The 56,033-nt window shown below is 69.7% G+C and carries 57 protein-coding genes (1 of these 57 only partly in view); 24 read left to right on the top strand and 33 right to left on the bottom strand.

Features of this window, described 5'->3' with window-relative positions:
- The 5 genes from PU630_RS16790 to PU630_RS16770 form a co-directional block, all read left to right on the top strand.
- Positions 1-354, top strand: the 3' portion of a protein-coding gene (locus PU630_RS16790; RefSeq protein ID WP_275278202.1) for an SGNH/GDSL hydrolase family protein. It extends 315 nt beyond the left edge of the window; only the last 354 of its 669 coding nucleotides appear in the window; its start codon lies off the left edge, out of view; its stop codon occupies positions 352-354.
- A gap of 25 nt (positions 355-379) precedes the next feature.
- The gene (locus PU630_RS16785; RefSeq protein ID WP_275278201.1) at positions 380-1,231 is read left to right on the top strand and encodes a GNAT family N-acetyltransferase; all 852 of its coding nucleotides are present in this window, start codon (positions 380-382) and stop codon (positions 1,229-1,231) included.
- A 126-nt stretch (positions 1,232-1,357) separates the two neighbouring features.
- Positions 1,358-1,663 (top strand): hypothetical protein, encoded by a 306-nt coding sequence (locus PU630_RS16780; protein ID WP_275278200.1) that lies wholly within the window; start codon positions 1,358-1,360, stop codon positions 1,661-1,663.
- A gap of 66 nt (positions 1,664-1,729) precedes the next feature.
- Entirely contained in the window at positions 1,730-1,978 is a 249-nt protein-coding gene (locus tag PU630_RS16775; RefSeq protein WP_275278199.1) for a hypothetical protein, read from the top strand.
- Positions 1,979-2,107: 129 nt separating this feature from the next.
- On the top strand, positions 2,108-4,066 hold the full coding sequence (locus PU630_RS16770) for an ABC1 kinase family protein (RefSeq protein WP_275278198.1): 1,959 nt from the start codon (positions 2,108-2,110) through the stop codon (positions 4,064-4,066).
- Between the two features lie 124 nt (positions 4,067-4,190).
- On the opposite strand, the gene PU630_RS16765 is transcribed toward PU630_RS16770, so the two are convergent.
- The 4 genes from PU630_RS16765 to PU630_RS16750 form a co-directional block, all read right to left on the bottom strand.
- On the bottom strand, positions 4,191-5,360 hold the full coding sequence (locus PU630_RS16765) for an acyl-CoA dehydrogenase family protein (protein WP_275278197.1): 1,170 nt from the start codon (positions 5,358-5,360) through the stop codon (positions 4,191-4,193).
- A gap of 21 nt (positions 5,361-5,381) precedes the next feature.
- Positions 5,382-6,629, bottom strand: a complete 1,248-nt coding sequence (locus tag PU630_RS16760; protein ID WP_275278196.1) for a beta-ketoacyl-[acyl-carrier-protein] synthase family protein — start codon at positions 6,627-6,629, stop codon at positions 5,382-5,384.
- Between the two features lie 232 nt (positions 6,630-6,861).
- A complete protein-coding gene (locus PU630_RS16755) occupies positions 6,862-8,388 on the bottom strand; it encodes a class I adenylate-forming enzyme family protein (RefSeq protein WP_275278195.1) in 1,527 nt (508 codons plus the stop codon).
- Positions 8,389-9,443: 1,055 nt separating this feature from the next.
- A complete protein-coding gene (locus PU630_RS16750) occupies positions 9,444-10,058 on the bottom strand; it encodes a response regulator (RefSeq protein ID WP_275280130.1) in 615 nt (204 codons plus the stop codon).
- A gap of 309 nt (positions 10,059-10,367) precedes the next feature.
- Here PU630_RS16750 and PU630_RS16745 point away from each other — a divergent pair, with 309 nt between their 5' ends.
- Positions 10,368-11,573, top strand: coding sequence for a sensor histidine kinase (locus PU630_RS16745; protein ID WP_275278194.1), 1,206 nt, complete (start codon positions 10,368-10,370; stop codon positions 11,571-11,573).
- 50 nt (positions 11,574-11,623) lie between these two features.
- Here the strand turns inward: PU630_RS16745 and PU630_RS16740 are convergent, their stop codons facing one another.
- The 4 genes from PU630_RS16740 to PU630_RS16725 all read right to left on the bottom strand — a co-directional run bounded on the left by PU630_RS16740 (position 11,624) and on the right by PU630_RS16725 (position 15,236).
- Entirely contained in the window at positions 11,624-12,286 is a 663-nt protein-coding gene (locus PU630_RS16740) for an ABC transporter ATP-binding protein (RefSeq protein ID WP_275278193.1), read from the bottom strand.
- Between the two features lie 8 nt (positions 12,287-12,294).
- Positions 12,295-14,493: a hypothetical protein gene (locus tag PU630_RS16735; RefSeq protein ID WP_275278192.1), complete on the bottom strand. Its 2,199-nt coding sequence runs from the start codon at positions 14,491-14,493 to the stop codon at positions 12,295-12,297.
- A gap of 47 nt (positions 14,494-14,540) precedes the next feature.
- Positions 14,541-14,837: a hypothetical protein gene (locus PU630_RS16730; RefSeq protein WP_275278191.1), complete on the bottom strand. Its 297-nt coding sequence runs from the start codon at positions 14,835-14,837 to the stop codon at positions 14,541-14,543.
- Positions 14,838-15,074: 237 nt separating this feature from the next.
- Positions 15,075-15,236, bottom strand: coding sequence for a hypothetical protein (locus tag PU630_RS16725; protein ID WP_275278190.1), 162 nt, complete (start codon positions 15,234-15,236; stop codon positions 15,075-15,077).
- 80 nt (positions 15,237-15,316) lie between these two features.
- Between PU630_RS16725 and PU630_RS16720 the strand changes: the two genes are divergently transcribed.
- Together PU630_RS16720 and PU630_RS16715 are read left to right on the top strand one after the other, a co-directional pair.
- A complete protein-coding gene (locus PU630_RS16720) occupies positions 15,317-15,979 on the top strand; it encodes a TetR/AcrR family transcriptional regulator (RefSeq protein WP_275278189.1) in 663 nt (220 codons plus the stop codon).
- Entirely contained in the window at positions 15,976-16,728 is a 753-nt protein-coding gene (locus PU630_RS16715) for an SDR family NAD(P)-dependent oxidoreductase (protein WP_275278188.1), read from the top strand. Before PU630_RS16720 ends, PU630_RS16715 begins: the two co-directional genes overlap by 4 nt.
- 16 nt (positions 16,729-16,744) lie before the next feature.
- Here PU630_RS16715 and PU630_RS16710 read toward each other — a convergent pair whose 3' ends face one another.
- From PU630_RS16710 to PU630_RS16700, 3 genes are read right to left on the bottom strand one after another with little or no spacing between them, the layout of a single operon-like run.
- A complete protein-coding gene (locus tag PU630_RS16710) occupies positions 16,745-17,797 on the bottom strand; it encodes an NAD-dependent epimerase/dehydratase family protein (RefSeq protein ID WP_275278187.1) in 1,053 nt (350 codons plus the stop codon).
- Between the two features lie 3 nt (positions 17,798-17,800).
- Complete coding sequence (locus PU630_RS16705) at positions 17,801-18,214, bottom strand: cupin domain-containing protein (RefSeq protein WP_275278186.1); 414 nt, start codon at positions 18,212-18,214, stop codon at positions 17,801-17,803.
- An 18-nt stretch (positions 18,215-18,232) separates the two neighbouring features.
- Complete coding sequence (locus tag PU630_RS16700; protein WP_275278185.1) at positions 18,233-19,021, bottom strand: MerR family transcriptional regulator; 789 nt, start codon at positions 19,019-19,021, stop codon at positions 18,233-18,235.
- 48 nt (positions 19,022-19,069) lie between these two features.
- Here PU630_RS16700 and PU630_RS16695 point away from each other — a divergent pair, with 48 nt between their 5' ends.
- Together PU630_RS16695 and PU630_RS16690 are read left to right on the top strand one after the other, a co-directional pair.
- Entirely contained in the window at positions 19,070-19,555 is a 486-nt protein-coding gene (locus tag PU630_RS16695; RefSeq protein WP_275278184.1) for a DUF6194 family protein, read from the top strand.
- A 10-nt stretch (positions 19,556-19,565) separates the two neighbouring features.
- Positions 19,566-20,813: an alpha/beta fold hydrolase gene (locus PU630_RS16690; protein ID WP_275278183.1), complete on the top strand. Its 1,248-nt coding sequence runs from the start codon at positions 19,566-19,568 to the stop codon at positions 20,811-20,813.
- A gap of 14 nt (positions 20,814-20,827) precedes the next feature.
- Here the strand turns inward: PU630_RS16690 and PU630_RS16685 are convergent, their stop codons facing one another.
- From PU630_RS16685 to PU630_RS16675, 3 genes are all read right to left on the bottom strand, one after another.
- On the bottom strand, positions 20,828-21,997 hold the full coding sequence (locus tag PU630_RS16685; RefSeq protein ID WP_275278182.1) for a MalY/PatB family protein: 1,170 nt from the start codon (positions 21,995-21,997) through the stop codon (positions 20,828-20,830).
- Between the two features lie 363 nt (positions 21,998-22,360).
- On the bottom strand, positions 22,361-23,383 hold the full coding sequence (locus PU630_RS16680) for a zinc-dependent alcohol dehydrogenase family protein (protein ID WP_275278181.1): 1,023 nt from the start codon (positions 23,381-23,383) through the stop codon (positions 22,361-22,363).
- Between the two features lie 11 nt (positions 23,384-23,394).
- Positions 23,395-24,009, bottom strand: coding sequence for an NAD-dependent epimerase/dehydratase family protein (locus PU630_RS16675; protein ID WP_275278180.1), 615 nt, complete (start codon positions 24,007-24,009; stop codon positions 23,395-23,397).
- A gap of 238 nt (positions 24,010-24,247) precedes the next feature.
- Here PU630_RS16675 and PU630_RS16670 point away from each other — a divergent pair, with 238 nt between their 5' ends.
- The 3 genes from PU630_RS16670 to PU630_RS16660 all read left to right on the top strand — a co-directional run bounded on the left by PU630_RS16670 (position 24,248) and on the right by PU630_RS16660 (position 26,564).
- Entirely contained in the window at positions 24,248-25,411 is a 1,164-nt protein-coding gene (locus PU630_RS16670; RefSeq protein ID WP_275278179.1) for a trans-sulfuration enzyme family protein, read from the top strand.
- A 98-nt stretch (positions 25,412-25,509) separates the two neighbouring features.
- A complete protein-coding gene (locus tag PU630_RS16665) occupies positions 25,510-26,160 on the top strand; it encodes an acyl-CoA synthetase (RefSeq protein ID WP_275278178.1) in 651 nt (216 codons plus the stop codon).
- A complete protein-coding gene (locus PU630_RS16660) occupies positions 26,157-26,564 on the top strand; it encodes an amino acid transporter (protein WP_275278177.1) in 408 nt (135 codons plus the stop codon). The genes PU630_RS16665 and PU630_RS16660 overlap by 4 nt, the downstream gene beginning before the upstream one ends.
- A 65-nt stretch (positions 26,565-26,629) precedes the next feature.
- Here PU630_RS16660 and purB read toward each other — a convergent pair whose 3' ends face one another.
- Both purB and PU630_RS16650 read right to left on the bottom strand, forming a co-directional pair.
- A complete protein-coding gene (gene purB, locus PU630_RS16655) occupies positions 26,630-28,006 on the bottom strand; it encodes an adenylosuccinate lyase (protein WP_275278176.1) in 1,377 nt (458 codons plus the stop codon).
- A 29-nt stretch (positions 28,007-28,035) separates the two neighbouring features.
- Positions 28,036-28,542: a low molecular weight protein-tyrosine-phosphatase gene (locus PU630_RS16650; RefSeq protein WP_275278175.1), complete on the bottom strand. Its 507-nt coding sequence runs from the start codon at positions 28,540-28,542 to the stop codon at positions 28,036-28,038.
- Between the two features lie 12 nt (positions 28,543-28,554).
- Here PU630_RS16650 and PU630_RS16645 point away from each other — a divergent pair, with 12 nt between their 5' ends.
- Complete coding sequence (locus tag PU630_RS16645) at positions 28,555-28,944, top strand: hypothetical protein (RefSeq protein ID WP_275278174.1); 390 nt, start codon at positions 28,555-28,557, stop codon at positions 28,942-28,944.
- A complete protein-coding gene (locus tag PU630_RS16640; protein ID WP_275278173.1) occupies positions 28,941-30,398 on the top strand; it encodes a hypothetical protein in 1,458 nt (485 codons plus the stop codon). Before PU630_RS16645 ends, PU630_RS16640 begins: the two co-directional genes overlap by 4 nt.
- 112 nt (positions 30,399-30,510) lie before the next feature.
- On the opposite strand, the gene PU630_RS16635 is transcribed toward PU630_RS16640, so the two are convergent.
- The 4 genes from PU630_RS16635 to PU630_RS16620 all read right to left on the bottom strand — a co-directional run bounded on the left by PU630_RS16635 (position 30,511) and on the right by PU630_RS16620 (position 33,240).
- Positions 30,511-31,140 (bottom strand): DUF4166 domain-containing protein, encoded by a 630-nt coding sequence (locus tag PU630_RS16635; protein WP_275278172.1) that lies wholly within the window; start codon positions 31,138-31,140, stop codon positions 30,511-30,513.
- The gene (locus PU630_RS16630) at positions 31,137-31,829 is read right to left on the bottom strand and encodes a DUF4166 domain-containing protein (RefSeq protein ID WP_275278171.1); all 693 of its coding nucleotides are present in this window, start codon (positions 31,827-31,829) and stop codon (positions 31,137-31,139) included. Before PU630_RS16630 ends, PU630_RS16635 begins: the two co-directional genes overlap by 4 nt.
- The gene (locus tag PU630_RS16625; RefSeq protein ID WP_275278170.1) at positions 31,822-32,442 is read right to left on the bottom strand and encodes an SRPBCC family protein; all 621 of its coding nucleotides are present in this window, start codon (positions 32,440-32,442) and stop codon (positions 31,822-31,824) included. Before PU630_RS16625 ends, PU630_RS16630 begins: the two co-directional genes overlap by 8 nt.
- A 123-nt stretch (positions 32,443-32,565) precedes the next feature.
- Complete coding sequence (locus PU630_RS16620) at positions 32,566-33,240, bottom strand: helix-turn-helix transcriptional regulator (RefSeq protein WP_275278169.1); 675 nt, start codon at positions 33,238-33,240, stop codon at positions 32,566-32,568.
- A gap of 111 nt (positions 33,241-33,351) precedes the next feature.
- Between PU630_RS16620 and PU630_RS16615 the strand changes: the two genes are divergently transcribed.
- Genes PU630_RS16615 through PU630_RS16595 form a run of 5 tightly spaced genes read left to right on the top strand, consistent with a single transcriptional unit; the run spans position 33,352 to position 38,187 of the window.
- The gene (locus tag PU630_RS16615; RefSeq protein ID WP_275278168.1) at positions 33,352-34,323 is read left to right on the top strand and encodes a sugar kinase; all 972 of its coding nucleotides are present in this window, start codon (positions 33,352-33,354) and stop codon (positions 34,321-34,323) included.
- Positions 34,324-34,333: 10 nt separating this feature from the next.
- Positions 34,334-34,936 (top strand): bifunctional 4-hydroxy-2-oxoglutarate aldolase/2-dehydro-3-deoxy-phosphogluconate aldolase, encoded by a 603-nt coding sequence (locus tag PU630_RS16610; protein WP_275278167.1) that lies wholly within the window; start codon positions 34,334-34,336, stop codon positions 34,934-34,936.
- Positions 34,936-36,186: an alanine racemase gene (locus PU630_RS16605; protein WP_275278166.1), complete on the top strand. Its 1,251-nt coding sequence runs from the start codon at positions 34,936-34,938 to the stop codon at positions 36,184-36,186. The genes PU630_RS16610 and PU630_RS16605 overlap by 1 nt, the downstream gene beginning before the upstream one ends.
- Complete coding sequence (locus tag PU630_RS16600) at positions 36,186-37,772, top strand: N-acyl-D-amino-acid deacylase family protein (protein WP_275278165.1); 1,587 nt, start codon at positions 36,186-36,188, stop codon at positions 37,770-37,772. The genes PU630_RS16605 and PU630_RS16600 overlap by 1 nt, the downstream gene beginning before the upstream one ends.
- Positions 37,773-37,806: 34 nt before the next feature.
- Positions 37,807-38,187: a RidA family protein gene (locus PU630_RS16595; protein WP_275278164.1), complete on the top strand. Its 381-nt coding sequence runs from the start codon at positions 37,807-37,809 to the stop codon at positions 38,185-38,187.
- Positions 38,188-38,679: 492 nt separating this feature from the next.
- Here the strand turns inward: PU630_RS16595 and PU630_RS16590 are convergent, their stop codons facing one another.
- Positions 38,680-39,963, bottom strand: a complete 1,284-nt coding sequence (locus PU630_RS16590; RefSeq protein WP_275278163.1) for a xylulokinase — start codon at positions 39,961-39,963, stop codon at positions 38,680-38,682.
- A gap of 141 nt (positions 39,964-40,104) precedes the next feature.
- Positions 40,105-41,292 (bottom strand): xylose isomerase, encoded by a 1,188-nt coding sequence (gene xylA / locus PU630_RS16585; protein ID WP_275278162.1) that lies wholly within the window; start codon positions 41,290-41,292, stop codon positions 40,105-40,107.
- Between the two features lie 165 nt (positions 41,293-41,457).
- On the opposite strand from xylA, the gene PU630_RS16580 reads away from it, so the two are divergent.
- Positions 41,458-42,618, top strand: coding sequence for an ROK family transcriptional regulator (locus tag PU630_RS16580; RefSeq protein WP_275278161.1), 1,161 nt, complete (start codon positions 41,458-41,460; stop codon positions 42,616-42,618).
- Between the two features lie 150 nt (positions 42,619-42,768).
- Here the strand turns inward: PU630_RS16580 and PU630_RS16575 are convergent, their stop codons facing one another.
- From PU630_RS16575 to PU630_RS16540, 8 genes are all read right to left on the bottom strand, one after another.
- Entirely contained in the window at positions 42,769-44,043 is a 1,275-nt protein-coding gene (locus PU630_RS16575) for a sugar ABC transporter permease (protein ID WP_275278160.1), read from the bottom strand.
- Positions 44,040-44,858, bottom strand: a complete 819-nt coding sequence (locus PU630_RS16570; protein ID WP_275278159.1) for an ATP-binding cassette domain-containing protein — start codon at positions 44,856-44,858, stop codon at positions 44,040-44,042. The genes PU630_RS16575 and PU630_RS16570 overlap by 4 nt, the downstream gene beginning before the upstream one ends.
- Positions 44,859-44,927: 69 nt before the next feature.
- A complete protein-coding gene (locus PU630_RS16565; RefSeq protein WP_275278158.1) occupies positions 44,928-46,046 on the bottom strand; it encodes a sugar ABC transporter substrate-binding protein in 1,119 nt (372 codons plus the stop codon).
- A gap of 115 nt (positions 46,047-46,161) precedes the next feature.
- The gene (locus PU630_RS16560) at positions 46,162-47,337 is read right to left on the bottom strand and encodes an ROK family transcriptional regulator (RefSeq protein WP_275278157.1); all 1,176 of its coding nucleotides are present in this window, start codon (positions 47,335-47,337) and stop codon (positions 46,162-46,164) included.
- A gap of 181 nt (positions 47,338-47,518) precedes the next feature.
- The gene (locus PU630_RS16555; protein ID WP_275278156.1) at positions 47,519-48,892 is read right to left on the bottom strand and encodes an FAD-binding oxidoreductase; all 1,374 of its coding nucleotides are present in this window, start codon (positions 48,890-48,892) and stop codon (positions 47,519-47,521) included.
- A 112-nt stretch (positions 48,893-49,004) separates the two neighbouring features.
- Positions 49,005-49,496, bottom strand: coding sequence for a bifunctional nuclease family protein (locus tag PU630_RS16550; protein ID WP_275278155.1), 492 nt, complete (start codon positions 49,494-49,496; stop codon positions 49,005-49,007).
- A gap of 90 nt (positions 49,497-49,586) precedes the next feature.
- On the bottom strand, positions 49,587-50,861 hold the full coding sequence (locus tag PU630_RS16545) for a M18 family aminopeptidase (protein WP_275278154.1): 1,275 nt from the start codon (positions 50,859-50,861) through the stop codon (positions 49,587-49,589).
- Positions 50,862-51,105: 244 nt separating this feature from the next.
- Positions 51,106-52,398, bottom strand: a complete 1,293-nt coding sequence (locus tag PU630_RS16540) for an MFS transporter (RefSeq protein ID WP_275278153.1) — start codon at positions 52,396-52,398, stop codon at positions 51,106-51,108.
- A 100-nt stretch (positions 52,399-52,498) separates the two neighbouring features.
- On the opposite strand from PU630_RS16540, the gene PU630_RS16535 reads away from it, so the two are divergent.
- Genes PU630_RS16535 through PU630_RS16525 form a run of 3 tightly spaced genes read left to right on the top strand, consistent with a single transcriptional unit; the run spans position 52,499 to position 53,791 of the window.
- Positions 52,499-53,155, top strand: a complete 657-nt coding sequence (locus tag PU630_RS16535) for a GntR family transcriptional regulator (RefSeq protein ID WP_275278152.1) — start codon at positions 52,499-52,501, stop codon at positions 53,153-53,155.
- Positions 53,156-53,198: 43 nt separating this feature from the next.
- A complete protein-coding gene (locus PU630_RS16530; protein WP_275278151.1) occupies positions 53,199-53,426 on the top strand; it encodes a ribbon-helix-helix domain-containing protein in 228 nt (75 codons plus the stop codon).
- Positions 53,423-53,791, top strand: a complete 369-nt coding sequence (locus PU630_RS16525; RefSeq protein ID WP_275278150.1) for a type II toxin-antitoxin system PemK/MazF family toxin — start codon at positions 53,423-53,425, stop codon at positions 53,789-53,791. Before PU630_RS16530 ends, PU630_RS16525 begins: the two co-directional genes overlap by 4 nt.
- Positions 53,792-53,830: 39 nt before the next feature.
- Here PU630_RS16525 and PU630_RS16520 read toward each other — a convergent pair whose 3' ends face one another.
- The 3 genes from PU630_RS16520 to PU630_RS16510 form a co-directional block, all read right to left on the bottom strand.
- On the bottom strand, positions 53,831-54,127 hold the full coding sequence (locus PU630_RS16520) for a DUF503 domain-containing protein (protein ID WP_275278149.1): 297 nt from the start codon (positions 54,125-54,127) through the stop codon (positions 53,831-53,833).
- Between the two features lie 69 nt (positions 54,128-54,196).
- On the bottom strand, positions 54,197-55,360 hold the full coding sequence (locus PU630_RS16515; protein WP_275278148.1) for an acyl-CoA dehydrogenase family protein: 1,164 nt from the start codon (positions 55,358-55,360) through the stop codon (positions 54,197-54,199).
- Between the two features lie 57 nt (positions 55,361-55,417).
- Positions 55,418-55,975: a TetR/AcrR family transcriptional regulator gene (locus PU630_RS16510; protein ID WP_275278147.1), complete on the bottom strand. Its 558-nt coding sequence runs from the start codon at positions 55,973-55,975 to the stop codon at positions 55,418-55,420.
- Positions 55,976-56,033: the final 58 nt, after the last annotated feature.

Below are 56,033 nucleotides of genomic sequence, written 5' to 3'. Positions count from 1 at the left end.
GCGACGCGGTGGACCACGGAGCTCCGCCGTGCGATCGAGCGCGACCTGGATCTGCTGCTCGAGCGTTTCGGGCCTGCGCGACTCGCGGTCTTCGACCTGTACCGGCTCTTCCCGTTCAATGAGGCCGGGCTGCCTGCCGACGGCTCCGAGTTGCCGCCCGGATGGCTCTCAGTGCGGGCCCAGCTCGTTCCGGCGTGCGAGCAGCGCGGCATCCGGCTGCTCGACGCGACGGCGCCCGAGGTGCACCGCGGCGACCGCTTCGGCCCCGACGGCATCCATCCGAACGACCAGGGGCACGCGGCGCTCGCCGATGCGCTCGGACCTCGGCTGTTCGCACACTTCGCCGCCGCCTGAGCCGCGGCGCGGTAGCCTCGCGGGCATGGAGGTTCTCCGGTTTCGGCCGCTGAGTGCGCGAGACCTCGACGAGGCGCCGGCGTGGTTCGGCGAGATCGAGCTGCGGGCCGACGAGTGGCGGGATGTCGACACCCGGTCGGCCATCGCGGTCGACGATTCGGGAGCCGCCGCGGCGGCGGGAATCATCTGGACATCCCGGGCCCACGGCGATCGCTACTGGATCGACATGATCGTCGACCCGCGGCGACGACGCCGCGGCATCGGAAGGGCGATGCTCGGGCATCTCGCGCAGCTGCGGGCCCGCGGCATCCCGTTCATTACCCGTGGCTATGTCGACAGTGAGCGTCTGAATTTCGCGTACGCGTGCGGTGCGCGGACGATCCAGATCGTGCCGCCGACGCGGGTGCGGGCCACGCGGGCTGAGGTGCTGCGGCCACACCGTGCCGTCGTGGCCGCGGCGCGTGTGCCGTTTGCCCAGGTGCTGGGCGCGCACGCCGATATGTACGAGTGGATCCACCGCGGATGGAGCCCGGTCAGCGCCGGCTTCGCCGCCGTCGTGAACGAGGGGTTGCTCGACGACCTCGACCTGGATGCGTCGGCCCTCGCGCTCGACGATCTGGGGCACGTGCGTGCCATAGCCGCGGTCTACCTCGACAGCGAGCCGCCGGCCGTCTGCGCCGAGACCACTCGGCCCGATGAGGCCGAAGGAGAGCGGCTCGTCGAGGGATGCCTCCACCACGCACTCGCCGTGCTCGCCGACCGCGGCGTCACGAGCGTCGACCTGGACGGACACGTGACCGACCCGCACCTCATGCCGAACTGGGCGCGGCTGGCGCCTGCGGGCGAGTGGTTCCTGCTGGTCGAGATCCCGGTGTGACGGCAGTTCCTCCCCAACGCGGGGTTGTGGGGCCGCTGTCCACAGATTGTTCTTTCGCACCGATGGGCGTTGCGAACTCGATCTACAGTCGATGACATCCCTGATTTTCCGCGGCACAATGGGGGCATGACCGTGACACCGATCGGCGTGATCGTCGCCGTCTTCGTGGCTGCGGTTAGCCTTCTCCGCGTCGTGGCGGGGATGCTGCGCCGCCAAGATGCGCGATGGGACGAGAGGTTCGCACGGGAGCGAGCGAACACCGATCAGCAGTTCGAGCAGATGCAGGCGTACATGGACCGTCGGTTCGACCGCGTCGATGCACAGTTCGCCGAGACGAACACGCGCATCTCGCGCGTCGAGTCCGAGGTCGTCGAGATGAAGATCGCGATCGCGCGCCTGGAGGGACCGCCCCGCCATCTCGCTATGCGCTGATCCCTCCGTGACGGCCTTGCCCCCGGCATCCCGGCGGTAGCGTCGAAGCGAGAGGAAGAGGTCCCCATGGCGAACGCCGACGGCCGCGATCTGGTCACCCTGTTCACGAAGGCGCTGCGCAAGCTCGGCGAGGCCGGCCGGCCCGAAGAAGCGAGCATGCTCGGCGGACAGGCCTGGTGGGCGCTCAAAGACAGCGACCCCCGCGGGGCGGAGCGCGTCAACGGAACGATGCACTACCTCGCGCGCCTCGTCGCTGACCCGACGCTTCGCGAGGCCGAGCCGTCCGCCTCTTCCGACTCGCGAGAGAACACCTGACCGCCGAGAGAAACGGCTAATACCCGCATCCTCGGTCGGTGGTTGTACTCTCGCGGTTTTGCGACGCCGGGCGGCTACGCTGAACCCGACCCCGGACCCGCACGGCGGCGCCGGTGAGAGGAGGGCGCGATGAGTGTCGGCTCGATCGTCGTCGACGTGATCGTCATGACGGCGGCCACGGTCGTCGCGATGCTCGTCATCGGTGCCTTCGCACGGCGTGTGCTCGGCGTGCGGGTCGGCATAGTGCGCATCTTTCTCGCGGGCATCATCGGGCTGCTCGCTGAACTCGGCTTCGAGTCGCAATTCGTCTGGGGCTCATACACCCCGGCGCTCATCCCGGTGCAGTTCGGCATCATCCTGTTCGTCGCCATCGCATTCCTCGTCATCGCCGAGCTCGTCGTCCCGCAGGGAACACTGCCCCGGCCCGATCAGGTGCTGGCCGACATTCGCCGCAGCCGCGAGCGCAGCCGTCGCTATGCCGAGCTGCTGCGCATCGGCGCGCGCCACCGGTTGCTGCCGTTCAAGCTGACCACCGAACAGACCAGTGCCGGTGCGGCTGAGCGCCGTCGCCAGGCCGCAGCCCTCACCGCGGCGCTCGAAGACGCCGGTGGCGCCTTCGTGAAGATCGGGCAGATCCTCTCCACGCGCAGCGACGCGCTGCCCCCCGAATACATCGAGGCGTTCGGGCGGCTGCAGCAACGCGTGCCGCCCGCGCCCTGGGCCGATGTCGAACCGGTGCTGACGGCATCCCTCGGCCGACCGATCGACGAGGTCTTCGCCACGTTCTCGCACGAGCCGCTGGCTGCGGCATCCATCGGTCAAGTCCACGAGGCGACCCTCCCCGACGGCCGCCGCGTCGCCGTGAAGGTGCAGCGGCCCGGTATCGTGCCGCTCGTCGAGCGCGACATCGACATTGCTCGTCGCCTGGCGCGGCGGCTCACCCAGTCGACCGGATGGGCGCGCGCGTTCGGGCTCGACGATCTCGCCGAGACGCTGACCGAGAGCCTCCGCGATGAGCTCGACTACCGGGTCGAGGCCGCGAACATCGCGGCGATGGAGGCCGTGCAGGCCGCCCTGCCCGAAGACAAGCGTCTGCGCGTGCCGCACTTCTTCGCCCAGTTCAGCGCGCGCGACGTGCTGACCATGGAGTTCATCGACGGCACGACGCTGAGTGAGCCGGGCGTGGCCGACCGTCTCACCGACCGCAAGCGGTCGGCGCTGGCGATGCGGCTGTTCCAAGGCACGCTGTCGCAGATCATGAATGCCGGAGTGTTCCACGCCGACCTGCACCCCGGCAACGTCATGATCACGCGCGGCGATGAGCTTGCACTCATCGACTTCGGGTCGGTGGGGCGCCTCGACTCTGAGGTGCGTCGGCAGATCACCGATGTCGTGCTGTCGTTCTCGCGCGGCGACGCACGCCTGTTCGCTGACACTCTGCTCACCTTCGTCGAGCTGCCCGACGACCTCGACGAGTTCATGCTGCGCCGGCAGATCGGCGAGTTCATGTCGCGATACCTCGGCGCCGGCTCCGAGCTCGACGCGTCGGCGTTCACCGAGGTCATCCAGATCCTGGGTCACCACGGGCTGGCGGTGCCCCCGGAACTGACGGCCGCCTTCCGCGCCATCGCGACCGTCGAGGGCAGCGCCCGGGTACTCGACCCTGGCTTCAACCTCGTGACCGAGGCGACCGGGTACGCGCAGGAACGCGTCGACGAGCAGCGCCGCCCGCGGGCGATCGCGCGATCGGCCACGGATGAGCTGGTCGGGATGCTGCCTGCCGTGCGTCGTCTGCCGCGCCGGATCGATCAGATCACGGGGCAGCTGGCCTCGGGTCGGCTCAGCGTGAACGTGCGGCTGTTCGCCGACCGCCGTGATCGCGCGGTGCTACGCGAGTTCATCAATCTGGCGGCGATCACGTTCCTGGCCGGGGTGTTCGGCCTGATGGCGGCGATGCTGCTCAGCAGCGGTGCGGGCCCCGACATCACCCCGACGCTCACCCTGTTCCAGCTGTTCGGCTACCTGCTCGTGATCCTCTCGGGGGTACTCACGCTGCGGGTGGTCTTCGACGTGCTGCGACGGAGGTGACCTCGATGGCCTCCGCCGAACCGACCGGCGAGAGAACAACTACCCGCCGGAGGGGCGGGTAATCCCCGCGCTCTCGCCCGTCAGGTCTCGCCGATCTGCTCTCGGCGCGCCGCGCCGGTCGCCGTCAGTCGTCGAGCAGCGCCGCCGCGTACATCGGCCGGGCGGCGTCCTCGCTGGGCGGATGGAAGAGGCCGGCCGTGGCATCCCGGAACAGGCGACTCAGCTCGTTCGAGTTGTTGAACCCGGCACCGCTCGCGCACATCAGGGCGACCTCGGCCGACCTCCGCGCCGCCTTCGACGCGTTGATGCGCGCCGAGACCAGGCGCAGCGGCCACCCGGCGCCGTGGTCGGCGAGCTCATCGAACTCGCGCGTGTAGGTCTCGAGCTGGGCGGGCACCGCCATGAAGTCCATGAACGCATCGGCCAGACGCGCGCGCGATTCGGGCACCTCGGCGTAGCTGGCGCCGGCCTTCGCAGATTTCCGGCGCTTCAGGCCCGCCGCGCCCAGGTCGAGCGCGCGGCGCGCGACGCCCGCGTAGACCGAGCCGATCAGCAGCTGGAAGCAGCTCGTGATCGCGAAGGTCAGCAGGTCGGGGGTGCGTCCGGGCGCGAGGCGGCGGGCGACGCGGTCGGGGCGCACGCGCACGTCCTTGAGGATCGTCGCGCGGCTCTGCGAGGCGCGCATGCCGAGCACGTCCCAGTCGTCGGACACGGTGATGCCGGCTTCGTCGCGGTCGATGAAGCCGTACATGAGCTGTGGCTCGTCGCCGGTGGAATCGAGTCCGTGCACGATCAGCCGCGTCCACACCGGCGACAGTGAGGTGAAGATCTTCACGCCGGTCAGACGGTAGCCGCCGTCGCCCTGCGGCACCGCCACCGTGTTCGAGCCCTGCAGCACCCAGTCGTTGCTCGGCTCGCTGATGCCGAACGCGAAGATCTCGCCGGCCATCGTCTCCTCGAACACGTACGCCAGCGAGCGATCACCGCGGTCGAACATGGCCTTCACGACGCCGTTGCACATGAGGTGCATGTTGATCGCGAGGGCCGTGGCGGGAGCGGCTCCCGCCAGACGCTGCTGCAGACGGGAGACCTGGTTGAGGCTCAGCCCGGGTCCGCCCAGCTCTTCGGGCACGAACAGCTGCAGGTAACCCTGCGCGCGCAGCTCGGCGAGGTCTTCGTCGAAGAAGCGGTTCTTGCGGTCATACACCGCGGCGCGCTCCCGGAACCGCTCGAGCAGCTCGTCGGGAAGATAGTGCTGAGCCAGCTCGGCGTGCCGCGCCTCGCGATCGGTCATGGAGTCTCCTGTTCTCGGGTGTCAGGCACCGTCGGGCGCCTTGCGGAGGATGATTGCGCCGTTGTGGCCGCCGAAGCCGAACGATGTCGACAGGGCCGTGCGGGCGGTGGCCGGGGTCGGGGCGGTCAGAACATTCCATTCGGGGAATGCAGGGTCGTCCAGATTGATCGTCGGGGGCAGGATGCCACGGCGCAGCCCCTCGATCGTGATGACCGCCTCGACCGTTCCCGATGCGCCGAGAAGGTGCCCGGTGGACGATTTGGTCGCGCTGATCGGGATGCCCCGGGCCACGGTGCCGAGCGCGGCTTCGAGGGCGTTCATCTCGGCCGCGTCGCCGGCGACGGTGCCGGTGCCGTGAGCGTTGATGTGGTCGACGTCTCGCGGTTCGAGGCGCGCGTCGGCCAGCGCGGCGCGGATAGCGCGGGCACCGCCGGCGCCGGCGGGGTCGGGCGCGGTGGGGTGGTAGGCGTCGCTCGAGGCGCCGAAGCCCGCGAGTTCCGCGAGAACCTGGACGCCTCGCGCCTGCGCGGTGGCGGTGGACTCGAGCACCAGCGCGGCTGCCCCCTGCGCCATGACGAACCCGGAGTGGCCGGTGTCGAACGGGCGTGACGCGCGAGTCGGGTCGGCGTCATACCCGGATGCCAGTGCGCGCATATTCGCGTTCGATGACAGGTTGACGCCGTTCAGGCAGTCCTCCATGCCGACCACGACGACGGCGTCGGCGTAGCCGTGCCGGATGCGGCGCAGGGCCTCGCCGAGCCCGATCGTGCCGCTCGCGCACGTCGCCGAGACGCCCTGTGCCGGTCCTAAGATCCGGTGATGCTGACTGATCAGGGCGGCGGCGGCATCCGGCGCCCCGTGCATCGACAGGCTCAGCGGCACGGCGCGCGGGCCGCGCTCGTCGAGCGCGCGCGTCGCGGCCTGCATCGCATCGACCGGACCCGAGCCCGTTGCGGCGATCACCGCGGTGCGTTCGCGGTTCCAAGGGAGCGCGCCATCGCGCGCTCCCGCCTGGAAGAGCGCCTGGTCGGCGGCGGCCAGTGCCCAGTGCTGCACGGGCGTGAGCCGGCGTGCGAGAACAGTGGGCAGCGTGGTCTCGAAGCCGCGCACGCGACCGCCGATGCGCACGGCCAGGCCATCGAACTCGGGGCCCGTGAGGGTTGTGATCGCGCTGCGGCCGGTGACAACGGCATCCCACAGCGTCTCGACATCGAGCCCGCTGGGCGTGATCGCCCCCATCCCGGTGATGACGACGCGGTTCACGGGCATGTCGCCAGCCGCTCACAGGCCCGCAACCCACGCGCGTGGACACGGCGGCCCTCGCCCGAGGCGAGGGGATCTGCCCCGGAGAGGACCGAATGCGCCGAAAGGGTCCTCGCCACGCCCAATCCCCTCGCCTGAGGCGAGGGACCGGCCGCTGCCGGGCGGTCGGCGCACATGGCGCGCGCGCCTGTGACGCGCAGGGAGGCAGGCGCGCAGAGAGCGGGAGTGGATGCCGCGGTCACAGGCGCTCCGCCTCTCCCCGCTCTACGAGCTCGGCGGTCTCGCCGCGGCGGATCTTGCCGCCGACGGTGCGTGGCAGGTGCGCCACCCGGTACCAGCGGCGCGGCACGAACTGCGGGGCGAGGCGCTGGCGCGCCCACGCCTGCAGTGCCGCCTTGTCGATGGTGGGGGATGCCGCAGCCTCGTGCTCGGGGGCAGTTTCGAGCACGAGCGCGACGATCGTGCCGAGCTTCGGATCCGGCAGCGCGATCGCGCACGCGGCGGAGACGCCGGGCATGCCGTCGAAGGCGCGCTCGACCTCGGGAAGGGCGACCTTGTGCCCACCGGTCACCGCGATGTCGCCGGCGCGACCGATGAGCTGCAGCCGGCCATCGACCATGCGGCCCTGGTCGTGCACGGTGGCCCAGCCGTCGGCGTTCTTGAGTCGCGCATCCGTCGTCGCGGAGATATACCCGTCAGAGCATGCATCGGCCAAGATCCAGAGCGTGCCCGGCTCGCCCGCGGGCGTGCTGCCGTCGTCGATGCGCGCGCGGACCTCGTCGTACACCGAGATGAGGGTGCCGTCGCCCTCGCGGCTGTCGCCGATGAAGCCGATCTCGGCGGCGCCGTAGTAGCTGATGAGGCGCACCTCAGGCAGCACACGCGCAAGACCGTCGCGGATCGCCTGCGGCAGGTTCGCGCCCCCGGTGACCACGAGCTGCAGGCGCGCGAAGCGCTGCGGGTCGCGGCGCGCGGCGTCCACCATCGACCGCACGACAGCCGGTACGGCCACCACGCGGGTGATTCCCTCGTCGCGGATGCGCCTGCCGTTCTCGAGCGGGTCGAAAGCATCGGCGACGTGCACGGTGCCGCCGGTGGCGAGGCACTCGATGACCGCGTAGAGCGTGAGGCTGTACGAGACCGGGCCCGGCGCGAGCGTGACCACGCCGGGCAGCGGCTCGAGGTGGCCGCTGGAGACCGCGACATTCGCTCGGTACTGGCGGCGCGTTTTAAGGAACGCCTTCGGGTCGCTCGTGGTGCCCGACGAGAACAGCAGCAGGAACGACTCATCGTCGTCGCGCACGGTCGGGGCGTCGGCCGGTTCGGTCGCGCCCTCGAGACGGATGAGCTCATGGAGCGTGAGAACGGTGCCGGTCCACCCGCGAGCCGCGAGGGCGTCGGCGAGATCGGGAGAGTCGCTGATCACCAGCCCGATGCCGGTCGACATGATCACGCCGACGCGGTGGTCGAGCGGCCAGCGGGGATCGATCGCGGCCGACACCGCGCGGTACCCGGCCAGCTCCGCGATGACACGCGCGGTCTGGAAGGCGGAGGTGAGGCTGACGGCCGTGATCGGGATGCCGCGGGTCTCGGGCGCGGGCGCCGGCGGCGTCGTCTGGGCCCGGTGCAGGGCGTCGACCGTCGCGAAGAGGCGTCGCGAATCGCCGACGAGCTCGGCGTAGGTGAGGAGGCCGTCGGTACCGGCGATGGCGAGGCGCTCGGGATGCCGCTGAGCGACGTCGAGGACCGTCCCCGTGATGGGCACCTCAGACCTCCCCTGCGCGGCGCGACCGGCCTCACCCAGTCTACGGCGTGGTTTTTGGATGCCCTCCGGCACCCGTCCGTTCGATGACGGCGTTGAGCTGCGAGATCTGAGTGAGCATGGCGAAAGGGTCCTTTCCAAGCGACCGCGGTGTCGGGTGATCCGGCTGGCATAGCCGGGCATCAGAGCGCGAATGGGAGAATGAGGAAGGTGCTCAGGGGAGCGGGGGTTCTCAGAGGTTCAGTCGGCGGGATTAGCGCAAGCCGCGAGCGATTGCCCCGTAGGGGTTGAAGAGCGTCTCTTCGGAGACGAGGTGTGCGACAGCGGAGGACGCAGGACCGGAACGCCGTGCCCACTCGGTGGCTGACACTTCCAGGGCGTCTCGCTTGCAGCCGCACAGTCAGTTGGCGAACCGGAGCTCGGATGCCTGGTGGCCTCGAGTTCGGTGCAGCTCGAGCGCAAGAACCTTCACGGTCACAGGGACGGCTGAATTCTCGGCATTGCGCTCACGATCTGGCCGCACCTCCTGCGGGCAGTACTGGAAGCGAACGTGCTTCTTCGCGTGACGGCAACTGGAGAAACCGTCGGCGTACTGCACGTTGTTCAGCGGATGGGGGATGGTCTGCTCGGCTGCAAGCCGTGCCGCCTCGGGGTGCTTGCTCGGAAGTCGGCGTCGTAGAGGTCGGAGAGTCGCATAGGGGAAACCTTTCTCGGGGTGGTCAACCGCCACAGTGGAGGAGACCGGCTGGGACAGGATCGACGGCGCGAGGACCTGCAATAGGCTGCTGATCCTGCGGGGACACCATCTCGACGTCCTGCACCTCTGGTGCAGATGATCGCCGGGGAGCCGATCACCAAGGCGCGGGTCCGGCTGACGCTCACCCGGTCCTCTGGCCCCGCGGAGTGCAGGCGGGCACGGGGGTCTCCGGTCTCAAGCTTGCGGAGGGTGGTAGAGAGTAGAGACGCCTGCGCGTACGCGTAATACGTGACAGCGGTGCGGGGCTACCGTGGCGTCATCGCAGAGCTCGATCCACTCGTCAGCACGGGGGCTGCCGTCCTCAGCCGAGGTGGATCATTCCGATTTCGGCAGCGCGGATGAGTATCTGAGTCCGATCTCGAACGCTCCATTTGCGTGCGACGCTTCCCAGGTGCGACTTCACGGTCGCCTCGGAGATGTTGATCGCGCGGGCGATCTCGGCGTTGGACATCCCCTGGGCGAGGTGTGCGACAGCTTCGGCCTCGCGAGGAGTCAGTACTTCGGACCCCAGCGTATCCGGTCGCGGACGCGGCGATCTCTGGAGCGATGATACGAGGAGACCGGCGACGCGGGGCTCAAGCACGGTGGTGCCGGTCGCGACCCCTCTGATCGCTTGCAGCAGCTCCGCTCGCGTGGCACCCTTCAACAGATACCCGGACGCTCCCGCGCGCAGCGCCGGCACGATCGCGTCCAAGGCAGCGAAAGCTGTCATGACGAGTACCCGCACAGACGGCCAGCGTCGGGTGATCTCCGCGGTGGCGTGAACGCCGTTTATCCCAGGCATCTGCAGATCCATCAGCACCACATCGACCGCGCCGAGTTCCATTGCTCGGATCGCGGCGTTCCCGTCACCGGCCTCGCCGGTGACCGTGAAGACAGGGGGGTGGTGGATGAGCGTCCTCAGTCCGATTCTCATGACCGGGTCGTCATCGACGACAAGGACCCGGACAACTGTCATAGCTGGATTTTACGGGGGCTCGTGAGGCCGGAGCTCCTGCATAGACGAAAGTAGGAGTCTCGTTTTCTTCTGGAGCCCTCAGGTGACAGCGTCAAGTCGTCAGAGCTGCGAGAGCTTTGCAGAGAAGGGAAACGATACACATGCTGGGATTCATTCTGGTACAGGTCATCGGTACGGTGAAGCTCCTCGATCCCTGGTGGTGCCAGATCATCCGCACGTGCGGGTGAGTGAAGCACGGTCGGGCTGCCGGCCCGGTCGCATACCGTGTTGACAGATCAATCCGTCGTCGGGTCTGCTGGAACGATGTCACTCAGGACAGTGCGTAAGAGCGGTCACGACCGTCCGGCCACGTCGTGGCGGACGCAGAGCGCACTGTCTACACCGGAGTGGTGGGTTGTTTTCGCTCTGGCGGGCATCGGTCTGATCGCCAGCCCGCTGCTGGATCTGACGCAGCCCAACCCTGACCCGATCTCGGCCGTGATCGATACCGTGTTCTGCGTCGCTTTCGTTGTCGCGGCCCGATCACCTTGGGCAGGTTTGCTTGTATATGCGCTTGCTCTGGCGGCGTCTTTCCCGTTCCACGAGCAAGAGGTCGTGCTGTCGGCTATAGCGCTCTCTTCGTGTGTGCTCGTTCGCGTAGGCAGCATCCGCGCCATCGCCGGGTTCGTCGCGCTCATGGGGGGAGGCGTGGTCATCGTCGCGGCCACCGTGCAGGGGACACACGGTCTGAATGTTTTCGTCGGGATCCCGTTTGTCGCGTTGGTCAGCAGCGTCATCGGCGCAGTCCTCCGCATCGCTCTCGGCCGGGCTCGGACGCTGACCGCAGAACTTCAGCGTCGTATCCAGACTGAGCAGGCGATCCGCGCCGAGGAGCGACAGCTCATCAGCGATGAGCTCCACGACGACATCGCACACGATCTCACCGTGATCTCGACGTACATCAGCGTGCTCGAGCAAGACCAGGAGCAGGGAATCGACCCGGCTACCCGAGCCCTTGCGTTGACCGTGCTCGGGAACACCACTCGCAAGGTCCTCGACGATATCCGCCTCATCATGCAGCAGGGAACCGCGATCGAGGAGCAGTCGATGCGTGCGCTGGCGGTCGCGTTCGACGATGCGCGTCGCGAACTGGCGGCGGCGAACCTCCGAGTCGAGGTCAAAGGCGATCCGGAAGACGAACGCGTGAGCCGTCTGGTGTCAGCCACTCTCTCTCGGACTCTCCGCGAGGCCGTGACGAACATCCTCAAACATCATGGGCAGAGCCCGATTCGCATCGAACTGTCCGTCGTCGGTGACGTCGTCTGCTTCGACGTCACCAATGCGCTCCCGAAGGTGCAGGGGCAGGCCGAGCCGGGCTTCGGCACCATCCGGATTTCTGAACGTATTGAGCGACTTGCGGGCAGTTGTGTCATCGGGCCGGATGGCGATTCTTGGGTCGTCTCGATACGGATCCCACGCCACAGCTCGCTGTAAGCGCGCGCGAGGGCTCAGGCGCCTGGGAGGCGTGTGCCGTTGCTGTGGCCCTACTGCGCCGTACCCGTGGACGGGAGGTTGAAGACGCGGTCGCATCGAGCCGCCACCCGACGATCGTGCGTCACCACGAGGAGCGACTTGCCGTACTCCTTCTGAAGGGCGAGCATCTCTGTCACTGCGATGTCGGCCAGCGCGTCGTCAAGGGCGCCCGTGGGTTCGTCGGCGAGGATCAGCTCTCCGGGTTTGAGGAGGCATCGTGCGAGGGCGACGCGTTGCCGTTCACCCCCGGAGAGGGTCATGATCTTGTCGTCGATCACATCGCGCAAGCCTAGTCGCGCCAACAGGTCGATGCTCTGCTTCTTCTTCGTCGTCCGGCGTTGTTTGACACTGTGCATTCCGATCAGGACGTTCTCTAGCGCAGTTGCGGAGCTGATGAGCGCGAAGGATTGGAAGAGGTAGTTGATCCGATCTCGGCGCATCGCACTGGCCGCGTGGCTGTTGATGCGCGGCAGTCGCTTCCCGCCGACGAGGATCGTGCCCGAGGTGGGGCTCTCCAGCAGGCCGATGATGTTCAGCAGCGTCGACTTCCCCGAGCCGGAGGGCCCCACGATTGCGACGGATTCCCCCTGAGAAACTTCGAGGTTCACGTGATCGAGGATGGTGCGGGAGCCATACGTCTTGGTCAGATTTTCGACAGTGAGCAGAGCAGTCAAGACGACTCCTATTCTTTGAGCGCTGAGCTCAGTTGCAGGCGCGAGTACCGCCGGATGAGGAACGTGACGAGTGCGAGCTGGATCGCGAGCAGGATGATGCTGCCCAGGATCGCGCTCGTGGACTGCAGCAGAATCGCGACGATCACGGCGATCGCCCCGGTCACACCGATCACGAGGATCGCCGGTGCGAAGAGTTGCATCAGCGCGTAGCCGAGCATGCGCTTGACCACGAGCGATTCTCGGTAGGTGTTCGAGAAGAGCCGCAAGAGTGCGATGAGGGCGACGGAGATGAGGAGGAAGAGGAACACGATCACGCCGCCGAACAGCTGCAGCGTTGCCTGGATGGTCTTGGTGAGGCCGGCGATGAACTGGCTGACAGGCAGGAATTCGACCTTGTTGTCATCGAGGTGGTATTCGGCCAGGTACTGGCTGCTGGTGTACTCGTGCGCCGCGGCCGTGCTCAGCTTGATATAGCTGTTGTCCAGTCCCACCGCATACAGGCTCTCGCTCTCGAAAGGGATCATGTTCGCGGGCGTGCTGATGAGGATCACGGGATCAGTGACGGTCGGTGGCAGGGAAGTGTCCGTCGTCCAGGAGAACAACGGGGTCTTCGGGGAGTAGTCCTCGAACACGACCTTCTCCTCATTGAAGTACTCGGTGCGGATCGACGGCTCGTATTTCGGGTGGCTGTCTTCGGTCAGCCATTCCTGCATCGCTGTCGTAGCCGTTCCTGTCCAGGTATCGGGTAGCAGGAAGACCCGTTCGCCTTGTTCCGCGCGCGCCAGGATCTCGGGGCTCACGTCGAACCCTTGTTCGGCGAGCGAGCTCGGAGAGGCGGCGATGTACCAGAAGGGTTGCTCCGGCACAGACGCGTAGATCCCAGACCATTGATCCAACGTCGACCGGTCGTAGTGAACCGTATTCGTGAGGCTCACGCCGGGCTTGTCCGCGATTGAGCTGTACCAGTCGTAGAAGTCCTTCGCAAGTTGCGTGGACTGTCCGCTCATGCTTGCCCCGTCGTTGCCCGGGCTCAACTGATAGAGGATCTCCTGGTTCTCCACCGTCGACCATGTGTGGCTGACATTCGCGAGCTTGCCGACCTCCTTGATGGGACCGTCGATGTATACGAGCATGAAGGCGAATCCGGCGACCGCCGCCAGGTAGAGACCGCTGAGAGTCCACAGCAGAATCTTCTTCGAGTAGCGTCCGAGGATCGCGTTGACGGGCTTGGTCGAGGTGATCACACAGATGGCAATGGCGATGCACACCAGCACAGGCACCGTCCCGGCGACGGCGCAGCTCCACGCCGCCGCCATAAGGGCGCCGTTCAGCTGGTACCCGTGCGCCAACACGATGGTGAGAAGGAATGACAGCACCGCCGTTGCCACCGCGGTCAACAGCGCAGATCGGAACATCTTGACGGCGAAGCCCCAGTTCGACTTCCCGAGCAGCAGATGCACGCCGAGGACGGGGAACGAGCGTAGAGCTTCGAACACGAGCAGGAGCAGGAGCAGGATCGAGGCGGCGATCAGGCAGCCGAGCAGGATGGAGGGGATCAGCCCGCTGTCGGTCTCCTGCCCGTGCAGTGGGGCGAGCATGCTCTTCGGCGTCTGGCCCGTCAGATCGGCGAGCGACGTCAGCAGCTCGTTCACCTGGGTGGCGTCAGCCCCGACGACGCGGTAGGTGCCGTTGATCGTCCCGGAGGTGTCGATCATATGCGACAAGTTCACGACGGAGAGCCGAGGTGCGAACGCGAGCTCGGGAATGGTGGCGATCACGTCCCTCGCATTCGCGTCCAAGCCCACGGATTTCGTGGGCTTGCTCGTGAGGAGCTTGGAGATCGTCGGGGTGTCGACCAGCGACGTTCCGAGGAATCGGAGGTCGAGCGCGGACGGAGGCGTGCGAGGGTTCGCAATCACTCCGATTCGCAAAGCGCTCAGGCCTCCATCGACGTTGGAGGTCTGATGATCCACTCGGACGACCGCTCGCCCGTCCCCATCCGCAAATCGACCGAGTACGGACAGGACGCTGTCCGCACGGTCTTCGGAAACGCCGTACAGGTAGATCGATGTCGACGTTGCCGGATATTGATCGACCTCTTGCTGCAGACGGACGCCCTGGTTCACGATGAACAGCACGCTTGCTGTTGCGCCGATCAGGACGATGAGGATCGAGCTGACAATTTTCGACCAGACGGAAATGAGCATCACCATGGCACTTTCTCCGGGGTGGCACGGCGCCACCCCGATGTTGGTCAGCCGCGCGCGTTCCAGTAGGCGGTGGCCTGACCCGTCCCGACGAACTGGATGGCGTGGGCCGCGGTGCCCGGCTTCTTCCATCCGGAGAACGTCGTGTTCGCGGTGGTGCTGTGGTCGTAGACGCCCGACTGGACGGTCGACTCGCTGTAGACCCCCCAGCTGCGTCCGTGGTCCCAGCTGATGGCGCTTCCCTTGTAGTAGACGGTCTCCGCCTGCGCGACGGCCGCCGTCCCTGCCACGAGGGCGCCGGCCAGCAGAACGGCCGAGACGCCCTTCTTGATGAGTGTGTTCATGTCACTACTTCCTTTCATGAGGTCCACGGTGACGCTCATTCACGTATCAGGTTTCCCATGCGGGTTAATGCCGTCAACGCGGCCTGCGACCTTTGGTGGATAAGGCCGCATCAGTCACATATCGCCGTCTGCCAATTGTTCTGGACGCCGGGCTGCCACTGATCGTACGGGCTGGTCCCGAGCTCGCAGATGGGCTCCGTCGTGCGCAGAGCGCGTCTCTTCATGCTGATGGGTCTTTCAGGTGGGGTAGTGGATGAGGCGCGCTATCGCAACATGCAGGGGTTGAACGGAGGCATAGCTCGCAAGTTCGTCGAGCTGGCTCTTCGCGCCCTTCTCGAAGGTGCGCAGCAAAAGCCTCGAGGTGCGGGCGCGGTAGAGGATCTCGTCGACGTAGACCATCTCGACTTCGTCGGGGAGGTCAGGGCATTCCCATGCCCGGCATGCGGCTGCCATGCGGCCGGTAGGTTTACACCGTAAACATGGGACGAACGTTGGATGCTGCGGCCATCGCCGACGCGGCGATCGCGCTCGTCGACGCGCATGGCGTCGACGCTCTGTCGATGCGCCGGGTCGGCACAGAGCTCGGCGTGTCGGGCATGGCGCTGTACCGCCACCTCTCCGACCGCGACGATCTGCTGCGCCGCATGGTGGCGCGCATCGCGTCCGAGTTACCGCCGGTGCCCGCCGTCGATGCCGACTGGCGCGAGACCCTGCGCCGCCTCGGCCTGACCGCCTGGATCGCCTTCGAGCGCCATCCGTGGTTGGTCGACCTCGCGGTCTCGCCGACGCGGCTGATGGATGCCACTTCCACCGTCGGCACCGAGACGGCGCTGCAGCGGCTCATCGACGCAGGGTGCAGCCCCGACCACGCCGAAGAGATCTTCGTCGCCGTCGCGGCGCAGCCCATCGGCATCGCTCGGATCGCGCTGTCGCGTGCGGCCGAGCGGGCGGTCCACTACGCCGACGCGACCGCGCCCGGTCCGCTCACTGCGGCCTTCCGCGCGCAGGCGTTCGACGCCGCCCGCGGTCGACGCCTGCTCGAGACCGCGCTGGATGCGCTGCTCGACGGGGTCGCGGCATCCCTCACCCGTACATCCGGAGCGATCACGCCCGGAACACCACAACGAAAGGAATCGAAATGACACTCACCGACAAGGTCGCGATCGTCACCGGCGGAGCGGGCGGCATCGGGCAGGGAATCGTCCGGCACTTCCTGAAGGAGGGTGCTCGGGTGCTCGTCGTCGACATCATCGACCAGGCTGCGGGCGACGAGCTCGTGGCGGGTTTCGAGCCGGCGGCGAACGTGCGGTACCTGAAGTCCGACATCTCCGTGGCTGCCAATGCGCCCGAGATAGTGTCCGCGGCCGTCGCGGCATTCGGCAAACTCGATGTGCTCGTGAACAACGCGCACGCGTCGAAGCAAGCGCCGATCATCGAGACCACGCAGGAGATGTGGGACCTCTCGATGGGCACCGGCATGTACGCGACGTTCCACCTCATGCAGGCGGCCTACCCCGAGTTGAAGAAGACGAAGGGCGCGATCGTGAACTTCGCGTCGGGGGCGGGGCTGAAGGGTCTGCCGAATCAGGTGACCTATGCGGCCGCGAAGGAGGCCATCCGCGGGATCACCCGCGTCGCCGCGCACGAGTGGGCGGCCGACGGCGTGCGCGCCAACCTCGTCTCGCCGGTGGCGCTGACCCCCGGCATCCAGCAGTGGTCCGAGGCGTTCCCCGACGCGTATGCCGAGGTCGTCGCCGGCGTGCCGCTGGGCCGTTTGGGCGACCCCGAGACCGACATCGCACCGGTCGTCGCCTTCCTCGCCAGTGACGCCTCGCAGTACGTCACCGGTCAGACGCTGATGGCCGACGGCGGCTCGATCATGCTGCACTGACGCGCGCGGGGCGCGGTCAGCGCCGAGGAGACGGTGCGGGAGGGGTGGATGCCGTGGCCAGGGCCGCGTCGTCGAGCGCGTAGTCGAAGCGGTCCGTGAAGAACGGGTCGGCGTCGAGCGCGGCCGCGCCGGCCGGCGACAGCGCAAGCAGTTCGTGCACGGTCTCGGCCACGGTCTCGGCGTATGTGCCGACCGGCAGATAGCCGATTGCGGCGGCGGCGGATGTGTCGAGGAAGAACGGTGGCCAGGTGTCCCACGGATTGCGGCCCCAGGCATCCGGTACCCCGTCGTCGAGTCCCACGACCTCGAGCGGACGGCCGGCTGCCGCCGCGATGGCCGTCACGATATCGGCGGTGGTGGGGGTGTCGGGGTCGGCCGCGTTGAGAATGCGCCTCGCCGGGCGGTCGGCGCACGCGCGCACGAGGCGCGCGAGGTTCGCCGCCGCCGTCGGATGGTTGCCCGTGAGTCCACCATGCGCGACCGGCAGGCGTGTGCGGCCGTCGCGCAGGCGGCGCACGACGAACCACTCGCGCGGGCGGGCCGAGCCCGATCCGTGGATGCGCGACGGGCGCAGGATCGAGACGGGGCAGGATGCCGCCCGCAGCGTCTCCTCCATCGCGACCTTGTTCGTGCCGTAGCCGAGTCGCGATTGGTACTCGCCGGAGAAATCCGGTTCGAGCGTCGCCGCCGTCTCGCGCACCGGCCCGCCGAAGTCGGGCGGAACGTCGCTGTTCGAGTGGCGCCCCTGGGCGTCGACGTAGACGGCCTTGCTCGACAGAGCGACCACCGAGCCGACGTCGCCGGCCCGGTCGACGAGAAGCTGGGCGTGGGCGGCGGTGTACGCGACGCAATCCACGACGAGGTCGGCACCGTGCGCGAGCACAGCGTCGAGGTCGCCCGCATCGTCACGGTCCGAGCGCACGAACCGCACGCCGAGCTCCGCCAGCTCGGCGGGGAAGTGCGCCGGGTCACGGCCCGTACCGGTGACCCGCCACCCCGCACCGACGAGCTCGCGCGCGATCGCGCGCCCCGTCATGCCGCTGACGCCGAGGACGACCGCTCTTGCCATGGCCTACTTCGCCCAGGGGGCGGGGCGCTCACGGTCGAGCTGCCCGTCGTGGCCGACGTTCTCGAGCGTGTCGCCGCCGGCGCGGACGCACAGCCACCGCAGGTCTTCGGGACTGTCGGGCAGCGCGCGCAGGATGCGCATGACACCCTGCCCGACGCGCACGACGGTGCCCGCCTTGACGTCGACGACGTCGTCGTCAAGGCCCATCTGCCCGAGTCCGTCGAGGAAGATGTAGACCTCCTCGAGCCGGTCGTGCGAGTGCCAGAACGGCGACTGCTCGCCGGGAGCGGTCGTGTTGGCCGAGACGCCGACGAACTGCGTCGGGATCAGCTTGTCGACGAACTGCTTGCCGGGTCGATCGTCCGCCGAACGCCAGGTGTCGAGTCCGCCCAGTTCCACCACGTCGTAAGTGCTCATCCCCCGACACTATCGTCGCTACGACAGCGCAGCCCTGTCACTCTCGGCGCCGTCGGTCAGGCGGTCGTCGACGATCGCATCGTTCTCATACGAGATGAGATCGGCGATGGCAGTGCCGGCGCGCAGGAGCGCTTCGGAGCGGATGGCGATGGCGTGAAGTCGATCCTGGAGGGCGTGGCGGGCGTCGTCTGCGCTGACCGAGTGGACGGACGTGAGGATGGCTTGCACGGCGGGGATGCGGTACCCACCCGCGCGGAGGGCCGTGACGATCCTCGCATCGCGAACGGCAGCGACCGGATAGCTCCGCGCACCGCTGCGCGTCGGTCGGTCCGGCGTGATGAGCCCTTGCGTCTCCCAGAACCGGAGTGTGGACGAGCGCACGCCGAGGGCGGCAGCGAGTTCGGTGATGCTCATCGCGTCGGCGCTCGATGGGGCGGCGGAGGTGCGATCTTCTTCGACGATGCTCTCGAGCGCGTGAAGGGCGGCGAGCGAGTCGTTCCGAGCCCGAGCCAGCTCAACATGGAGGGCGACGAGGCGGGCGATCGCTTCGTCATAGGGGAGCCGGCGGGCTTCACCCATCACGGCGCGGGCGTTGACCGGGTTGACGGCGACGGCGAGCTGTCGGTAGGCGCGCAGCGCCGCGAGATGCACGGCGCCGAAGGAGCGGTAGCCGTTGGGCCGGCGGACTGCGGGAGGAATGACACCGAGACGTTCAAGGTCACGGACCTGTTGCAGGGAATAGCCTGACGCCGCCGCCAGCCGGCTGGTCGTGTAGCCGTCTCGCCCGGTCTCCGATGCGCCCTCCACCTCGCCAACCCTCCATAAGCACTTCAAGCTCACACTGGAACCATGAGTATGGAACAGATTCTGTCAGAATTCCGAAGCTACACCGGTGTGCTCGAGCTTGCGCCGGCGCCGGGAAGCGAGCACCCCGAGATTTCATGGGGCGACCACTTCTTCTACTACGCGCCCGACGGTGAAGTGCCGAGTAACCGTCAGCCCTACGCCACGATCGTGACCAAGGACTATCCGGGCGACGTGGACTCTCACCTTGACGAACCCGGCCGTTGGCGATTGAACATTCACGTCGGATCGGCGATCTTCACCGAACTGATCGGCTGCCCACCGGACGGGATCGGCGAGCTCCGCGTGGACTACAGCGCCGAGGACGTGTTCACCCCACACCCGCTGTATGGCGCCTATGGCTGGGTGTGCATCGTGAACCCCGGCATGGCAACGCTCGAGCGCGTCGTGGACGTGCTCCACCGAGCCCATCTCGCTGACCAGCGACGCGTCGAGCGCAGGCAGGGCGCCGAAGCACGCCGCGCAAGGCCCGAATAGACTCGTCGGCATGTCCGTGTCCACCCGCCGCATGCAGGATCTCACTGTCGAAGACCACACCATCACCGTGCCGCTGGTATGGGGCGACGACGCCGACAGCCGCACGATCGAGGTGTACGCCGCGGTCGTCGCGCGCGAGGGTGGCGAGAACCTGCCGTACCTGGTGTTCTTGCAGGGCGGGCCCGGTAGCGAGGCTCCGCGCCCGTACCATTCGCCGGCCGCTCCTTCGTGGTTGGATGCTGCGCTCGAGCACTACCGCGTCGTGATGATCGACCAGCGGGGCACCGGGCGCTCGACGCCCATCGGCGACGCCGACCTCGCCCGCGGCACCGACGAGCTCGCTGAATACATCACGCACCTGCGCGCCGACGGCATCGTGCGCGACTGCGAGGCGATGCGCGAGCACCTGGGGGCCGCGACCTGGAGCGTGCTGGGCCAGTCGTTCGGCGGGTTCACGACGCTCTCGTACCTGTCGACCGACGCGTCGTCGCTGCGCGAAGTGTTCTTCACCGGCGGGCTCTCGGCCATCGGCCGCACGCCTGACGACGTCTACGCGCTCACTTACGACAAGCTGCGCGGGGGTTCGGAGCGCTATTACCGGCGCTTTCCGCATCACCGCGACACCGTGCGACGACTGGCCGACCTGACCGACGCCGGCACGATCGTCCTGCCCGATGGCGAGGTCGTCGCCACCTCGCGGCTCCGTTCACTCGGGATGCTGCTGGGCAGCAACGACGGGTGGCAGACGCTCCACCACCTGCTCGAAGAAGAGCCGCACACCAACGCCTTCCGGCACGATCTGGCGTCGGCGCTGCCCTACGGCACCCGCAACCCGCTGTACTTCGTGTTCCACGAGTCGAGCTACGCCGACGGATACCCCACCCGCTGGGCGGCCGACCGGGTCGAGCCCGACGACTTCCGCGATGACGTCACGCTGCTGACCGGTGAGCATGTGCGTCGCGAGTGGCTCGACACGGTGCCGGGGTTCCGCCCGTGGAAGGACGTCACGCTCGCCCTGGCCGAGTACGAGTGGCCGCGCGTGTACGACGCCGACGCGCTGCGCGAGTCGGGGGCACGCGGCGCCGCTGCGGTGTACGTCAACGACCTGTACGTGCCGCTCGAGTATTCGCTCGAGACGCTCGAGCTGCTGCCGGGGGTGACGCCCTGGATCACCAGCGAGCACGAGCACTCCGGGCTGCGCCAGGGCGACGTGCTGCCGCATCTGCTCGACCTCGCGCACGGCCGGCGCGTGCGCTGAGGGGCCGGTCGCAGCTACCGCGCGGCCAGCGCCGCGCCCATCCGCTCCACGGCCGTGCGCAGCAGGGGCCGCGGCATCGCCAGGTTGAAGCGCACCGAGCCTGCACCGGCGTCGCCGCACAGTGCACCGTCGGTGCCGGCGACCTTCGCGTGCTCGAGGAAGAACTCCGTCGGATGGTCGCCCAGCCCGAGCGCTCGGCAGTCGAGCCAGGCGAGATAGGTGCCCTCGGGCGGCAGGTAGCGCACACCGGGGAGGTGCTCGGCGACGAGCTCGCTCATCAGCGCCCGGTTGCCGTCGAGGTATGCGACGACGTCAGCGAGCCAGCCGCGCCCGTCGGTGTACGCGGCGGTGTTGGCGATCAGCCCGGGGTTGCTGGCGCCGTGCTCGGCGGTCATGGATCGACGGCTGTCGGCCCAGGCCGCGGCATCCCGATCATTCGACAGGATCAGCTGCGCGCACTTCAGGCCCGGGAGGTTCCAGGCTTTCGAGGCGGAGGTCGTGGTGACGGTGTGGGATGCCGCGGCCGCCGACACCGACGCGTACGGCACATGCTGCGACGTCGGATAGACCAGCGGCGAGTGGATCTCGTCGGAGAACACGCGGGCGCCGTGCCGCTCGACGACCTCGGCGACGGCGAGCATCTCGTCGCGCGTGTAGACCTTGCCGATCGGATTGTGCGGGTTGCACATGATGAGCAGCCCGCCACCGTTCGTTAACGCGCAATCGATGCCGTCGAGGTCGAGGTGCCAGCCGTCGTCGTCGCGCAGCATCGGCACCTGGATGACCTCGCGCCCGTGGACGGCGGGGATCGTGAGGAACGGCATGTACGCGGGTGTCGGCAGCACGATGGCGCTTCCCGGCGCGGTGAACAGCTCGATGACGGCCGACAGTCCCGAGAGCACATCGGCGAGAGGCCGCACGCGCTCGACGGGCACGTCCCATCCGTATGCGTCGCGCTGCCAGTCGGCGCACGCCTGCGTCATGGCCTCGACCAGCCCGCTCGGTGGATACCCGAACAGGCCGCCGTCGACCCACTCGTGCAGAGCGCCGAGCACAGCGGGGGACGTGCCGAAGTCCATCTCGGCGACGAACGCGCCGATCGCGTCGGGGTGGGCCGACCACTTCATGCCGCCGATGCGGCGCAGCTCGTCTTCGGTGATGTCGTCGAAGGGGGAAGAACTCATCCCTCCATCATCGTCTGATCGGGATGCCGCGGGCACCCGCCGCTCGGGAGTGCACGCGTTCGGGTGGCGTCGCACCTCGGACTCGGAGCGCGACACGTTCTCTTTCGGTACTGAACTTCCGGCTCACACAGGAGGTGGAGCCCGCCCTCGCGCTGTGTGAACGGGAAGTTCACTGCGATTTTCGAACCGCTGGGGGCTGCGGCCTTCTTCTACTGCCGCGTCCGCCAGACTGCGCTCCTCCGGCTGGGCTGCGGCGTCCACCCGGCCGCCGTGCTCCCGCTGCTGCGGCGTCCGCGAGGCTGCGTGTTCCGCCGGGCTGGCGGCTCCCGCTGCTGGGGCGTCCGCGGCCGCGGCATCCACCCGCTACGGCATCAGCAGGGTCTTGATCGCGCGCCGCTCGTCCATGGCGCGGTAGCCCTCGGCGACCTCTGACAGCGGCAGCGTCAGGTCGAAGACGAGCCCGGGGTCGATCTCGCGGTGCCAGATGCGGTCGATGAGGTCGGGCAGGTCGCGGCGGACGGGCGCCGGTCCGCCGAACAGGTGCACCTCGCTGGAGAAGAGCAGATCGCCCGGTAGCGACACCCCGTGCGAGACGCCGACGAAGCCCACATGCCCGCCGGGGCGCGTCGATCGGATCGCCTGCAGCATCGACTCCTGCGTGCCGACGGCTTCGATGACGCTGTGCGCCCCGAGGCCGTTCGTCAGGTCCTTGATGCGTGCGACGCCCTCGTCACCGCGCTCGGTCACGATGTCGGTGGCGCCGAAACGCTGCGCGAGCTGCTGCCGGTCGGCATGCCGGCTCATCGCGACGATGCGCTCGGCGCCGCGCGCCTTCGCCGCAAGAACCCCGAGCAGCCCGACCGCGCCGTCGCCGACCACGACCACGGTCTTGCCCGGCTCGACGGCGGCCGCCTCGGCCGCGAACCAGCCGGTGCCCAGCACATCAGACGCGGCCAGCAGCGACGGGATAAGCTCGGCGTCGGGTTCGCCCGGTGTGGCCACGAGCGTGCCGTCGGCCCACGGAACGCGCAGTCGCTCGGCTTGGGCCCCCAGCATCCCCATCGGCACGACGTTCACGCAGCGCGACGGATAGCCGGCCCGGCAGATCTCACACGTGCCGTCGGAGGCCATGAACGAGCCGATGACGAAGTCGCCGGGCGCCAGCGTCTGCACGTCCGCGCCGATCTCCTCGACGATGCCGACGTACTCGTGCCCCATGTGCAGCGGGCGTTTGATCGGGTTCAGGCCGCGGTACGTCCACAGGTCGGACCCGCAGACGCACGTCGCGACCATGCGGATCACCGCGTCGGTCGGCTGCTCGATCGTCGGGTCGGGGCGCTCTTCGTAGCGCACATCGCCCGGTGCGTGGATGACCGCTCCGTACATCTCGTCCTCTTTCAGTCGGTGGATGCCGCGAGGCGGCGCGTGCCCTCGTCGGTGAGCTCGAGCACACCGGCGGGCTCGGTCAGGGCGTCGACGGTCTGTTCGGCGGCGCGGTCGATCTGGATGCGTGGCTCGGCCGGGACCGTGTCGGGATGGTAGGTGCCCTCGCCGTAGAACTGTCCGTAGCGCAGCACGACGCCACGGGCGGCCAGTACCGATCGCTCGAGCTCGGCGACCGAGTCGTGTCCGGGGCCGGCGGGCATCGGCCATGCCACGCTCTGCGCGAGCACGCGCTGCGTTGCGGCGGCACGGGCCGCGGCGAGTAGATTGTGCGTGCCCTCGATGCGGATGCGGGCGTGCCTCTCGCGGAACTCCTCGATCTGCGCGGCGTCGTCGGGAAGATCCGTCAGCTCGTGGAGCATGACATCGGGTTGGAACTCGGCGACCGCACGCGTCAGCGCAGCCGCGTCGTACACATCGCACACGACCGGGCTTGCACCGAGCTCTTCGATGACCGCGGCGTTCTCGCGGGTGCGGGTGAGGCCCGCGACCTCATGACCGGCGACCCGAAGAAGCGGCACCAGTCGCCGCCCGATCACGCCGGACGCCCCGGCGAGGAAGATGCGCATGCCTCGATGGTAGGCCGGTGTGTCCGCGCATGCGCACCCGCAGATTCCGCGAGATCACGCCTGTGCACAGTTCTGCGCGGAAAAAGCGTGCACGACCGTGTTCTCGGGGTGGGGGCGAGGGCGCGGACGGCTGGGGGTGCGGAGCGAGGCGGGGCCGGGCAGGCGGGCCGGGATGCCGGGTGTCATGGTGTGACGAGGGCGGCGGGCCGCGGCATCCACCCCTCGATATCGTGGGGGCATGAGCGAGCCCGACCTCCACCCCGACACCGTGGCCGTGCACGCGGGGCGCGAGGGGCTCGCTGAGCTCGGCGTGCACGCGCTGCCAATCGACCTGTCGTCGACCAATCCACTGCCCGACATCGAGCGCGGCGGCGACTCGTACGAGGCGCTCACCGGCGGCCGTCGCCCGCCCGAAGGCGGCAGCAACGTCTACGGCCGCCTCTGGAATCCCACGGTCGCCCGCTTCGAGCAGGCGCTCGCCGCACTCGAAGGCGCGGACGAGGCTGTCGCGTTCGCGTCGGGCATGGCCGCGGTCACCGCCGCGGTGCTCGCGCTGTGCGCGGCGACCGACAATCGGCACGTCCTCGGCGTGCGACCGCTGTACGGCGGCACCGACTCGCTGCTGGCGGGGGAGCTGCTGGGCGTCGAGCACACGTTCTGCGGAATGGATGCCGTGGCCGACGAGATCCGGCCCGATACGGGTCTGGTCATCATGGAGACCCCGGCCAACCCCACCCTCGACCTCGTCGACATCGCGGCGGTCGTCGCGCAGGCAGGCGACGTTCCGGTGCTCGTCGACAACACGTTCGCAACTCCCGTGCTGCAGAATCCGCTCGCGCACGGCGCGCGGCTCGCCCTCCACAGCGCGACCAAGTACATCGGCGGGCACGGTGACGTGATCGCCGGGGCCATCGCGTGCGACGCCGAGACGGCCATCGCACTGCGCAAGGTGCGCACGGCGACCGGGTCTGTGCTGCATCCGCTCGCGGGGTACCTCCTGCACCGCGGCCTTGCCACGCTGCCGGTGCGCATGCGCGCCCAGCAGGAGAACGCCCGCGTCGTGGCGGCGTTCTTGCGGCGGCATCCCGCTGTCTCGCACGTGTACTACCCCGATGACGACACCACCGGCATCCTCGGCACGCAGCTGCGCGGGCCGGGCGCCATGGTCTCGATCGGCCTGCGCGGCGGATACGACGCGGCCGAGCGGTTCACCTCGCGTCTGCGGATCTTCACGCACGCGGTGTCGCTGGGCGGAGTGGATTCGCTCGTGCAGCATCCCGCTGCCATCAGCCACCGGCATGTCGCCCCCGAGGCGCGCCCGGGTGCTGACATCGTGCGGCTGTCGATCGGCCTCGAAGACGCCGGCGACCTCGTCGCCGATCTCGAGCACGCGCTCGGGTGATCGCACCTGAAGCATCGCTGAATCCCGGCCGCGCCGCACGACTTAGACTGGAGGCGTCCGTCTCGCGCTCTGCGAGCCCCTTCCCTCGAGGATCCGCCGTGTCATCTGCCTCCGCCGCGCGCCGCCCGTTCGAGGTGCGCCACCTGCAGATAGCGCGTGCCATCGTGGCCGCGATCGCCGCCGCGATGATCACGTTCTCGACCGACCACTCCGCCGCGCTCGGTCTGTCGGTGTTCAGTGGGTTCGCGATCCTCAGCGCGTTCATCATGATCGCCGCCGCATGGATCGTTTACCCGTCCGGACGCCGCGGCCGCATTGTGCTGCTGGGCGCTATCGACCTCGTCGCCGGCATGGTCGCGGGAGTCGCGACGCTGCGCACCGACACGACGTTCTTCGTGCTGATCGCCGTCTGGGCGGTGCTCATCGGCCTGGTCGAGGGCATCATCGGGCTGCGCGATCGGCGTGCCGACGCGGCATCCACCCGTTCCGAAGCGCGCGACGCGATCTTCATCGGCGCTCTCGGTATCGTGCTCGCGATCGCGTTGCTGTGCGTGCCGGCCGGCTACGCGCTGAACTACACGATCGCCGAGGCGCACAAGTCTTTCACCCTCACCGGCATCACCATCGGCGTCGGGATCTTCGGCGCATACGCCGCGATCGTCGCCGTGTACCTGGGGATCGCCGGCTTCTCTCCCCGAAAGGACGCGGTTGCGGCCGTGTCCGATGAGCAATCCGGAGGTGCCGCGTGAGCGACCAGCGCCCCACCCGTCGTGACCTGATGAAGCCCGCGCAGCTGATCGGGCTCGCCGTCATCGCCGCGCTGTTCGCGGGTGTCGTCACCCTTGTGTCGATGGGTTTCTTCCAGAAGCGTTACCCCGGCGAGGCGGGCCACGCGCTCGTCGTGGGCGGCATCGTCGCGGGCATCACGTTCATCGTCACGGTGGTCGTCATATCGCTGCTGCTGCTCGCCGTGCAGCCCGAGCAGATCGCGCACCCGGTCGACAAGCCCGTGCTCATCGCGCGGGATCAGGCCGTCGAGCATGAGACTGCGGCGCGGGATGCCGCGGGCCGGGATGCCGCGGGCCGGGATGCTGGGGCGAAGCCGGTCGACGGCGAGGCTAAGAGCGAGGACGGGTCTCAGCCCGGTCGCTGACCCCGGTCGCCGAGCGTGCGCGGTGGCGCCGGTCGCCGCTCAACGACCCAAAGCCGCGCCGAAACCTAGCCCCGCGCGAGCTGCTCGGCGACGCCCGTGTAGCTCGCGGGCGTGAGCGCGAGCAGGCGCTGCTTCGCGGCATCCGAGATATCCAAGCCCTGCACGAACTCCGCGAGCTGCTCCGCCCCGACGCGGTGCCCGCGGGTGAGATCTTTCAGCAGCGCGTACGGGTCGGTGATCGACGAGTTGCCGGCTGCGATCTCGCCGCGCACCACGGTTTGGATCGCCTCGGCCAGCACCTCCCAATTCGCGTCGAGATCGGCCAGCAGCACGTCGCGCGAGAGCGAGATGGTGTCGAGCCCGCGCAGCAGGTTGTCGAGTGCGAGCAGCGAGTGCCCGAACGCCACGCCGATGTTGCGCTGCGTCGTCGAATCGGTGAGGTCGCGCTGCATGCGCGAGGTCACGAGCGTCGCGGCGAGCGTCGCGAACAGCCCGCCCGAGATCTCGAGGTTCGCCTCGGCGTTCTCGAAGCGGATCGGGTTGATCTTGTGCGGCATCGTCGACGAGCCCGTCGCCCCCGCCACCGGGATCTGCGCGAAGAATCCGAGCGAGATGTACGTCCAGGCATCCGTCGCCAGGTTGTGCAGGATGCCGCCGGCATGCCGCGCGCGGTCGTACAGCTCGACCTGCCAGTCGTGCGATTCGATCTGGGTGGTCAGGGGATTGAACCCGATGCCGAGCCCCTCGATGAAGCCCTTCGACAGCGCCTGCCAGTCGACGGACGGCTCGGCCGCCAGGTGCGCCGACCAGGTGCCGGTCGCGCCGGAGAACTTTGCGAGGTACTCGCCGTCCTCGATCTGCGCGACGACGCGCTCGAGGCGCCACGCGAACACGGCCAGCTCTTTGCCCATGGTCGAGGGCGTGGCCGGCTGCCCGTGCGTGCGCGAGAGCATCGGGGCATCGGCGTGCTCGACCGCGAGGCCGCGCAGTCGGGCGACGACCTCGCGCAGCTTCGGCAGCCAGACGCCGGTGACGGCGCGCTGCACGGTCAGGGCGTACGAGGCCGAGTTGATGTCTTCACTGGTGCAGGCGAAGTGCGTGAGCTCGGCGACCGCGTCGAGTCCGAGAGCCGACAGGCGGTCGCGCACAACGTACTCGACGGCCTTCACATCGTGGCGCGTGACCGCCTCCTTCGCGGCGAGCCAGTCGATCTCGTCCTGGCCGAAGTCCTCGTAGAGTGCGCGCAGGCGCTGCTTGTCGGCATCCGCCAGCGGCGTCGTGCCGAACAGCGAACGGTCGGTGAGCGTGATCAGCCACTCGACCTCGACCTCGACGCGGGCGCGGTTCAGCCCCGCTTCCGACAGGTGCTCGGCAAGGCCGGCGACGGCGTCGCGGTAACGGCCGTCGAGGGGGCTCAGGGGCTGAGGGGGCAGAGTGGTCACGGGTCTCCCGTCCGGCCGGCGCGCCACGCTCAATCGGTGGCACGGATCGCGGGTTCGAGTTGCCGGAAGAGCGCCCGGCACGCACTCTCGATCATACCGAGCACGTCGTCGAACATCTCGGGAGCCGCATAGTAGGGGTCGGGCACATCGAGCCCCCCGTGCGCGTTCGGATCGAACGAGAGCAGGAGCGCTATCTTCGCCTCGTCCTCCTCGTCGCGCGCCCACTCGCGCAGCACACGCTCATGGCCGGTGTCGAGCGCGACGACGAGGTCGTTGTCATCGAAGTCGCGGTATGAGAACTGGCGCGCGCGGTGGGTGGACGCGTCGAAGTCGTGCCGTTGCAGCGCCGCCAGGGTGCGCCGGTCGGCGCGTTCACCCACGTGCCAGTCGCCGGTGCCCGCGCTCGATGACACCACACGGTCGCCGAGCCCGACGGAGTCGGCGAACCAGCGGAACACCACCTCGGCCATCGGCGAACGGCAGATGTTCCCGGTGCAGACGAACACCACCCGGAACGGTGCGGAACCACTGGTCATGTTTCCATTCTGGTGAGTCGGGATGCCGCAGCCGGCATTTCGCACCGGTTCCTCCCCATCGCGGGCATCGGCGCGAGTTGTCCACAGATCTGGGAGCGGCCGGTTCGGGATGCCGCGGCCGCTGTCAGTCTCGAAGGCATGGACCCCGTGCTGACGACGTTGGATGCCGCGCTGGCGGCGCTCTGGGATGTGGTCGAGGCGATGCCGGCGATGCGTGCCGAAGGCGTCGCGATCGCCGATGCGACGGCGTGGGAATGCGACACGATGCGCCGGTTCCGAAGGCGCCTCGACGCGTGGGACGACACGATGGCGCAGTTGGCGGCGCGGGTCGCCGATGAGCATGAGAGTCTGCGTGTCGCGCGGGCGGGGCGCGCGGCATCCCTCGCCGGAGTCGGGGGATGAGCGATGACATCGACATCCGCGATGGTGGGGTGGTGGCCGTCGACACGCAGACGCTGCACGCGGCCGCCGCCCGATGTCGGGTGCTGTCGACCCGCGTGAGCGACGTGCGCGACACGCTGGGCGAGGCAGGGCGCCGGATGGATGCGCTGGGCGCTGCCGGCGGCCCGGTGCGGACCACGGCGTATGAGATCGCGCAGTCGGCGTGGATCGCCGACGAGCAGCTCGACGATCTCGACGCCATCGCGACCGATCTGCAGGCGGCCGCTGAGACCTACGAGGTGATCGAGCTGCGCGCCCGCGCCGGGATGCGCGCCGGCCCCGGGCAGGTCGCGGGAGCGGCGGCGATGTTGCTGGCGTTCGGGGCGCAGCATCCCGAGGCCGTGCACGCAGCCGACAAGGCCTCGGCCGTACGCGATCGCGAGGTGGGAGCCGAACTGACCGACAGCGACAACCTCGGCATTCCCACGGCTGCGGCGATGGCCACGGTGGTGTCGCCGCTGGCGGCGCTCGCGCTGATGGGGGTTGCAGGTGCCTTGCCAGAAGCCGCGCAGGGCGCGCAGGCGCTGATCCGGCTGCTGCACGCCGGCACCATCGCGCCGGGCTCGCGGCTGGTGCCCGGTGGCGCCGCGGCACGCGTGCGCCGGACGGCGGCGTCGAGTGGGGTGACGGCACCCGACGACCTCGCCGGCGCGCTGGGGCGTATTCCGCAGGACGACGCACGCGTGCGCATCGAGACGTACGTCATGCCCGACGGCACCGACCGGTACGCCGTGTATCTCGCGGGAACGCGCGACTTCTCGCCGCTCGGCGACGGGAGCGACCCGTGGGATATGGCCTCGAACCTGCAGATGTACTTCGGGCAGGATTCGGCGGCGTACGAGGCCGTGCGGGCGGCGATGGACGATGCGGGGGTTCCCGCCGGCGCGCGGGTCTACCTGTTCGGACACTCTCAAGGCGGGCTGATCGCCGACTGGCTCACGGTGCAGGGCGGGTACGAGGTTCCGCTGCTGGTGACGGCCGGCTCGCCGACCGAGGCGGCCGTCGGCGACGAGACGCTCAGCGTGCAGCTGCGGCACACCGACGACCTCGTGCAGAGTCTGGCCGGCGGCGGATCCGACGCACGCGTCGGCGGCGAGGGCAGCATGGTCGTCGAGCGGGCGGGCACGCCGGGCGCACAGCTGGGCGACCTCACCGATGCCGCGCATCACCTGACCGCCTACGTCGCGACCGCGAAGATGGTGGATGCCGCGGCCGACCCTCGTGCGACCCGCATGCGTTCGGTGCTCGGCGAGCTGCGCGGCGCGACTTCGGTCACAGCGGTCGAATACGACGCGACGCGGGTCACGCCGCCGGCGCCCTCGAAGAGCCAGGGCGCGAGGCGCGCGGCGCCGGCGCCGCGCCCGCAACCAGGGCCCGTGCCTGCGCCGTCGCCGGGACCAGCGGCGCGCGGGTGACGGCGCGCTCCGCCAGGAGTGTCGTCACGCTGACGACGGCAACGCCTCGACGATGTCGACGACCGCCAGCCCGAGGTGCGCGGCGACATTCTTCATCGTGCTGTCGTGGTCGCTACGGCTCCCGCCGCCAGAGGAACGAGCCGCGGTACACCAGCACCGTGCCCAGCAACGGGTTCACCGCGCGGGCGGCGACGGTCTGCCGGCCCGTGCTCTCGTCGAAGCCGTCGATCACCTCAACCCGCACGGCGAGGAGACGCGGCGCCGGGATGCGCAGCCCGCCGAGGCGCAGCCACGCGCGCTCGGAATGCAGGCGCAGGTGCCCTTCTGCGGTTACCGAGACGCGCAGCAGAAGCTCCACGCGGCGCGCGTCGCCGAGCACATTGATCAGCGTGCCGGGCTCATCGCCTACCCGCAGCAGATCGACGAACTCCTGGTCGCCCGACGGGAAGTGCACGGTGCGCGTCGCACGCAACTCGGTCACGCCGCCGGCGGTCTCGACGAGGCGGTTCTCGACGCGGAACGGCACGTCGCGCCCGTGCGCGGTCATGAGCAGACGTGGTCCGACGAAGGGCCGCATCAGCAGCCCGAGCCGGCCGAACCGGCTGCCGACGACCTCGAACACGCCTTCACCGATGACACGGTCTGTGGGCCCGGCCGCGTAGTCGCGGCACTCGGGGCACAGGCGTGATGCGTCGGGGCCGAGCGCCGCGAAGAACACCGACCGTCCGGCAGGGGTGGTCATTCCCGTCGCTCCTCGCGGTAGGGCTTCAGCGAGACCGGCATGGCTGCGGCATCCGGGAACTCGCAGGTGAACTCCCCGCGGTAGCCGAACAGCAGGCCCACGATCCGATTGCGCACCGCGAGATCGATCACGTAGGACCCGCGCTCGTCGTCGTAGTGCTCGGTGAGATGGGCACGGCCGCTGAACAGCAGCGGGAACCGGAACGCGATCGGCCCTTCGTAGAACCGTTGCTCGCCCGAGATCAGGCGCAGGCCGCCGCGTTCGGTCACCGACAGGTCGAGATCGACAGGCAGATGCTGGTGGGTGCCGAGGTAGTCGACCACGCAGCCACGGCGCTCGCTGTAGATCATGGTGGCGTCGAAGCGCCGCCGCCGCCCCGGCCCCACGTGCATCGTGCGGATGAAGGTGACCGTCTCGCGGCCGAAGTCGTCGATGTACGGGTAGTTGTCGATGCGGAACGGCACCTCCGACCCCGATTCCGGGAACAGGATGTTGCGGGTTGCGCCCAGCAGCAGAAAGGGTCGCGCCCACCACGGACTGCGCCGGATCTCATGCATCACGCCGGTGCCGACGCACGCCCGCCCGTTCGCGACGCTCACGCCGAAGCGCTTCTGCATCATGGGGTGCAGCTTGTCGAAGTCGGCACCGATGCCGCGCGCGAACACGCCGGGGCTCTGCCCGTCAGTCATGGTTCTCGATTCGCGCCAGGGTCTCCGGGGCTTCGCCCATCACGTGCCGCGTCGAACGTCCCGCGGGCGCCGACAGGCAGTTGCGGGCCCGCGCCCGCGGCCCGCCGAACCTCCACCACCGGATGCGCTCGGGCTCGGTTGCGCCTTCGGCCCACAGGCGCAGCCGGTCGAAACTCCACGCGGTCATGCGCCAGACGATGCGCCGGATGATGAGCCGGTCGAGCACGCGCCCGATCGCCCCGTACCCGGGTTCGTAGTCGTACCCGGTGATGAAGCGCACGCCCTCCGGGTGCGGCACATAGCGCCAGTAGCCGCGGCCCTGGCCGAGCGGCGAGAGTCGGTCGTCCGTGTCGAACAGTAACGCCGAGGTGCGCGCGCCGCCCGCCTGCGCCTTCTCGCCGAGCGACACACCGGTGCCGCGGATGGTGTGGATGCCGAGGTCGAGCTCGTACCGAAACGTCTGGGCCCCGTCATCCCGCAGTCCCGTCGGGATGATCGCCGAGAACCGGGCGTCCCAGCGCGGGTGTTGATCGGTGTTCTGGGTGAGCTCCCAGACCCGCTCCATGGGGGCCCGGATGAGGATCTCGACGTACAGCGGTCGGCGTTCCCCCATGCGATTCACAGTAGCGAAGGACGAGTGGATGCCGCGGCCCGCGCCCGTCGCGATCGGGCCCGTCGCACCCCTTCCCGTTGCGCTCACCAGTTGATGTTCCTGAGTCATCAACTGGTGAGGGGCTCACACCCCTGCGCGGCGCGCCTCATCGAGATAGGCATATGCGGTGACTCGCGAGATCCCCAGCCGCACAGCGATGGTCTCCACCGACTTGCGCATCTGCGTCGCACCACTGGCATCGAGCCGTTGCAGCACGCCGATCTTGTCGTCGCGGCTCATCTGTGCGACCGGGCGGCCGACGTCGGCGATGGCCTCGCCGATCATCGCGTCCATGACAGAGACGAGGTCGCGCCCGATGTGCTCGTCGGGTGGGGTGGGCGTCTCGGGCTCGGGAGTGGGCAGCAGGGCATCCAGCAGTGTGCGCGCCTGCTGCATCGCCGACAGATCGAGGTTGATGCACAGCGACGCCACGATGTCGCCGCCCCCGTTACGGAAGTACACGCTCGAGCAGCGCAGCTCGCGGCCGTCGGCGGTGAAGCCCCGGTATCCGAACGCGTCGTGGTCGTCGTGGCGGTTCTTCACGACGTTCAGGCCGAGGCTCGTCGACGGCCCGCCCACCGCGCGGCCGGTCACGTGCCCGTTCTCGATGGCCATGATCGTGTGCCGCAGGTCGACGTCGGCGCCGTCGAGGTTGTGCAGCACGACCTCGCAGGACGGTCCGCCCGCCGCCGCGATCGCGTGCATCACGGGGCGGTAGGCCGCGAGCACCTCGTCGGCGCTCTCATAGGTCGCGGTCACGGCCTCTCCTCACTCATGCATACGAAATGTCTCGCTGATAGACATTATGTTCATTCTGCGTTACTTTGGCCAGGTCGAGTCCGCGACACGCATCGAACACGAGGAACACCCATGACCCGCGCGGTCACCCACTCCGCAGCATCCACCCCCCGGTTGATCACCCTGGGCGAATCCATGGTGATGCTCACGCCCGCGCATGCTGAGCACCTGGCGACCGCCGACTCGCTCCGGCTGCACGTCGGCGGAGCCGAATCGAACGTCGCCATCCACGCGACGGCGCTCGGCGTCGACAGCGCGTGGGTGAGCGCGGTCGGCGCCGACGTGCTCGGCGACCGGGTCCGCGACGCCGTCGCGCGGCATGGGGTCGACGTGCGCTGGGTGCGGACGGTGCCGGATGCCCCGACCGGCGTCTACTTCAAGGATCCCGGCCGCGGCGTGCTCTACTATCGCCGCGGCTCGGCCGCCTCGCAGATGGGAGCCGAAGCGCTCGCCGGCGTGCCGCTCGAGCAGGCTGTGGTCGTACATGTGTCGGGCATCACTCCCGCCCTCTCGCCGACGTGCGCGGTGCTCGTCGACACCGTCATCGATCGGGTCGCCGCAAGCCCGGCGCTGCTGAGTTTCGACGTCAATCACCGTGCCGCGCTGTGGGCGTCAGGCCGAGCCGCACCCGCGCTGCAGGCACTCGCGCGCCGCGCCGACCTCGTGTTCGTCGGGCTCGACGAGGCGCACGCCGTGTGGGGCTGCGAGACGCCCGACGATGTGCGTCGTCTGCTTCCTGAGCCGGCGCGGCTCGTCGTGAAGGACGGCGACGTCGGCGCGACCGAGTATGCGCGGGCTGCCGCCGCCCCGACCACAGATCGCGAGGCCGCCGCACCTGGCGAACCGGTAGACGTCGTCACTTTCGTGCCGGCGACCACGACCGAGGTCGTCGAGCCGGTCGGCGCGGGCGATGCATTCGCCGCCGGGTATCTGGCCGCCCTCATCGCCGACGCCGACGCCACCGGGCGGCTGGCCGCCGGGCACGCCCGCGCCTGCCTCGTCCTCCGGTCGTCGAGCGACCTCGTCGACGAACCCCTCTCCTGAAAGGCCCATGATGACCGACAACTCCGCATTCCACGAGATCTTCGGAGACGTGCGCCTCATGGCGATCCTGCGCGGCATGGGCGTCGAGCGCAGCCTCGCCGTCGCGACCACGGCGTGGGATCTCGGCATCACCGCCGTCGAGGTGACCGTGCAGACCTCCGCCGACGTCGAGTCGCTCCGCGTCGTGGCCGAGGCCGCGGCATCCCGCGGCCTGCAGGTCGGCGCGGGCACGGTCGTCACCACCGAGCAGGTGCGGCAGGCGAAAGACGCCGGCGCCGCCTTCACCGTGAGCCCCGGTTTCGACGTCGACGTCGTGCGCGCTTCACACGAGGCGGGCCTGCCGGCGTTGCCCGGCGTCGCCACACCGACAGAGGTGCAGCGTGCGCTCGCCGAAGGGCTGACGTGGCTCAAGGCGTTCCCCGCGTCGCTACTGGGGACCGGGTGGTTCGGCGCCATGCGCGGCCCGTTCCCGCAGGCCACGTTCGTGGCGACCGGCGGCATGGATGCGGCATCCGCCCCCGCCTTCTTGAACGCAGGCGTGCAGGTCGTCGCCGTCGGCTCGGCCCTCGAAGACCCCGCGCAGCTGCCCGCACTCGCGCAGCTGGTGTCGTGATGACCGCGCCGATGGCCCAACCCGTGGACGCCGTGCTCACAGCCCGCGACAAGGGCGTCCCCGAGCGCGCGATGGGCATGACGATCGCGGAGTTTCTGGCGACACAGCCGCGGCTCGACGAGTTCTGGACGCCGCTCATCGTGCTCGACGACGCGGCGATGCGCCACAACGTCGAGACCATGGCGAGTTGGTGCGCCCAGCGTGGCCTTGCGATCATGCCGCACGGCAAGACGACGATGGCGCCCGCGCTGTGGCAGCGGCAAATCGACGCCGGGGCTCTCGGCATCACCCTGGCGACCATTGGACAGGTGCGCACCGCGCGCAGCTTCGGTGCGGCATCCCTCCAGCTCGCCAACGCCGCCGTCGACGAACGCTCGCTGCGCTGGCTCGCCAGCGAGCTGGCCGACCCGGACTTCCGGTTCGTCAGCTGGGTCGACTCGGTCGAGACCGTCGAGGCGATGGCACACGGCCTGCGCGGCGCCTCGCGCCCGGTAGACGTGCTCGTCGAGCTGGGCGCCGACGGCGGACGCACCGGTGCCCGCACGATCGAGGCGGCCGTCGCCGTCGCCGAGCGCGTCGCCGCGACCCCCGCGCTGCGCTTGGCGGGCGTCGCGGGGTACGAGGGAAGCCTCGCTCACGAGAGGACGGATGCCGCGCTGAACGCCGTGCGCACCTACTTGCAGCAGCAGGTCGAGCTGCACGAGCGCATCCGGCACCTGTACGGACCGGGCGACGTGTACCTGACCGCCGGCGGCAGCGCCTACTTCGACGTGGTAGCCGAGGTGTACGCAGACGTGACCGGCGCACACCGCGTGCTGCGCTCGGGCGCGTACGTCGTGCACGACGACGGCTTCTACCGGCAGATCTCGCCGTTCGACGAGGGGCGCGCATCCGACGACGCCCCGCGCTTCCGCACCGCGATGCGCGGCGTCGCGCGCGTGGTCTCGCATCCCGAGTCTGGGCTGGCGCTGCTCGACGGCGGCAAGCGCGACTTCCCGTACGACGAGGGGCTGCCGATTCCGCGGGCCGCGGCATCCGACCTCGGGGCGCCATGGCGCCTCCTCGACGACGCGACCATCTCGGCGATGAACGACCAGCACAGCTACCTGCGCGCCGACGTTCCGGTGGGCGCCGTCGTCGCGCTCGGGCTGTCGCATCCGTGCACCGCATTCGACAAGTGGCGCGTGCTGCCGGTCGTCGATGACGGGGAGTCGGGCCGGGTCATCGACCTCGTGCGGACGTACTTCTGATGGGCAATGGCCGGGTGCTGCTGCGGGGCGGCCGGGTGGTCGACGCGACCGGCGAGCGGCGCGCCGACGTCCTCGCCGACCGCGGAGTCATCGCCGCGGTCGGCGACGCCGTCTGCGGGCCGGCCGACGGTGTCATCGACTGCACCGGCCGTCTCGTCATGCCCGGCTTCGTGGACACGCACGCGCACCTGGACGGCCGCATCTTCGACGACGACGTGCAGCGGGCACTGCTGCGACAGGGCGTGACCTCCGTCGTCTGTGGGCAAGACGGCGTCTCGTACGCGCCCGGCGACGGGGCCTACGCGAGCGAGTACTTCGCGGCGATCAACGGTCCGCACCCCTCGTACGCGGGCGGAGGCACGGCCGAGCTGCTCGCGGCCGTCGACGGCGCGACGCGGCTCAACGCCGCGTATCTGGTGCCGGCCGGCACGGTGCGGTTCGAGGTCTGCGGACGCGCACAAGGGCCGGCCGACGACGCGCAGCGTGCGGCCATGGGCGCACTCGTCGAAGGCGAGCTGAGCGCCGGCGCCGTGGGGCTCTCGACGGGGCTCGACTACGTGCCCGGGATCTTCCAGAACGCAGACGAGATAGCAGCGCTGTGTGCGCCGGTGGCGAGCGCCGGTGGCGTCTACGTGAGCCACATGCGCGGCGGATACGAAGCCAACGCCGCCGCGGGCATCGACGAGATCGCGCAGATCGCGCGGCGCGCGCAGTCGGCCACGGGCACCGCCCTGAAGGTGCACGTCTCGCACTTCCATGCCGATGCCGACATCGTTCTTGCGCAGCTCGCCGGGCTTGCGGCATCCCATATCGACGCGACTTTCGACGCGTACCCGTACATCCGCGGGTGCAGCCTGCTTGGCATGCCCCTGCTGCCGTATGAGCTGTCGGTGCGGCCGGTCGACGAGGTCGTGGCCGTGCTCGGCGACCCGGCCGAGCGAGAGCGGCTGCGGCGCGACTGGTTTCCGCAGGTCGATCGGCATGCGAGCCTCGGGCCGGACTGGCCCCACATGATCACGCTCGCGCACCTCGCGGCGCCCGAGCTCGCCTGTGCGCACGGACTGACGATCGCGCAGGCGGCCGAGCACGCCGGCGTCGATGCGATCGACTTCGCGCTCGACGCGTTGCGCCGCTGTCGGCTGCAGGCGAACATGGTCATGGCCGTGCAGAACGCGCGACCGAACAGCGAGCTGGCGCGGATCTTCGCGCATCCCGCGCACCTCGGCGGCTCCGACGGCATCTTCATCGGCGCGCACCCGCATCCGCGTGCGCGGGGCACTTTTGCCAGGTATCTGCGCGAGTATGTGCGCGAGATCGGCACGTGGACGTGGGTGGATGCTGCGCAGCACCTCTCCACCGGGGCCGTGACCCGATTCGGGCTGGGGCGCCGTGGCCTGATCGAGCCCGGGGCCGTCGGCGATCTCGTCGTCGTGGATCCTCGCGCGATCGCCGACCGCGCGACCTACGACGAGCCGATGCGGGAGGCCGTCGGTATCGACGATGTGCTCGTCGCGGGCGTGCCGGTGCTCGCGGGCGGCGAGCTGACCGAGGTGCTGTCGGGCCGCGGGCTGCGGCGCGCACTGTGAAAATCTCCATCCATCCACGAGAAGGGAACACCCCATGACCAAGACCGCCGTCCGCACTGCGAACGCACCCCAGCCGGCTGGACCCTACAGCCAGGGCATCGTCGCGAACGGATTCTTCTACACCGCCGGGTTCGGCCCCCAGGACCCTGCTACGGGTGCCGTTGCCGATTCGGTCGCCGAGCAGACCCGCCAGGTGCTGCGCAACGTGGGCGCCGTGCTCGCCGAGCAGGGTCTCACCCTCGACGACTGCGTGAAGACGACCGTGCACCTGGCCGACCTCGCCGACTTCGCGGAGTTCAACGAGGCCTACAAGGAGTTCTTCGCCGAGCCCTACCCGGTACGCACGACCGTCGGCTCGCAGTTGGCGAACATCCTCGTCGAGATCGACGTGGTCGCCGCGCTCCCGGCGGCGTAGCGGCCGGGCTGTCCGTCCGCGGTGCTTCTGGGTCTCCGCCCGCGGCGTCGCCGGCTCTTCGCCGGCGTGTGGGGTGGATGCCGCGGCCTGCGATGGGGGTGCCGACGCACTCTCCAACCGCATTGAACCTCCGGTTCACACAGCGTGTGTGCGCCGGGTATGTCCCTCCGGTTCACACAGCGCGGGCCCGCCCGGTATGCCGCTCGCGGCCCTCACCAGTTGATGTTCCTGAGTCATCAACTGGTGAGCAAACCGCGCGCACGCGTTCGCGGACCACTCCGTTGCCGTTGAACACCAAACCGTCCCGTGCACATCGAACCGGCGCAGGTGTGATGTGCACGGGACGAATTCATATGAATCTGGCCCCGCTGCTTCAGATGAATCTGGCCCCGCTGCGGCACGGCCGACCTGTGTGAACCGGAAGTTCAATGCCGATTCAGAAGGTGTGCTGCCGCAGCGCCGTATCGGCGGTGGCGGCGCGCAGGCGCGACCTCACGCCGCGAGCACCCCGGCCGCCTGGCGCGCCGCGCCGAGCGCCACATACTCCGCCGGCGCGGGCACGGAGACCGGCACCCCGAGCACCTCGGGCGCGATGCGCTGCACGGCCTCGGACTGCGCGCCCCCGCCGACCAGCAGGGCGCGTCGCACCTCGACCCCGAGGTCGCGAAGCGTCTGCATCCCGTAGGCGAGGCCACCCAGCATCCCCTCGACTGCGGCGCGGGCGACGTTCTCGCGGGTCGTCGACGCGAGCGTCATGCCGCTCAGAGTTGCCGTCGCGTCGGGAAGGTTCGGCGTCCGCTCGCCCTCGAAGTACGGCTCGAGGTGCAATCCGCCTGCGCCCGGCGATGCGGCCAGCGCCAGGGCGCTGAGCCCGGCATGATCGACGCCCAGCACGCGCCGGATCGCCTCGAGCACGCGCGACGCGTTGATCGTGGCGACCAGGGGAAGCCAGTTTCCGTCGGCCGAGGCGAACCCGGCGACGGTTCCGCTCGGGTCGATCACGCGCTCGGTGCTCACTGCGAACACGGTGCCGCTCGTACCGATCGACACGACGGCGTCGCCCGGTCCCGCGCCCACGCCCAGCGCGGCACCCGCGTTGTCGCCGGCGCCCGGCGCGACGCGGCGGCCCCCCGCATCCTGCACCCATTCCTCGTGCTCAAGCACGCGTGGCAGCACGGCGTCGTGGCCGAGGGCGGCGACCAGCAGCGCGCGGTCGTAGCCGTCGGGGCCCCAGTATCCGGTGCCCGACGCGTCGGAGCGGTCGGTGACCAGTTCGCCGAAGTCGGGGTTCTCGGGACCGAAGCCGCGCAGCCGCCAGGTCAGCCAGTCGTGCGGGAGCGCGACGGCCGCGACGCGCGCGGCGTTCTCGGGCTCGTTGTCGCGCAACCAGCGCAGCTTCGTGATCGTGAACGACGCGACCGGCACAAGGCCCGTGCGCGCGGCGAGCTCGTCGGAGCCGAACTCGCGGACGAGGTCGGATGCCGCGCCCGCCGATCGGGTGTCGTTCCACAGCAGCGCGGGCCGGATGGCTTCGCCGGCCTCATCGAGCACGACCATGCCGTGCTGCTGGCCGCCGATCGCCCAGGCCTCGACGTCGTCGAGCCCGCCGGCCTCGGTGATCGCGGCCTGCAGAGCATCCCACCAAGCGGCGGGGTCGACCTCGGTGCCGTCGGGATGCGTACCGCGCCCCTGCCGCACGACTTCGCCGGTCGCGGCATCCATCACCACGACCTTGCACGACTGCGTCGACGAGTCGACTCCTGCGACCAGCGCCATGTCTTGTCCTCTCCCCGTAGGGGTCTTGCCTCGGTGAGAGTGCAGCTGGTGGACGAGGGAGCGGGTGCTTCCCTACTCCTCGTCCACCAGGTGCACTCTCACGGTCGAGGGGCGGCGGAGTGCGGCGCCGCCCCGGTGGTGTCAGCGCGCGCCGAGCAGGTGCTCGGTGGCCAGCTGCTGCAGGCGCACGAAGCCGAAGCCCTTCGCGCCGAAGTAGGCATCCGCGTCGAAGTCCTCGAATGCCGACCGGTCGGCCAGCAGTTCGGCGTAGCCCTCGCCCACGCCGAGCGTGGGCTGGGCGAGCTCGGCGACGCGCGCGGCCTGAAGGGCCTCCTGCACCTCGGGGTCGGCGCGGAAGGCCGCGGCGCGCTCCTTGAGCAGCAGGTAGGTGCGCATGTTGGCCGCAGCCGAGTCCCAGACGCCGGTCTCGTCCTCGGTGCGCGAGGGCTTGTAGTCGAAGTGGCGCGGGCCGTCGTAGGCCTGGCCGCCGTCGGGGCCGCCGTTCTCGAGCAGGTCGACGAGCGCGAACGCGTTGTGCAGGTCGCCGTGGCCGAAGACGAGGTCCTGGTCGTACTTGATGCCGCGCTGACCGTTCAGGTCGATGTGGAAGAGCTTGCCGTGGTAGAGCGCCTGGGCGATGCCGGCGGCGAAGTTCAGACCGGCCATCTGCTCGTGGCCGACCTCGGGGTTCAGACCCACCATGTCGGGGTGCTCGAGCGAGCCGATGAACGCGAGCGCGTGCCCGACGGTCGGCAGCAGGATGTCGCCGCGAGGCTCGTTCGGCTTCGGCTCGATCGCGAAGCGGATGTCGTAGCCCTTGTCGATGACGTACTCCGACAGCAGGTTCACGCCCTCGCGGTAGCGCTCGAGCGCCTGGCGGATGTCCTTGGCTGCGTCATACTCGGCGCCCTCGCGGCCGCCCCACATGACGAGCGTCTTGGCGCCCAGCTCGGCGCCGAGGTCGATCTGACGCAGGACCTTGCGCAGGGCGTAGCGGCGCACGGAGCGGTCGTTGGAGGTGAAGCCGCCGTCCTTGAACACGGGCGGGCTGAACAGGTTCGTGGTGACCATCGGCACGACCAGGCCGGTGTCGGCCAGGACCTGCTTGAGACGGTCGATCTGGTTCTGCCGCTCGGCGTCGGTCGAGCCGAACGTGAACAGGTCGTCGTCGTGGAACGTGAGACCGTACGCGCCGAGCTCGGCGAGCTTCTCGACGGCGTGCACGACGTCGAGGGCGGGGCGGGTCGGTCCGCCGAACGGATCGGTTCCGTTGTAGCCGATCGTCCAGAGGCCGAATGTGAACTTGTCGGCGGGGGTGGGGGTGACCATGACGCTCCTTCACGGCGCAGAGATCAAATGTTGTTGGGAACAACCTATATCAGAATGGTCCCCACGGCCACTCCACGCGCCGCTGCGCGTCGCGCGGAGCCTCTCGCCGCGCCGCCACGTCCAGCGGTTCGTCGCGATGAACAACAAATCCCGTACAGTGGTCGCGTGAGACAGACCGGTGTACGCGAGGCGAACCTCTCGCACGTGCTTCGCCTCGTGCACCTGCACGGGCCGATTTCGCGTGCCGTGATCACCGCCCGGACGGGCTTGAACCGCTCGACCGTGGGCGATCTGGTGACCGAGCTGACCGTCGCAGGGCTCGTGCTCGAGGGTGAACCGGCCGCACACGGGCGCGTCGGGCGGCCCTCGCCGGTGGTCGCCGCCGACGTTCGGCCGGTCGTCGTCGCCGCGAACCCCGAGGTCGACGCCCTCACTCTCGCCGCGGTGGGACTGGACCGCGGCATCCGGGCGCGTATCCGCATCGCGCGCGACGAGCTGCTCACGCCCGAAGAGACCGCCGACCTCATCGCCGTGCAGATCGCCGCCTGGCGCGACGGCCCACTCGCCGACGCGCGCGTGCTGTCGATCGGGGTGGCAGTGCCGGGTCCGGTGCGAGCCGCCGACGGGCTGGTGCGCGCGGCCCCCCATCTGGGATGGGTGGATGCCGCGCTCGGCCCGCTCATCACCGAGGCGACGGAGCTGCCGGTCGTGGTCGGCAACGATGCGAACCTGGGCGCCGTCGCCGAGCACCTGTTCGGTGCGGCGCGCGGCGTCGACGACGTCGTGTACCTCAACGGTGGCGCGAGCGGCATCGGCGGCGCGATCATCGCCGGCGGCCACCCGCTGACCGGTGCCGGCGGGTACGCAGGGGAGTTCGGGCAGAGCCGCCCCGCCGTCGCGAGCGAAGACGACCGTCGCAGCGAGGTCGGCACGCTCGAAGACGAGGTGAGCAGGCGTCGGCTGCTGGCCGCCGTGAGCTTGCGCTCTGCCGACGAGGCCGAGCTGGCCGCGGCCCTGGCGACGTCCGCCGATCCGGCCGTGGCCGACGAAGTGACGCGGCAGCGCCGCATCCTGGCCACCGCGCTCGCCAACGCCGTGAACGGGTTGAATCCGTCGGTGCTCGTGCTGGGCGGCTTTCTCGCGACGCTGGCCGCACGCGACCTGCCGGGGCTTCTCACCGATGTGCGTGCGCAGTCGATGCCGACCTCGGGCGAGGGGATCGACATCCGCCTCGCGACGCTCGCCGACGACCGGCTGCTGATCGGTGCGGCCGAGGCGGCGCTTTCCGAGCTGCTGCACGACCCGATCGCGACGTTGGCGCGCTGACGCCGCGTCGCCCGCGCGTGACGCACGGGCGAGGTGCGGATGCGGCATCCACCCCGCCCCCACAGCGGGCGGAATGGATGCCGCAGGACCATGTCCACGGAACGCTCACCTCTTGATACCTCTGCGTTATCAAGAGCTGAGCGTTTCGGACTATGCCGTGCCGTGGCTCGCGCGCGAGCGCCGCGACAGCGCGTCGATGATCACAGCCAGCAGCAGCACCGCGCCGGTGACCATGAACTGCACGTCGGAGTCGAGGCTCAGCAGCACCAGTCCGTTCTGGATGGACTTGATCACGAAGATGCCCAGCAGTGCCGACCAGGCCGAGCCGCGTCCGCCGAACAGGCTCGTGCCGCCGATGACCGCGGCCGCGATCGCGGTCAGGTTGTCGGTGCCGCCACCGCTGGAGATGCTCGCGGCCGTCAACCGTGCTGCGGCCATCAGGCCGCCGAGGGTGGCGAGGATCGTTCCGACCATCAGGGCCGAGATGTAGATCGTCTTCACGTTGATGCCCGCGCGGCGCGCAGCCTCTTCGTTGCCGCCGACGGCGTAGAGCCAGCGCCCCCATCGCGTGCGGGTGAGCACGGTCGCCATGGCGCCCACGAGCGCGACGAACAGGAGGAACATCACCGACACGCCGCGGTTGGTCGCCAGCCAGGTGATCGCGATGGCGGCGATGACCGCCACGACGATCGCCTTGATGACGATCAATGAGACCGGGCCCGTCGAGAGTCCCGAGCGGGCGCGGCGTCGTGCGCGCGAGATGTCGTTGAGGACCATCCCGACGACGACGAGACCCGCGATCGTGTAAGCGAGCCACGGCGGCAGGAACCATGATGTCGCGAACTCGACGATCCATGAGTTGTACGGGATGTTGATCGTGCCGGACGGTCCGAGCACCCACAGCTGCAGGCCGAGGAACCCCATGAGGCCGGCCAGCGTGACGACGAAGGTCGGCACCCCGAAACGGGTGAACAAGAAGCCGTAGAAGTAGCCGATCACCGCTCCGACGACCAGCGCCAGCAGGATCGCCGCCCAGATGGGCCATCCCCAGTTCACGAAGGTGACTCCGAGGATCGCTGCGGACAGACCGCTGAGCGAACCGATCGACAGGTCGATCTGCCCAACCAGGAGCACGACGACGACGCCCAGCGCGATGACACCGAGCGGGGCCACCTGCAGTGTGAGGTCCACGAGGTTGGTCGCCGAGAGGAACCGTGGGTTCAGCGCCTGGAAGACGATCCAGATGATGATGAGGCCGACGACGATCGGCAGGGACCCCAGGTCGCCCGTGCGCACGCGCGTGAGGAATCCGGCGAACGCCCCGCGCAGCCCCTGACCGCGGGTGAGGCGTTCGTCCTGCAGATCGGCCGCCACCGTCGTGGGGGCGGAGTTGTCTTTCGTCTGTGGAGTCGTGGGCGAGCTCATAATGCGTCCTTCTCGGTCGGGTGCGCGGCGCTGCGGGTGCTCACGGGGTTGTCGGTGGCGCCGGTGATGGCGGCCACGATGTCTTCGTAGCTGACGTCGGCGGTGCGGAACACGCCGTTGTTGCGGCCCAGCCGCAGCACGACCACGCGGTCGGCGACCGCCTGCACGTCGGCCATGTTGTGGCTGATCAGGATGACGCCGAGCCCGCGCTCGCGCAGTCGCTCGATCAGGTTCAGCACCTCGGCGGTCTGCGCGACGCCCAGGGCGGCGGTCGGCTCGTCGAGGATGACGATCTCCGGCTCGCCGATCAGCGAGCGGGCGATGGCGACGGTTTGGCGCTGGCCGCCGGAGAGGGATGCCACGGCGATGCGCACCGAGGGGATCTTGGCCGAGAGCTGCCGCAGCAGCTCCCACGAGCGCTCCTCCATGGCCTCTTCGTTCATGCCGAGGCCGCCGAGCTCACGCCCGAGGAACAGGTTCGCGACGACATCGAGGTTGTCGCAGAGGGCAAGGTCTTGGAACACCGTGGCGATGCCCAGTTCGCGCGAGGCGGTGGGCGAGGGGATCGACACGGTCTCGCCGTTGAACGTGATCGTGCCGTGGTCGGCGCCGTGCACGCCCGCGAGGATCTTCACGAGCGTCGACTTGCCCGCGCCGTTGTCGCCGACCAGAGCGACGACTTCGCCCGCGTAGACGTCCATGTCGATGTCGGTGAGGGCGCGGACAGCGCCGAAGCCCTTCGAGATCCCGCGGATCGACAGGACCGGCTCGCGGGCGGGGGCGCGTTGTTCGTCGAGAGTGGATGCCGAGGTCACGGCGTCTCCTTCGTTTCGGGTGTGCGTGTGCCGGCCGGGCGAGGCCGGCCGGCACACGCGGAGGGAAGGTTACTGGATGCCGTTCTTCTCACATGCCGACTTGTACGCCGACGTGCAGATCTGGTCAACCGTGTACAGCCCGTCCTTGACGACCGTGTCCATGATGTTGTCGACCGTGACGGCCACCGGGGTCAGCAGGAACGAGGGGATGGATGCCCCGCTCGTGGTGTCGGCGGTGGTGTCGGCCTTCGGGCTCTCGCCCTTGGCCAGTGCGACGGCGAGCTCAGCGGCCTGATTGGCCTCGGGCTTGAACGCCTTGTAGACGGTCATGTACTGGTCGCCCGCGATGATGCGCTGGATGCCCGAGAGCGCGGCATCCTGACCGGTCACCGGCGGCAGCGGCGAGATGCCGCCCGCCTTCAGCGCTGCGATAGCGCCGCCGGCGGTGTCATCGTTCGCATCGTAGACGCCCTTGATCTTGTCACCGAACTGCGTGACCTGGCCCGAGACCCAGTCCTGGGCCTTGGGGGGCTCCCATCCGGGTGTGTCGTACTCGGCCAGCACCGTCAGGCCCGACGAGTCGATGACGCTGTGGGCGCCCTTCTTGAACTGGGCGGCGTTCGGGTCGGTCGGCGAGCCGTTGACCATGATGATGCCCGCGTTGCTGGGCAGGCCGAGCTCCTTCATGCGGTCGACGAGCGCCTGCGCCTGCAGCTGTCCGACCTTCTCGTTGTCGAACGACACGTAGTACGAGACGTCGGCGCTGTCGATGAGACGGTCATACGAGACGACCGGGATGTTCTTGGCCTTGGCCTGGTTGACGATCGCGGCGGCCGCCTTGCCGTCGAACGGGTCGAGCACCAGGACGTCGACGCCCTGCGTGAGCATCGACTCGGCCTGCTGCTGCTGCTTGGCCGCGTCGCCGTCGGCGTTCGCGTACAGAACGGTGCAGCCTGCGCAGAGGTCCTTGACCTTCGCCTCGAAGTAGGGCTTGTCGGCGCTCGCGTAGCGCTCGGTGACGTTGTCGGGAAGCAGCAGGCCGATCTTGGCCGAGCTCGCGTTGTCGGCGGCGGGGCTGCCGTTGTCGCTCTGCTTCTGAGCGCCGTTGGAACACGCCGAGAGCATGCCCGCAGACAAGAGCAGCGCGGTCGTCGCGACGAGCGCCCTCTTCATGCTGATCTTCTTCATTGAAATCCTCCGTTGCTGTGTCGACCGCTGTGGCGACACCCTGAGCATGCCAGGTGTGAACTCTTGGCGTCAATACTTGAACGCAACGGTTTCGCAACGGCGCGGCATCCCGCCCTCACATCGCAGCTGCACGCACATTGGTCGAGTCGATCGCGTGGACGATCGCGCCCATGGCCGCGGCATCCAGTCCCAACTGCCCCTGGACGACGTCGGGGGCGTGCGTGGGATCGACGACGACCGCGTGCTCCATCGCGAGCCGGATCGGGCCGAGCAGCAGCTCTCCGGCGCGGGCGAGGTCGCCGCCGACGACGATGCGTTCGGGGTCGACCAGGTTGCAGAGGTTGCCGGTGGCCAGGCCGATGTGCCGGCCGGCTTCGGCGAGGGCCCGGATGCTCGGCCCGTCATTGGCCATCGCGCGCAGCACGATGTCGCCGAGCTTCATCGTGCCGCCGGGGGTGTCGAGTCGCTCGAGGATCGCGGGACCGCCGGCGATGGCCTCGAGGCAGCCGCGGTTGCCGCAGCGGCAGAGGGGTCCGTCTTCCATGATGATCGTGTGGCCCAGCTCCCCGGCCGTGCCGTTGTGGCCGCGCAGCACCTGGCCGCTGAGCATCAGGCCCGAGCCGATGCCCTCGCCGATGTCGAGGAACACGATGTTCTGCTTGCCGCGCGCCGCGCCCAGCCGTGCCTCGGCGAGGGCCGAGAGGTTCGACGCGTTGTCGAGGTAGACGGGGCGGCGCAGCCGGCGGTGCACGACCTGGGGGATGTCGACCCCGGTCCAGCCGCGCAGGATGCCGCGGCCGGCGACCCGGCCGGTGCCCCGCTCGATCGGCGCCGAGATCGCGAGCCCCACGCCCACGAGCTCGTCGATGGCCGAGTCGAGGTCGCCGAGCATGTCGGCGAGCATGAGCGATGCGCGGTCGAGCTCGTTGTCGGCGCGGTGGTCGCGAGCCAGCGGCATATGGTGCTCGCTCAGCACGGTGCAGTTGACATCGGCGACGATGACCCGCAGATGGCGAGCCGAGACGTGGATGCCGGCGACCAGGCCGATCGCGCGCGCGAACGAGACGAGCGTGGCGCGCCTGCCGCTGCGGGTGCTGGGGCTTGTGCGCAGTACCCCGGCGGTGCCGAGCTCGCGTACGATGTTCGAAACCGACGCCGGCGAGAGCCCCGTGACACCGGCGAGCTCGACCTGCGTGAGACTGCCGTGCTTCTTGATCGCGGCGATGATTCGCGCCCGATTGGCTTCACGAAGTGAAGTCTGCGAACCCGGAGTCCGCCGTTGGTTTGCCACGAGCACACATTACCCGGCCGCTGCGTTTTCGCCACGCCGGCCCGGCCCGCGCCGGGCCTCGGGTCGGCGGCCCGGGTCCGCTCGGTCCGGCCGCCCTCCGATGGTGAGACTGCAACGGGCGGACGAGAGTGCGGGTGGTTCCTTCTCTCTCAGCGACCCGTGGCGGTCTCACGGGGCAGGGTCAGCCCACCGGGTGCGCGGCGACGAAGATCCCTTCCGGGTCGCGCTCGCGGCGCAGCGCGGCGAGGCGTGCTGCACCGGCGCCGAAGCCCGCCGTCACGTCGCGGTCGGGCAGGTCCACGAAGGTCAGCGCCACCCCCGGCCCGCGCCACGGACGCACCGCGTCGACCACCGCCCCGCAGGCGGCGAGGCCGCCAGGCACTGCCGGCGGCACCGGCACGATCGTCAGCGCCGAGAGCAGATAGTCGCCCTCCAGCGCGCTGACCGCGCCGGCGTCGGCCGCCGGCCGCGCGAACGCCCCGCCGCAGTGACGGATCTCGCTGATCATCGGTCGGGCCGCGAACGCCGCCGTGACGAACGCGTCGACGAACGCGTCGTCGAGGGCGGTGAGCATGGCGTGCTCCGAGACGGCGGCCGACGGCTCGGGCGGATCCATGTGCACCGCCGTGAGCGCCGCGGCCGGAATGCGCCCGAACGTGTCCATCTCGGGTTCGAGGGCGCGCAGCGGTGCGAGGATCTCGGCGGCCGCGGCATCCCCTTCCAGCACAGCGCCGTCGATCGCGACGACCGAGCGTCCCGACACGAACGGCGGCAGCTCGGGCAGCGGCGGGAAGTGCATGATCCGCAGCGAGGTCGTCGTAGTCTCGGGTGCGGTCGCCGTCCAGGTGACCCAGGCGCGGGCGACGTCGGCGGCGCGCGATCCGTCCCACAGCATCAGGCCCGCAAACACGTCGGAGTAGGGCAGCAGGTCGATCGTCAGCTCGACGACGACGCCGAACGCGCCGGCCCCGCCGCGCAGCGCCCAGAACAGCTCGGGGTTCTCATCGGCGGATGCCGTAACGATCGAGCCGTCGGCGACCACCACCCGCGCGCGGCGCACGCCGTTGACGGCGAGCCCGTGCGTGCGCCCGTAGAACGAGACACCGCCGCCGAGCGCGTACCCCACGACCGACACGTCGCCGGCGCTGCCGTGCGCGGCGGTCAGCCCGTGCGGGGTCGCCGCCGCGAGCACGTCGTGCCATACGGCACCGCCCTGCAGGGTCGCCGTACGTGCGCCGGGGTCGACGGCCACGTCGCGCATCTCACGCAGCGACACGACGATAGTGTCGCCGAGGTCGGTGCCGCGCAGAGGGCCCGCGCCGTGTCCGGTCGCCTGCGGGGCGATCCGCAGGCCGGATGCCGCAGCCGCCTGCACGACGGTGGCCACCTCGTCTGCGGTGCGGGGCACGGCCACCGCGTACGGTCGTTGGTCGGTCACCAGGTTCCAGGGAAGCCGCGCCGCGTCATAGCCTTCGTCACCGGCCGTGAACAGCCTCTCGCGGAGCACCTCGCGCAGCCGGGCGACGGCGTCGTCGGCGGTTGTCAGAGCAGTCATCATCAATCGTCTCCATCAGAGGGATGCCGCGGTCCATCCCCAGTGGACGGCGCGGCCCTCACCGGGGAGAGGCACGAACGACGCCCGGCGATACATCGTGGCGCCCTTCGGGCTACTCCTTGAAATCGTCGGGGTCGACCTCGTCGATGAACTTCGAGAACTCCTCGACGTCGGCCTCCGCCTCGGCTTCGGTGATCACATCCTCCACGCCCGCTTCGGCCAGCACCTCGTCGGCCACGAAGATCGGCGCCGCCGTGCGCGAGGCCAGAGCGACGGCGTCCGACGGGCGTGCGTCGATGCGGTGCACGGCGCCGCCCGCGTTCACCGTGATCTCGGCATAGAACGTGCCGTCGTCGATGCGGGTGACCTCGACCTGTTCGACGGTGGCCTCCAGCGTCTCAAGCATGGTGCGCAGAAGGTCATGCGTGAGCGGGCGTGGCGTCTCGGCGCCCTCGATCGCGACCATGATCGACGTGGCCTCCATGCTGCCGATCCAGATCGGCAGCAGCCGGCTCTCGGTCGGCAACGCGTCGATCGGCTGCAGCAGGATCACGTGCTGCCCCGTGGCATCGAGTGCGACGCCGGCGACGCGGACCTGGACCATGGTTCCCTCCCGTCTGGCCATGGTACGCATGTGCGCGCCGGCGCGGGGCCGTGCGCGTTCCTGTGGCGGAGTGGATGCCGCGGCCCGCGGCTACGCCGCGAAGAACGCGCCCGCGACGCGAGAGAGCGCGTCGAGGTCGTCCACGCCGGCCAGCTCGCGCGCCGAGTGCATCGAGAGGATGGGGATGCCCACGTCGACCGTGCGGATGCCCAGCCGCGTCGCGGTGATCGGCCCGATCGTCGAGCCGCACGGCACGGCGTTGTTCGAGACGAACTCCTGGCTGCGCACGCCTGCGGCGTCGCACCATCGATGCCAGGCGGCAGCGCCGGGGGCGTCGGTGGCGTAGCGCTGGTTCGCGTTGATCTTCAGGATCGGTCCCAAGCCGAGCAGCGGCTGCACGACGGGGTCGTGCTTCTCGGGATAGTTCGGGTGCACCGAGTGCCCCACGTCGCTGGAGACGCACCACGACGACGCGAGCGCGCGCAGCTGCTGCTCGCGGTCGGCGCCGAGCCCCAGCCAGACCCGCTCGAGCATCTCGGCGAGGAAGGGGCCGGCCGCCCCCGAGCGCGTCGACGACCCGAGCTCTTCGTGATCGAACACCGCGAGCATCGCGATGCGCTCGCTCGCCGTGTGCTGCGCGAGCGCAACGACGCCGGCGTGCACCGAGGCGAGGTCGTCGAGGCGCCCGGCCGCGAAGAACGCGTCGTCGTGTCCGAAAACCGCCCCACGTGCCGTGTCGGCGGTGACCAGGTCGTAGCCGCGGATGCGCGCGGCATCCACCCCCGCCGACACCGCGACGGCGGCGAGCAGGTCGGCGGACTGCGGCTCGCCCAGTCCCCACACCGGCTGCGTGTGCCGCTGCTTGTCGAGGGTGAGGCCGTCGTTGACGCCCCGATCGAGGTGGATCGCCAGCTGCGGCAGCCGCAGCAGGGGACCGGTGGATGCCAGCGCCTGCGTGCCGTCGTCGAGGACGACTCGTCCGGCCAGGGTCAGCTCGCGGTCGAGCCACGAGTTCAGCAGCGGGCCGCCGTAGACCTCGACGCCCGCCTGCAGCCAGCCGTGTGAACCGGTCGTCGGCTGCGGCTTGAGTTTGAAGCCCGGCGAGTCGGTATGCGCTCCGAACACGTGCACGCCAGTGGTGGCCGCGGCGCCTTCGGGCACGACCCAGGCGATCGCGGCGCCGTCGCGAACGACGACGAATCGGCCGCCGGCCTGATCCGGCCACGCCTCAGTCTCGTCGAGTCGGGTGAAGCCGACGGCCTCCAGCCGGCGCGCAACCTCGGCGGCGGCGTGGTAGCTCGACGGCGACGCGGCGACGAACGCGGCGAGGTCTTCGGCGTGGGCGAGTGCGGCGGGCGTGGGCACGGGTGGGTCTCCCTGCAAGAGCGGATGCGGTGCTTCGATCGTACGCGGGCCGCCAGGCGGCGGTGATGGATGCCGCGGCCCGCGCGGACGCGGCGTCACAACGGCAGCCGCGAGCGATCCCCCTGCCCGCTGCTACCGACTCGGTCGTACGCATCGTCAGCACGGTGCGCGCGAACTCGCCGGCGCCGGGCTGCGTGTGCATACGGTCGGGGATTGTCGACGACACTCCGTCGGAGGCTGCGCGTCACCGGCGTGTTGAGGACAATCCCCGACCCTGTGTACGCGGGACGCTCTGAACCCCGATGCCCGCAGCCGCGGCATCCCCCTCGCCCGCCGCAGCCGCGGCATCCACCCCTTCATCACAAGGGATGATCGGCACCGCCACCACCGGCGCGAGTGCGACCGCCGCGAACGCGAGCGGATACCCCGCGATCGTGATGAGCGCGCCCACCGCGGGTCCGACGATCGACGCGGCGAGGAACTGCCCGGTGTTCTGGGTCGCGAGCGCCCGGCCCGACCAGAAGGGGCCCGCGATCTCGGCGACCGCGGTGTAGGCGAGTCCGTTGTCGGCCACCGTGACGGTCGCGGCCACGATGAGCGCCGCGGCTGCGGCCCACGCCGGCGCGAGCTCGCTCAGCGCCAGCAGGACCATGACAGCGGCGGCCAGCCACGCCACCCACCGCAGCGGACGCAGCCGGCTGCCGACCCGGTCGGAGAGCATACCGACGGCGACGCGGCCGAGCGCTCCGATGAACTGCGCGACGCCCACGACGACGCCGGCGGCGGTCGCGCTCATGCCGCGGTCGACCGTCAGCCACACGAGCCCGAAGATCGACACGGTGAACTGCGGCACGACCAGCAGCGCCGATGCAGCGTGGATGCGCACGAGTCCGAGCCGTGAGCGGTATGGGTTGGCCTGGTGGGGGGATGCCGCGGCCCGCAGCGGCCGTGGCGGATCGACGATCAACGCGGCACTGGCGACGGCCAGCACCGCCGTCAGCACGAGGGGCAGGGTCATCGCGGCGCCGACGCCTCCGTTCGCGGCCAGCGAAGGGATCGCCAGGGCCGCCACGGCCACGCCCAGCGGCTGGCACATCTGCCGGATGCCCATGGCGAGGCCCCGCCGATGCTTGGGGAACCAGCCGATGACGACGCGTCCGCTCGCGGCGTTCGTGCTGCCTGAGGCGGCGCCGCCGAGCAGGAGGAAGGCGCCGAGCCCCAGGTATCCCGACGCGAAGATCGCCCCCAGCGCTGCGAGCGCGGTCAGCGCCATGCCGCCTGCTATGACCCAGCGCTCGCCGATCCGATCGGTCAGCGCTCCCCACGCGACGAGCGTGATCACGAGCCCGAGCGTCGGCGCCGAGGCGAGCAGGCCCGCCTGAGCGAGCGACATGCCGCGCTCGGTGTGCAGCAGGGGGATGAGGAACGCCGGCGCCGACTGCAACACCGTGCCCGCGGCCTGCGCGAGCACGGCGACGACCAGCATGATCCAGGGGCGTGCGCCCAGCGGTCGTGCCTCGCTGAGAGTGTCGCTCATGTTGGTATACCGTAGTGGTATACCAACGCTGACGCCAACTCGCGCCGTCCATACTGACAGCCCAGACGCAGAGCCCACGCGCAGCCCGACGGGAGCCCCGATGCCCTCACAGACCGATCACGTCTACGCGCAGGTGCGTCGCGCGATCCTCTCGCTCGACCTCGTGCCCGGCGCGCACCTCAGCGAACGCGGTCTCGAAGCCGAACACGGCGCCAGCCGTACGCCCGTGCGCGCCGCGCTCATGCGCCTCGAGGGTGAGGGCCTGGTCGCCCGTGACGGACGCGCCTGGCAGGTGGCGCCGATCGACCTCGACGAGGTCGTCGCGCTCGCCGAATACCGCGAGGCCGTCGAGATCGCCGCCGCACGCCTGGCTTGCGAACGCGCGACGGGCGCCGAGCTCGCGGCACTGTCGGCCGACGAGTTTCCGGCAGGTGAAGACGCAGGGTTGGAGCGCGGCTCGGATTTCCACGTGGGGCTCGCCGCGCTCGGCGGCAACCTTTTCCTCACGCAGGCGGTGCGCGACGCCGTCACGCGCATGGCACGGGCTCGTTGGCTCGAGCTGCGCAGTGAAGAAGGGCGGGATGCCGCATGGCAAGAGCACGCCGCGATCGTCGAGGCCGTGCGAGCCCGCGATCCGGAGGCCGCGGCATCCGCCCTCTCCCGCCACACGCAGGCGAACCTCGACCGCCTGCTGACCTCTCTGCGCGCCGACCGCCGCGCCCTCGGCGCGCGTGGTCTGCGCATCGTCGGGGCCTGATCGCGCGGTAGCAACGCCGGTATGACCGAGGTAGCATTGGGTCATGGTCTCGAAGGTCAGCATCAGTCTTGACGACGACGACGTCGCGTACCTCGACGGGCAGTCGCTCTCCGGGCGCTTCGCCAGCCGGTCGGCGGCGGTGCAGGCGGCCATCCGGCTCCTGCGCGAGAGTGAGCTCTCCGATGCCTACGCTGAGGCGTACGGCTCATGGGACGAGTCCGACGACGCGGCGCCCTGGGATGCTACGGCCGCCGACGGGCTCCCCGCGTGAGCGGCGAGCTGCCCTTCGTGCGGCGCGGCGCCATTGTGCTCGTCGACCTCGATCCGTCTGACGGGTCTGAGGCTGCCAAGCTCCGACCCGCCGTCGTCGTGAGCAACAACACCGCGAACGCCGCCGCGCTCCGCACCGGCCGCGGCGTGCTCACCGTGGTGCCGGTCACTTCGAACACGGAGAAGGTCTATCCGTTCCAGGTGCTGCTGCCGGCGGCATCCACCGGTCTCTCCCGTGACTCGAAGGCGCAGGCCGAACAGCTCCGCGCGGTCTCGCTGCTGCGCGTGCGTCGGGTCGTCGGATGGGTGCCGGGCGACCTTATGGCCGGCCTCGACGCGGCGGTGCGTCTGCATCTGGCGTTGTGACGTGTGGATGCCGCGGGCAAGTGCCGGGCTGATCTGAGCTCAGTCGTCGCTCGAGTTGAGTCCGCGCCGCGCCGAAAGCAGCACGATCTCGGGATGGTCGTCGGCCAGCAGCCGCTCGGCGCGGTCGAGCACATCGCGGATGTGCGTCGCATCCGACCCCACCACCGACACGCCCAGCTGAGCACGCCGCCGCAGATCCTGCGAGCCGACCTCGGCGGCCGCTGCCTCGGTGCGCCGGCTCAGATCCGCCAGGATCGGCCGCACGATGGCTCTCTTCTCTTTGAGGGACTGCACGTCGCCCAGCAGCAGGTCGAACTCGATCCACCCGATCCACATGCCGTGAGTATGGCAGGTGGATGCCGCGGCCCGACACCTCTGCGGGGCTCGAGCCCACGGCATCCACCCTCAGCGGAACGCCGCGATGCCGGTGATCCGCTCGCCGAGGATGAGCGTGTGCACCTCGTCGGTGCCCTCGTATGTGCGCACCGACTCGAGGTTGGCGGCATGCCGCAGCGGCGAGTAGTCGAGCGTGACGCCGTTGCCGCCGATCACGGTGCGCGCCTGCCGGGCGATGTCGATCGCGATGCGCGTGTTGTTGAGCTTCGCGAGCGAGATCATCTGCGGCTCGAGCTTTCCGGCATCCTTCAGCCGCCCCAGCCGCAGGACGAGCAGCTGCGCCTTCTGGATCTCGAGCACCATGTCCACGAGCTTGGCCTGCGTGAGCTGGAATCCGGCGATCGGCCGGTCGAACTGCGTGCGCTCGAGCGCGTAGCCCAGGGCCGCCTCGTAGCTGTCGCGCGCGGCGCCCACAGCGCCCCACGCGATGCCGTAGCGCGCCTCGTTCAGGCACGAGAACGGGCCGCGCAGTCCCTTCGCGCCGGGCAACACGGCGTCGGCCGGTAGGCGCACGTCGTCGAGCGCGATGTCGCACTGGATCGACGCGCGCATCGACAGCTTCTGCGGGATGAGCGTCGCGGTGAACCCCGCCGTGTCGGTGGGCACGACGAAGCCGCGCACGCCCTCGTCGGTGCGCGCCCAGATGATCGCGACATCGGCGACCGAAGCCAGGCCGATCCATCGCTTGGCGCCGCGCAGTACCCATTCGTCGCCGTCGAGCCGCGCGGTCGTCGCCATGCTCGCGGGGTCAGAACCGGCGGTGGGCTCGGTGAGGCCGAAGCATCCGATCGCCTCGCCCGCGGCCATCCGCGGCAGCCAGTGCTGCTTCTGCTCCTCGGAGCCGAATTTCGAGATCGCCGACATCGCGAGCGACCCCTGCACCGACACGAAGGTGCGGATGCCCGAGTCTCCCGCCTCGAGCTCTTGCATGGCCAGCCCGTAGTCGACGGCGCTGCGGCCGGCGCAGCCGTACCCCTGCAGATGCATGCCGAGCAGACCGAGCTGCGCCAGCTCGGGCACGATCTCGACGGGAAAGTGCGCCTCGTCGAACCAGTGCGCGATGTTCGGCCGGATGCGCCGATCGACGAACTCCCGCACCGTGTCGCGCAGCGCGCGCTCGTCGTCGGTGAGCTCGTCGTCGAGGGCGAGGATGTCGCTGCGGTTCTCGGCCATCACGGATGCTCCTTCGCGTCGTCTTCCTCGAGTGTGACGGGTGGTGGATGCCGCGGCCTATCGCGTGCGGATGCCGTCCAGTGCCAGCTCGACGAAGCGGCGCCATGTGCGATCGTCGCGCATGTTCGACATGGCTCCGCGGGTGATGAGGATGACGTCGTCGCCGGTGAAATCACTGCGGACGACCCCGGCAGCGACGGCTCGCTGGGCGATGCGGGCGACGCTGGCGGCGAAGTCGCCCTTCTCGGAGGCGATGTCGCCCCAGGCCGGTTCGATCGGACTCAGAATCGAGAAGCGGAAGCCGGCATCGGCCTGTGCGGCCTCGAGATATCCGTACAGCAGGGCCTGGAGTGCAGACCACGGGTCGGCGATGTGTTCGGCCTCTTGAGCGAGGCCGGCGATGGCCTCGAAACGGCGACCGATGATGGCAGCTTGCAGGGCCTGCTTGTCGGCGAAATGGCGATACAGCGTTCCGACGCCCACGCCGGCGCGCGCCGCAATGTCGCTCATCTGCACGTCGCCGCACGACGCGGCGAACAGCGCCCCGGCCGCGTCGAGCACGGCTTCGCGGTTGCGCCGGGCGTCGGCCCGCCGCGGGGCGTCGGTGGCAGTCATATCGGCACCCACCCTAGCGCGACGGCTTGACCCGGCGGCATAATCCGCCTAGCCTACG

The sequence above is a fragment of the Microbacterium horticulturae genome (assembly GCF_029094505.1).
Lineage (GTDB): Bacteria > Actinomycetota > Actinomycetes > Actinomycetales > Microbacteriaceae > Microbacterium > Microbacterium horticulturae.
The sequence above is the reverse complement of the archived record's forward strand: the minus strand, read 5'-3'. Positions and strand labels throughout refer to the sequence as shown.

Bases quoted from the DNA above. Each gene is read 5' to 3' on its own strand.
- PU630_RS16590 (WP_275278163.1), bottom strand. From the start codon at position 39,963: ATGGCGCTGGTCGCAGGAGTCGACTCGTCGACGCAGTCGTGCAAGGTC.
- PU630_RS16690 (WP_275278183.1), top strand. From the start codon at position 19,566: ATGTCCGTGTCCACCCGCCGCATGCAGGATCTCACTGTCGAAGACCAC.
- PU630_RS16780 (WP_275278200.1), top strand. From the start codon at position 1,358: ATGACCGTGACACCGATCGGCGTGATCGTCGCCGTCTTCGTGGCTGCG.
- PU630_RS16595 (WP_275278164.1), top strand. From the start codon at position 37,807: ATGACCAAGACCGCCGTCCGCACTGCGAACGCACCCCAGCCGGCTGGA.
- PU630_RS16715 (WP_275278188.1), top strand. From the start codon at position 15,976: ATGACACTCACCGACAAGGTCGCGATCGTCACCGGCGGAGCGGGCGGC.
- PU630_RS16565 (WP_275278158.1), bottom strand. From the start codon at position 46,046: ATGAAGAAGATCAGCATGAAGAGGGCGCTCGTCGCGACGACCGCGCTG.
- PU630_RS16600 (WP_275278165.1), top strand. From the start codon at position 36,186: ATGGGCAATGGCCGGGTGCTGCTGCGGGGCGGCCGGGTGGTCGACGCG.
- PU630_RS16540 (WP_275278153.1), bottom strand. From the start codon at position 52,398: ATGAGCGACACTCTCAGCGAGGCACGACCGCTGGGCGCACGCCCCTGG.
- PU630_RS16520 (WP_275278149.1), bottom strand. From the start codon at position 54,127: ATGTGGATCGGGTGGATCGAGTTCGACCTGCTGCTGGGCGACGTGCAG.
- PU630_RS16785 (WP_275278201.1), top strand. From the start codon at position 380: ATGGAGGTTCTCCGGTTTCGGCCGCTGAGTGCGCGAGACCTCGACGAG.
- PU630_RS16720 (WP_275278189.1), top strand. From the start codon at position 15,317: ATGGGACGAACGTTGGATGCTGCGGCCATCGCCGACGCGGCGATCGCG.
- PU630_RS16695 (WP_275278184.1), top strand. From the start codon at position 19,070: ATGGAACAGATTCTGTCAGAATTCCGAAGCTACACCGGTGTGCTCGAG.
- PU630_RS16515 (WP_275278148.1), bottom strand. From the start codon at position 55,360: ATGGCCGAGAACCGCAGCGACATCCTCGCCCTCGACGACGAGCTCACC.
- PU630_RS16625 (WP_275278170.1), bottom strand. From the start codon at position 32,442: ATGGGGGAACGCCGACCGCTGTACGTCGAGATCCTCATCCGGGCCCCC.
- PU630_RS16725 (WP_275278190.1), bottom strand. From the start codon at position 15,236: ATGGTCTACGTCGACGAGATCCTCTACCGCGCCCGCACCTCGAGGCTT.
- PU630_RS16750 (WP_275280130.1), bottom strand. From the start codon at position 10,058: ATGAGAATCGGACTGAGGACGCTCATCCACCACCCCCCTGTCTTCACG.
- PU630_RS16685 (WP_275278182.1), bottom strand. From the start codon at position 21,997: ATGAGTTCTTCCCCCTTCGACGACATCACCGAAGACGAGCTGCGCCGC.
- PU630_RS16555 (WP_275278156.1), bottom strand. From the start codon at position 48,892: ATGACTGCTCTGACAACCGCCGACGACGCCGTCGCCCGGCTGCGCGAG.
- PU630_RS16735 (WP_275278192.1), bottom strand. From the start codon at position 14,493: ATGCTCATTTCCGTCTGGTCGAAAATTGTCAGCTCGATCCTCATCGTC.
- PU630_RS16705 (WP_275278186.1), bottom strand. From the start codon at position 18,214: ATGAGCACTTACGACGTGGTGGAACTGGGCGGACTCGACACCTGGCGT.
- PU630_RS16675 (WP_275278180.1), bottom strand. From the start codon at position 24,009: ATGCGCATCTTCCTCGCCGGGGCGTCCGGCGTGATCGGGCGGCGACTG.
- PU630_RS16535 (WP_275278152.1), top strand. From the start codon at position 52,499: ATGCCCTCACAGACCGATCACGTCTACGCGCAGGTGCGTCGCGCGATC.
- PU630_RS16765 (WP_275278197.1), bottom strand. From the start codon at position 5,360: ATGACCGATCGCGAGGCGCGGCACGCCGAGCTGGCTCAGCACTATCTT.
- PU630_RS16775 (WP_275278199.1), top strand. From the start codon at position 1,730: ATGGCGAACGCCGACGGCCGCGATCTGGTCACCCTGTTCACGAAGGCG.
- PU630_RS16770 (WP_275278198.1), top strand. From the start codon at position 2,108: ATGAGTGTCGGCTCGATCGTCGTCGACGTGATCGTCATGACGGCGGCC.
- PU630_RS16630 (WP_275278171.1), bottom strand. From the start codon at position 31,829: ATGACTGACGGGCAGAGCCCCGGCGTGTTCGCGCGCGGCATCGGTGCC.
- PU630_RS16710 (WP_275278187.1), bottom strand. From the start codon at position 17,797: ATGGCAAGAGCGGTCGTCCTCGGCGTCAGCGGCATGACGGGGCGCGCG.
- PU630_RS16670 (WP_275278179.1), top strand. From the start codon at position 24,248: ATGAGCGAGCCCGACCTCCACCCCGACACCGTGGCCGTGCACGCGGGG.
- xylA (WP_275278162.1), bottom strand. From the start codon at position 41,292: ATGGTCACCCCCACCCCCGCCGACAAGTTCACATTCGGCCTCTGGACG.
- PU630_RS16730 (WP_275278191.1), bottom strand. From the start codon at position 14,837: ATGAACACACTCATCAAGAAGGGCGTCTCGGCCGTTCTGCTGGCCGGC.
- PU630_RS16680 (WP_275278181.1), bottom strand. From the start codon at position 23,383: ATGTACGGAGCGGTCATCCACGCACCGGGCGATGTGCGCTACGAAGAG.
- PU630_RS16650 (WP_275278175.1), bottom strand. From the start codon at position 28,542: ATGACCAGTGGTTCCGCACCGTTCCGGGTGGTGTTCGTCTGCACCGGG.
- PU630_RS16615 (WP_275278168.1), top strand. From the start codon at position 33,352: ATGACCCGCGCGGTCACCCACTCCGCAGCATCCACCCCCCGGTTGATC.
- PU630_RS16530 (WP_275278151.1), top strand. From the start codon at position 53,199: ATGGTCTCGAAGGTCAGCATCAGTCTTGACGACGACGACGTCGCGTAC.
- PU630_RS16510 (WP_275278147.1), bottom strand. From the start codon at position 55,975: ATGACTGCCACCGACGCCCCGCGGCGGGCCGACGCCCGGCGCAACCGC.
- PU630_RS16635 (WP_275278172.1), bottom strand. From the start codon at position 31,140: ATGACCACCCCTGCCGGACGGTCGGTGTTCTTCGCGGCGCTCGGCCCC.
- PU630_RS16550 (WP_275278155.1), bottom strand. From the start codon at position 49,496: ATGGTCCAGGTCCGCGTCGCCGGCGTCGCACTCGATGCCACGGGGCAG.
- PU630_RS16760 (WP_275278196.1), bottom strand. From the start codon at position 6,629: ATGCCCGTGAACCGCGTCGTCATCACCGGGATGGGGGCGATCACGCCC.
- PU630_RS16610 (WP_275278167.1), top strand. From the start codon at position 34,334: ATGACCGACAACTCCGCATTCCACGAGATCTTCGGAGACGTGCGCCTC.
- PU630_RS16605 (WP_275278166.1), top strand. From the start codon at position 34,936: ATGACCGCGCCGATGGCCCAACCCGTGGACGCCGTGCTCACAGCCCGC.
- PU630_RS16575 (WP_275278160.1), bottom strand. From the start codon at position 44,043: ATGAGCTCGCCCACGACTCCACAGACGAAAGACAACTCCGCCCCCACG.
- PU630_RS16640 (WP_275278173.1), top strand. From the start codon at position 28,941: ATGAGCGATGACATCGACATCCGCGATGGTGGGGTGGTGGCCGTCGAC.